General features: G+C 65.2%; 50 protein-coding genes and 1 pseudogene (2 of these 51 cut by a window edge). 30 read left to right on the forward strand and 21 right to left on the reverse strand.

The genetic code is table 11. The features are described from left to right. The 4 genes from C8J42_RS09985 to C8J42_RS10000 form a co-directional block, all read left to right on the forward strand. Positions 1-330: the final stretch of a polysaccharide pyruvyl transferase family protein gene (locus tag C8J42_RS09985; RefSeq protein WP_133019869.1), read on the forward strand. Its footprint begins 603 nt before the window's first position; 330 of the gene's 933 nt are visible here — the last part of the coding sequence; the start codon falls outside the window, past its left edge; it ends in the stop codon at positions 328-330. Beyond that, complete coding sequence (locus tag C8J42_RS09990; RefSeq protein ID WP_133019870.1) at positions 327-1,250, forward strand: glycosyltransferase family 2 protein; 924 nt, start codon at positions 327-329, stop codon at positions 1,248-1,250. Before C8J42_RS09985 ends, C8J42_RS09990 begins: the two co-directional genes overlap by 4 nt. A gap of 69 nt (positions 1,251-1,319) precedes the next feature. Then, positions 1,320-1,640 (forward strand): HNH endonuclease, encoded by a 321-nt coding sequence (locus C8J42_RS09995; protein ID WP_133019998.1) that lies wholly within the window; start codon positions 1,320-1,322, stop codon positions 1,638-1,640. Positions 1,641-1,749: 109 nt separating this feature from the next. Continuing rightward, the gene (locus C8J42_RS10000) at positions 1,750-2,625 is read left to right on the forward strand and encodes an SDR family oxidoreductase (RefSeq protein WP_133019871.1); all 876 of its coding nucleotides are present in this window, start codon (positions 1,750-1,752) and stop codon (positions 2,623-2,625) included. Between the two features lie 38 nt (positions 2,626-2,663). Here the strand turns inward: C8J42_RS10000 and C8J42_RS10005 are convergent, their stop codons facing one another. Genes C8J42_RS10005 through C8J42_RS10015 form a run of 3 tightly spaced genes read right to left on the reverse strand, consistent with a single transcriptional unit; the run spans position 2,664 to position 4,728 of the window. Continuing rightward, entirely contained in the window at positions 2,664-3,425 is a 762-nt protein-coding gene (locus C8J42_RS10005; protein ID WP_133019872.1) for a sterol desaturase family protein, read from the reverse strand. After that, entirely contained in the window at positions 3,422-4,150 is a 729-nt protein-coding gene (locus C8J42_RS10010) for a fatty acid desaturase (RefSeq protein WP_243644250.1), read from the reverse strand. Before C8J42_RS10010 ends, C8J42_RS10005 begins: the two co-directional genes overlap by 4 nt. Positions 4,151-4,200: 50 nt before the next feature. Continuing rightward, on the reverse strand, positions 4,201-4,728 hold the full coding sequence (locus C8J42_RS10015) for a sterol desaturase family protein (protein ID WP_133020000.1): 528 nt from the start codon (positions 4,726-4,728) through the stop codon (positions 4,201-4,203). Between the two features lie 305 nt (positions 4,729-5,033). Here C8J42_RS10015 and C8J42_RS10020 point away from each other — a divergent pair, with 305 nt between their 5' ends. Further along, positions 5,034-5,891: a phosphatase PAP2 family protein gene (locus C8J42_RS10020; protein WP_165895470.1), complete on the forward strand. Its 858-nt coding sequence runs from the start codon at positions 5,034-5,036 to the stop codon at positions 5,889-5,891. Here C8J42_RS10020 and C8J42_RS10025 read toward each other — a convergent pair. Next, on the reverse strand, positions 5,839-7,146 hold the full coding sequence (locus C8J42_RS10025; protein WP_243644252.1) for a glycosyltransferase: 1,308 nt from the start codon (positions 7,144-7,146) through the stop codon (positions 5,839-5,841). The two genes, C8J42_RS10020 and C8J42_RS10025, sit on opposite strands and share 53 nt — an antisense overlap. Positions 7,147-7,412: 266 nt before the next feature. Then, positions 7,413-9,224, reverse strand: a complete 1,812-nt coding sequence (locus tag C8J42_RS10030; protein WP_133020002.1) for a DUF885 domain-containing protein — start codon at positions 9,222-9,224, stop codon at positions 7,413-7,415. A gap of 401 nt (positions 9,225-9,625) precedes the next feature. On the opposite strand from C8J42_RS10030, the gene C8J42_RS10035 reads away from it, so the two are divergent. The 3 genes from C8J42_RS10035 to C8J42_RS10045 all read left to right on the forward strand — a co-directional run bounded on the left by C8J42_RS10035 (position 9,626) and on the right by C8J42_RS10045 (position 11,674). After that, complete coding sequence (locus tag C8J42_RS10035) at positions 9,626-10,498, forward strand: alpha/beta hydrolase (protein WP_243644286.1); 873 nt, start codon at positions 9,626-9,628, stop codon at positions 10,496-10,498. A gap of 88 nt (positions 10,499-10,586) precedes the next feature. After that, positions 10,587-10,781 (forward strand): hypothetical protein, encoded by a 195-nt coding sequence (locus C8J42_RS10040; RefSeq protein ID WP_133019875.1) that lies wholly within the window; start codon positions 10,587-10,589, stop codon positions 10,779-10,781. Further along, on the forward strand, positions 10,781-11,674 hold the full coding sequence (locus tag C8J42_RS10045) for an alpha/beta hydrolase (protein ID WP_133019876.1): 894 nt from the start codon (positions 10,781-10,783) through the stop codon (positions 11,672-11,674). Before C8J42_RS10040 ends, C8J42_RS10045 begins: the two co-directional genes overlap by 1 nt. Before the next feature lie 164 nt (positions 11,675-11,838). Here C8J42_RS10045 and C8J42_RS10050 read toward each other — a convergent pair whose 3' ends face one another. After that, positions 11,839-12,564, reverse strand: a complete 726-nt coding sequence (locus C8J42_RS10050; RefSeq protein ID WP_133019877.1) for an SDR family oxidoreductase — start codon at positions 12,562-12,564, stop codon at positions 11,839-11,841. Between the two features lie 152 nt (positions 12,565-12,716). On the opposite strand from C8J42_RS10050, the gene C8J42_RS10055 reads away from it, so the two are divergent. The 7 genes from C8J42_RS10055 to C8J42_RS10085 all read left to right on the forward strand — a co-directional run bounded on the left by C8J42_RS10055 (position 12,717) and on the right by C8J42_RS10085 (position 18,359). Then, positions 12,717-13,613 carry an AraC family transcriptional regulator gene (locus C8J42_RS10055; RefSeq protein ID WP_133020003.1) on the forward strand — a complete coding sequence of 299 codons (897 nt, stop codon included), beginning with the start codon at positions 12,717-12,719 and terminating at the stop codon, positions 13,611-13,613. Positions 13,614-13,851: 238 nt separating this feature from the next. After that, positions 13,852-14,184: a hypothetical protein gene (locus C8J42_RS10060; protein ID WP_133019878.1), complete on the forward strand. Its 333-nt coding sequence runs from the start codon at positions 13,852-13,854 to the stop codon at positions 14,182-14,184. Positions 14,185-14,399: 215 nt separating this feature from the next. Further along, a complete protein-coding gene (locus tag C8J42_RS10065; RefSeq protein WP_133019879.1) occupies positions 14,400-14,684 on the forward strand; it encodes a hypothetical protein in 285 nt (94 codons plus the stop codon). 3 nt (positions 14,685-14,687) lie between these two features. After that, positions 14,688-15,002 carry a DUF1488 family protein gene (locus tag C8J42_RS10070; protein WP_133019880.1) on the forward strand — a complete coding sequence of 105 codons (315 nt, stop codon included), beginning with the start codon at positions 14,688-14,690 and terminating at the stop codon, positions 15,000-15,002. A 45-nt stretch (positions 15,003-15,047) separates the two neighbouring features. Beyond that, on the forward strand, positions 15,048-16,034 hold the full coding sequence (locus C8J42_RS10075; protein WP_133019881.1) for an aldo/keto reductase: 987 nt from the start codon (positions 15,048-15,050) through the stop codon (positions 16,032-16,034). Then, on the forward strand, positions 16,031-16,864 hold the full coding sequence (locus tag C8J42_RS10080; protein WP_133019882.1) for an SDR family NAD(P)-dependent oxidoreductase: 834 nt from the start codon (positions 16,031-16,033) through the stop codon (positions 16,862-16,864). Before C8J42_RS10075 ends, C8J42_RS10080 begins: the two co-directional genes overlap by 4 nt. Positions 16,865-17,003: 139 nt before the next feature. Then, complete coding sequence (locus C8J42_RS10085; protein WP_133019883.1) at positions 17,004-18,359, forward strand: serine hydrolase; 1,356 nt, start codon at positions 17,004-17,006, stop codon at positions 18,357-18,359. Positions 18,360-18,387: 28 nt separating this feature from the next. On the opposite strand, the gene C8J42_RS10090 is transcribed toward C8J42_RS10085, so the two are convergent. From C8J42_RS10090 to C8J42_RS10100, 3 genes are all read right to left on the reverse strand, one after another. After that, entirely contained in the window at positions 18,388-19,401 is a 1,014-nt protein-coding gene (locus C8J42_RS10090; RefSeq protein WP_133019884.1) for an acetamidase/formamidase family protein, read from the reverse strand. A 10-nt stretch (positions 19,402-19,411) separates the two neighbouring features. Next, the gene (locus C8J42_RS10095; RefSeq protein WP_133019885.1) at positions 19,412-21,301 is read right to left on the reverse strand and encodes a gamma-glutamyltransferase family protein; all 1,890 of its coding nucleotides are present in this window, start codon (positions 21,299-21,301) and stop codon (positions 19,412-19,414) included. Positions 21,302-21,429: 128 nt separating this feature from the next. Then, positions 21,430-21,642 carry a hypothetical protein gene (locus tag C8J42_RS10100; RefSeq protein WP_133019886.1) on the reverse strand — a complete coding sequence of 71 codons (213 nt, stop codon included), beginning with the start codon at positions 21,640-21,642 and terminating at the stop codon, positions 21,430-21,432. Positions 21,643-21,694: 52 nt separating this feature from the next. Between C8J42_RS10100 and C8J42_RS10105 the strand changes: the two genes are divergently transcribed. The 3 genes from C8J42_RS10105 to C8J42_RS10115 all read left to right on the forward strand — a co-directional run bounded on the left by C8J42_RS10105 (position 21,695) and on the right by C8J42_RS10115 (position 25,221). Beyond that, positions 21,695-22,621, forward strand: coding sequence for an oxygenase MpaB family protein (locus tag C8J42_RS10105; RefSeq protein WP_347812408.1), 927 nt, complete (start codon positions 21,695-21,697; stop codon positions 22,619-22,621). A gap of 66 nt (positions 22,622-22,687) precedes the next feature. Next, the gene (locus C8J42_RS10110; protein ID WP_120300416.1) at positions 22,688-23,077 is read left to right on the forward strand and encodes a barstar family protein; all 390 of its coding nucleotides are present in this window, start codon (positions 22,688-22,690) and stop codon (positions 23,075-23,077) included. Between the two features lie 317 nt (positions 23,078-23,394). Next, the gene (locus C8J42_RS10115) at positions 23,395-25,221 is read left to right on the forward strand and encodes a DUF885 family protein (RefSeq protein WP_133019887.1); all 1,827 of its coding nucleotides are present in this window, start codon (positions 23,395-23,397) and stop codon (positions 25,219-25,221) included. A gap of 89 nt (positions 25,222-25,310) precedes the next feature. On the opposite strand, the pseudogene C8J42_RS20680 reads toward C8J42_RS10115, so the two are convergent. From C8J42_RS20680 to C8J42_RS10135, 5 genes and pseudogenes are all read right to left on the reverse strand, one after another. Further along, positions 25,311-26,498: pseudogene (locus tag C8J42_RS20680) on the reverse strand (FtsX-like permease family protein); the annotation flags it as partial. 15 nt (positions 26,499-26,513) lie between these two features. Next, entirely contained in the window at positions 26,514-27,680 is a 1,167-nt protein-coding gene (locus C8J42_RS20450; RefSeq protein WP_243644254.1) for an ABC transporter permease, read from the reverse strand. A gap of 10 nt (positions 27,681-27,690) precedes the next feature. Then, positions 27,691-30,108 (reverse strand): ABC transporter permease, encoded by a 2,418-nt coding sequence (locus C8J42_RS10125; RefSeq protein ID WP_133019888.1) that lies wholly within the window; start codon positions 30,106-30,108, stop codon positions 27,691-27,693. A gap of 126 nt (positions 30,109-30,234) precedes the next feature. After that, the gene (locus C8J42_RS10130) at positions 30,235-30,915 is read right to left on the reverse strand and encodes an ABC transporter ATP-binding protein (RefSeq protein ID WP_133019889.1); all 681 of its coding nucleotides are present in this window, start codon (positions 30,913-30,915) and stop codon (positions 30,235-30,237) included. Positions 30,916-30,923: 8 nt separating this feature from the next. Beyond that, positions 30,924-32,207 (reverse strand): HlyD family efflux transporter periplasmic adaptor subunit, encoded by a 1,284-nt coding sequence (locus tag C8J42_RS10135; protein ID WP_243644256.1) that lies wholly within the window; start codon positions 32,205-32,207, stop codon positions 30,924-30,926. A gap of 126 nt (positions 32,208-32,333) precedes the next feature. Between C8J42_RS10135 and C8J42_RS10140 the strand changes: the two genes are divergently transcribed. Together C8J42_RS10140 and C8J42_RS10145 are read left to right on the forward strand one after the other, a co-directional pair. Beyond that, the gene (locus C8J42_RS10140) at positions 32,334-33,566 is read left to right on the forward strand and encodes a response regulator (RefSeq protein ID WP_133019890.1); all 1,233 of its coding nucleotides are present in this window, start codon (positions 32,334-32,336) and stop codon (positions 33,564-33,566) included. Then, positions 33,556-34,752: an ATP-binding protein gene (locus C8J42_RS10145; protein WP_133019891.1), complete on the forward strand. Its 1,197-nt coding sequence runs from the start codon at positions 33,556-33,558 to the stop codon at positions 34,750-34,752. The genes C8J42_RS10140 and C8J42_RS10145 overlap by 11 nt, the downstream gene beginning before the upstream one ends. 88 nt (positions 34,753-34,840) lie before the next feature. Here C8J42_RS10145 and C8J42_RS10150 read toward each other — a convergent pair whose 3' ends face one another. Both C8J42_RS10150 and C8J42_RS10155 read right to left on the reverse strand, forming a co-directional pair. Beyond that, entirely contained in the window at positions 34,841-35,509 is a 669-nt protein-coding gene (locus C8J42_RS10150; RefSeq protein WP_165895471.1) for a siderophore-interacting protein, read from the reverse strand. A gap of 68 nt (positions 35,510-35,577) precedes the next feature. Further along, entirely contained in the window at positions 35,578-36,270 is a 693-nt protein-coding gene (locus tag C8J42_RS10155) for a class I SAM-dependent methyltransferase (protein ID WP_133019893.1), read from the reverse strand. A gap of 146 nt (positions 36,271-36,416) precedes the next feature. On the opposite strand from C8J42_RS10155, the gene C8J42_RS10160 reads away from it, so the two are divergent. Then, positions 36,417-37,220 carry a helix-turn-helix transcriptional regulator gene (locus C8J42_RS10160; RefSeq protein WP_133019894.1) on the forward strand — a complete coding sequence of 268 codons (804 nt, stop codon included), beginning with the start codon at positions 36,417-36,419 and terminating at the stop codon, positions 37,218-37,220. A gap of 36 nt (positions 37,221-37,256) precedes the next feature. On the opposite strand, the gene C8J42_RS10165 is transcribed toward C8J42_RS10160, so the two are convergent. Continuing rightward, positions 37,257-38,756, reverse strand: coding sequence for an MFS transporter (locus C8J42_RS10165; RefSeq protein ID WP_243644259.1), 1,500 nt, complete (start codon positions 38,754-38,756; stop codon positions 37,257-37,259). Positions 38,757-38,892: 136 nt separating this feature from the next. Between C8J42_RS10165 and C8J42_RS10170 the strand changes: the two genes are divergently transcribed. Continuing rightward, complete coding sequence (locus tag C8J42_RS10170) at positions 38,893-39,573, forward strand: DUF6445 family protein (RefSeq protein ID WP_243644261.1); 681 nt, start codon at positions 38,893-38,895, stop codon at positions 39,571-39,573. Between the two features lie 240 nt (positions 39,574-39,813). Here the strand turns inward: C8J42_RS10170 and C8J42_RS10175 are convergent, their stop codons facing one another. Further along, positions 39,814-40,860, reverse strand: a complete 1,047-nt coding sequence (locus tag C8J42_RS10175; RefSeq protein ID WP_243644263.1) for a substrate-binding domain-containing protein — start codon at positions 40,858-40,860, stop codon at positions 39,814-39,816. A gap of 188 nt (positions 40,861-41,048) precedes the next feature. On the opposite strand from C8J42_RS10175, the gene C8J42_RS10180 reads away from it, so the two are divergent. The 6 genes from C8J42_RS10180 to C8J42_RS10205 all read left to right on the forward strand — a co-directional run bounded on the left by C8J42_RS10180 (position 41,049) and on the right by C8J42_RS10205 (position 53,088). Beyond that, complete coding sequence (locus C8J42_RS10180; RefSeq protein WP_243644266.1) at positions 41,049-44,015, forward strand: TonB-dependent receptor; 2,967 nt, start codon at positions 41,049-41,051, stop codon at positions 44,013-44,015. An 83-nt stretch (positions 44,016-44,098) separates the two neighbouring features. After that, positions 44,099-45,613, forward strand: a complete 1,515-nt coding sequence (locus C8J42_RS10185; protein ID WP_133020008.1) for a tryptophan halogenase family protein — start codon at positions 44,099-44,101, stop codon at positions 45,611-45,613. Beyond that, positions 45,610-47,412 carry an alpha-amylase family glycosyl hydrolase gene (locus C8J42_RS10190; RefSeq protein WP_133019896.1) on the forward strand — a complete coding sequence of 601 codons (1,803 nt, stop codon included), beginning with the start codon at positions 45,610-45,612 and terminating at the stop codon, positions 47,410-47,412. Before C8J42_RS10185 ends, C8J42_RS10190 begins: the two co-directional genes overlap by 4 nt. Continuing rightward, positions 47,412-49,025: an alpha-amylase family glycosyl hydrolase gene (locus C8J42_RS10195; RefSeq protein ID WP_133019897.1), complete on the forward strand. Its 1,614-nt coding sequence runs from the start codon at positions 47,412-47,414 to the stop codon at positions 49,023-49,025. The genes C8J42_RS10190 and C8J42_RS10195 overlap by 1 nt, the downstream gene beginning before the upstream one ends. Further along, the gene (locus tag C8J42_RS10200) at positions 49,022-50,554 is read left to right on the forward strand and encodes a tryptophan halogenase family protein (protein ID WP_243644268.1); all 1,533 of its coding nucleotides are present in this window, start codon (positions 49,022-49,024) and stop codon (positions 50,552-50,554) included. Before C8J42_RS10195 ends, C8J42_RS10200 begins: the two co-directional genes overlap by 4 nt. After that, positions 50,551-53,088: a TIM-barrel domain-containing protein gene (locus C8J42_RS10205; protein WP_133019898.1), complete on the forward strand. Its 2,538-nt coding sequence runs from the start codon at positions 50,551-50,553 to the stop codon at positions 53,086-53,088. The genes C8J42_RS10200 and C8J42_RS10205 overlap by 4 nt, the downstream gene beginning before the upstream one ends. A 438-nt stretch (positions 53,089-53,526) precedes the next feature. Here the strand turns inward: C8J42_RS10205 and C8J42_RS10210 are convergent, their stop codons facing one another. After that, complete coding sequence (locus tag C8J42_RS10210) at positions 53,527-55,263, reverse strand: flotillin domain-containing protein (RefSeq protein WP_243644270.1); 1,737 nt, start codon at positions 55,261-55,263, stop codon at positions 53,527-53,529. Positions 55,264-55,288: 25 nt separating this feature from the next. Beyond that, on the reverse strand, positions 55,289-55,909 hold the full coding sequence (locus tag C8J42_RS10215) for an OB-fold-containig protein (protein WP_133019899.1): 621 nt from the start codon (positions 55,907-55,909) through the stop codon (positions 55,289-55,291). A gap of 306 nt (positions 55,910-56,215) precedes the next feature. Here C8J42_RS10215 and C8J42_RS10220 point away from each other — a divergent pair, with 306 nt between their 5' ends. Both C8J42_RS10220 and C8J42_RS10225 read left to right on the forward strand, forming a co-directional pair. Beyond that, positions 56,216-56,608: a hypothetical protein gene (locus C8J42_RS10220; RefSeq protein ID WP_133019900.1), complete on the forward strand. Its 393-nt coding sequence runs from the start codon at positions 56,216-56,218 to the stop codon at positions 56,606-56,608. Further along, a complete protein-coding gene (locus C8J42_RS10225; protein WP_133019901.1) occupies positions 56,605-57,210 on the forward strand; it encodes a DedA family protein in 606 nt (201 codons plus the stop codon). The genes C8J42_RS10220 and C8J42_RS10225 overlap by 4 nt, the downstream gene beginning before the upstream one ends. Positions 57,211-57,285: 75 nt before the next feature. Here C8J42_RS10225 and C8J42_RS10230 read toward each other — a convergent pair whose 3' ends face one another. After that, positions 57,286-57,671 carry the 3' end of a glycosyltransferase gene (locus C8J42_RS10230; protein WP_133019902.1) on the reverse strand. 1,045 nt of this gene lie beyond the right edge of the window, so the window shows 386 of its 1,431 coding nt (coding positions 1,046-1,431); its start codon lies beyond the right edge, outside the window — the gene reads right to left on this strand; the stop codon is at positions 57,286-57,288.

Consider the following 57,671-nt stretch of genomic DNA (forward strand, 5'->3'; position numbering starts at 1 on the left):
TCGGCCGATCCAGCGACCGTCGTCGACTGGCTGGAAGATGACGCCGATCTGCCGGTCGGGGTCGGCGCCAAGGCACGCGAAGCTCAAACCGTCGCACGCGTCGACCGTGGGCTACGGTTGCTTGCACGAGGGCGGGTCATCGTGACGGACCGGCTGCATGGTCACATCCTCGCCGACCTCCTGGGAATTCCGCACGTCGTTCTCGACAATGACTACGGCAAGATCGCCGCGTATCTCGACGCTTGGCCTGCCCCGGACGCGATCGTGACGAGAGCCTCGACGATCGGCCACGCCATGGTCCTTGCCAAGCAGCTCGTCGGCGCGCGGTGACTGCCGCCATCGACGTCAGCCTGCTCGTCTGCACGCGCAATCGCGCCGGCTCGCTGGCGGCTACGCTGGAGTCCGTGGAGCGTGCGGCGGCGTATGCCGGAAACACGACCGTGGAGGTCGTCCTGGTCGACAATGGTTCGGTCGACGACACGCCGCAGCGACTAACGGAATGGCGCTCGCGGCAGACTTTCCCGGTCCACCTCGTCCACGAACCGCGTCCCGGGCTCGCCCGCGCGCGTAACACCGGGCTTGCACGGTGCACCGGGCGCATCGTCGCGATGACGGACGACGACTGTGTCCTGCACCAAGACTATTTCGCCGCCGTCTGTGCCGCGTTCGAAAGGGCCAGCGGGCTGGCGATCATCGGCGGTCGCATCCTGCTCGGCAACCCGGCCGATTTGCCCGTCACGATCAAGCTCGAGGACCACCCGATGGTCGCACCGTCGCGCGGGTTTCCGGGCGGGTTCATCATGGGGGCAAATCTGGCGTTCACCGCGGATGTCCTGCGGTTGACGGGATGCTTCGACGAACGGTTCGGCGCCGGCGCGCCATTCGTGTCTGCCGAGGATACGGATTTCCTGTTTCGTGCAGCAGGCCTGGGCGTTGCGGTGCTCTACGACCCGCTGATGATCGTCGATCATCATCACGGACGCCGTGACATCGAGGACGAAACCCGGTTGCTGGCAGGCTACAGCTTCGGCGACGGCGCGCTGTACGCCAAGTATCTCGTCTCCGACCGACGCGCACTTCGCGCCATCGTCGAGGATATTCTTGCCGTTCGCTTCGACTGGACACGGCCCGTGAACACGCATGCCGGCATCAAGCGGTTCTACTGGTTCCGGCTGCGCCATAAAGCCCGGGGCTTTGCCTACTTCTGGTGGGTCGCCCTCCGGCGAAACATGTCACGTTTCATCCGATAAACCGCTGTACCTGCTGTTCTTTCGTCCACGATTCACCATATTCAAACCATGGGCGGACGTGTGAAGCGGATGGCAGGATTGTTGGAGGCAGAGGCGCGGACGATCGCTGTTGAAGACTCCGGACGTTGCGCACTGTGCGAACGACCCTTGGGCCGAAAGGTGGAATGGCATCACCGCATTCCGAAAAGCCAGGGTGGTACGGAGGTCGTTTCGGTTCATCCGATCTGTCACCGCATCATTCACGCCAGCGTCTCGAACCAGGATCTGGCGACGACGTTCGCGGACCTTGATGTCTTGAAAGCACGTCCGGATATCAGTCGCTTCCTGCGCTGGATCGCCGACAAGCCTGCCGACTTTCACGCCCCCACTCGCCGCGCCGATATCCGCTGAGTGCGCCGACCTCGACGGTAGATCGTCATCGGCAACGGTCTTTTATGTCGGCGGCACTTAACGATCGGAGGACCGTTCGTTCAGCGACCCGAACAGCAGGACGCTCTCCATGACCGATGATCCGCGCACCAGCCACCCGACGAGCTTTCCCGGTGAACCGCAGCAGCCCCGCCCCGGGCTCGTCGCCAACATGAAGACCAAGCCCGACCATGGCGAGGAGAGCTATGTCGGCAAGGGGCTTCTCAAGGGTAAGGTCGCGCTCATCACCGGCGGTGATTCCGGCATCGGCAAGGCGGTGGCTATCGCCTATGCACGTGAAGGCGCGGACGTCGCGATCTCGTACCTCGCCGTCGAGCAGGTGGATGCCGACGATACTCGCGCCTGGGTGGAAAAGGCTGGACAGCGATGCGTCTTGCTGCCGGGCGACATTCGCGACCGGGATCACTGCGTCACGCTGGTCGAGCGCACCGTCAGCGACCTTGGCGGGATCGATATATTGGTCAACAACGCCGCAGCGCAGACGATGAACGAGGATCTGGACAGCATCGACGATGACGAGATGCAAGGCGCGTTCGCGGCCAACGTGTTCGCGATGATCCGTCTGGCGAAGGCTGCGGCGCCGCATATGAAGCCGGGTTCGGCGATCGTGAACACGACCAGCGAGCAGGCCAAGGTCGCGACCAAGAGCATGATCGTCTACGCCGCGACCAAGGGCGCGATCTCCAGCCTGACGGTCGGGCTTTCAAACCTGCTTGTCGCGAAGGGCATCCGCGTCAACGCCGTGGCGCCGGGCCCGATCTGGACGCCGATCCAGCCCATCGCGAAGTCGCTGGAGGAACTAGAAAAACTCGGCCGGGATACGCCGCTCGGTCGCGCAGGACAGCCGGCCGAACTTGCTCCGGCGTATGTCCTTCTCGCGTCGTCGGAGGGGAGCTACATGACCGGTGCAGTGATCGCAGTCACCGGTGGTGTGCCGATCAACTGACGAACAAACGGGCGCTTCGGCGCCCGTTCATCGTCGGCCTAAGAGTTCGCCACTTCAACGCGCCGCGCCGCGCGCGCATGCTCTTTCGTGAAATCGCCGACACCGCGGTCGGTGTGGCACAACCGGTCCCAATGGCGGAAATACAGGCCATAGTTGCAGCCATAGAGTTCGTGGTGCCGCTGGTGGTGGCTGGCCGTGATCAGCCACCCGCCCAAGGGCCCCGACCACATGAAACGCGGGAAGATCTCCCATCCCATGTGGTTCGTGACTCCCATCACCGTCATGATCGTCAGCACGATGCCTAGACCGGCGATATGGATCGGAACGAAGAACACCAGCAGCGGAATGACCACCGCGCCGGTAAGCGCCTCGATCGGGTGAAACGCCATCGCGGCCCAGGCCGTCGGCGGGCGGCTGGCATGGTGCAGCGCGTGCGCCAGCTTGAACGGTTTCGGACGATGCATCCAGCGGTGCGTCCAGTAGAACCAGGCATCGTGCAGCAGCAGATACAGGAACACCGAAACCGGCAGGTACCAGAGCGGATGGGCGTGGATATCGGAATATACCTGCGTCCAGCCATGATGCTGCCATCCCCACGCGACGACGCCGGCCGGGATCCCGTAGAGCGCTGCGGACGCTAGGCTCCAGATGATCTCGCGACGGACCTGCGGGTCGAGCCCGAGGTAGAGCCCCGGATGTTTGCGTACCGTGATCCAGGCGAACGCGCCCGACACGAGGAGATAGCGAACGCCGACGATGACGGTCATCGCGACGGCGGAAAGGATGATGGCGAGCGTCATGCTTGGTCCTCGACGACTCTGCGATCGGCGGCTCGCCCGGCAAGAGCGCGGCGCCGCGAGGGAAGCCCCCACCACGGCGTTCCCGGCGAGAGATGGTGCTCGTGATGATAGCCGCCGAAGTGGAAGCAGGTCAGCAGCGATACTATCGGGCCCACGTCGATACTGTGCGCGCGGTGGGAGTCCGCGAAGGGAGTCTCGCGTTCCCGGTGCGGCAGCCACGTCCCGAACACGAACAACTGCGCCACCGCACCCAGGGCTGGCAATGCCCAGAAGATGACGATGTTGCCGAGCGGTGCCCCGAGCAGCAGCGTGTAGATCAGCGCCACCACGGTTATCCGGATAATCTGCCCGTGGGAATAATAGGTCTTGAAGAACTGCAGGAACCAGCCACCGAGACTTGGGTCGCCGCCGTGAAAATCAGGGTCCCCCGCTCTTCCTGTTTCCTTGTGATGCAGATGATGCTGCGGCAACAGTGATGCGTAAGACAGGCAGGCGTAGAGCGAAAGACAGGTCGCACCGATCGCCCAGTTCAACCGTGGTCGGTCGGGCGCCAGCGCGCCGTGCATTGAGTCATGCGCGACGATGAACAATCCGGTACTTAGCCAAGTCTGTACGATGACCATCACGATGGCCACCGGAGTTGTGTCCAGGCTCCAACGCCAGAAAAAGATGCCGATTATGTGGATCGCCAGCCACGCCACGACGATCGCCGCGGACAGCGACACGCCGACACGGGTCTGATGCCGCAGGGCCTCCGATTGGCGAACCGTTCCGCTCACTTCTTTGCATCTGCCGAGACGAGGTTTCCAGCTTTGTCAGGACGTACCGCTCGTCGCTGCGGATCGGCGTTCGCGCGTAGCTGTGCCTTCAGCACCGCAGGCTTCCGCGCGAACAAGAATCCGTGGCTGACGGTACCGTCCTTGCCCTCTACCGCATGGTGCAGGCGATGTGCCTGCAGCAGGCGCTTGAAATACCCTTGCTTGGGCACCCAGCGGAAGCCGCCGCGCTGATGCACCAGCATGTCGTGCACGAAAGCATAAATGCCGCCGTACACGGTGATGCCGAGCGCCGCCCACCACAACGGCTCCCACCAGAGCCCGACGACGAACAACACGATCGGCACGATCGCGAAGACGATTGCATACAGGTCGTTCTTTTCGAACCAACCGTCATGATCTTCGTGATGCGACTTGTGCCAGCCCCAGCCCCAGCCGTGCATGACATAGCGATGCGCTGCCCACGCGAAGCACTCCATGAACAACACCATGAAGACGACGATCGCGAGTTTCTCGAACCAGGTCACTTTGCGCGATCGCACGAATTGACGGTGGACGGGTGCAGCGAATTCAGCATGATGCACACATAACCGTTACCCGCCGGCTATGCGAGGGCGCTCCGCGACAAAATATCCCGAGCCGGTAGCGTCGAAGCCATTCTCTGCTCCGGACCACGTCGTCTTTGAACCGCGTGATGTCCATGTAATGTGGTCGAAATCGACCTGTCCGGGCACCGCAAGGTGGCACGCTGCGTTCGACCGGTATGACTGCCCTGTTGTTCCGCGCCGACCACCGAGAGACTCCCTCCTGGGTCTTGATCGGGGCCATGTTGATGAGCTTCCTCGTCGCCCAATATCATCACCGCTTCACCGCGGATCCGATCCGAGCGGCTCCCGCGATGGCAGCGGTGACGGCACTCGCCCTCGCACTCGCGATCGGCAAGTACACCGCGCGGCCGCGTCTCGTCGCCGGCGCGCGAGCGTTTCTCCAAATGACGCTGTTCACGGTGCTAGGCGTCGTTCTGGCGTATGCCCTGGCAGCAAATGCAGGACGGTTGTGGGATGCTCGCCTAGCCGCCGCCGATCGCGCGATCGGTTTCAACTGGCCAGTCGTGTTGGCGTTGCTCGACAAGTCCCCTCCTTTGATTTGGCTGCTTGGACTGGCGTATCATAGCCTCACCTTGCAGATGATCGTCGTCATCGTAGCGTTGAGCGGCATGGGGAAATTCGACACGCTGAGGACGATGGTCTGTGCCGCGATCCTGTCCGGTTTCGTCACGATCCTGATTTCGGGGCTCACTCCGGCGATGGGCAATCTGTTCGATCCATCGCGCTACGGGCATCTCTGGCCATCCATAGCTTGGCTTGAACAGGAGCTGATATCCGGGCTTCGAGATGGATCGCTACGCGTGCTCGATCTCACCATGCTCATGGGAATCGTCAGCTTTCCCAGTTTCCATGCGACGCTCGCCGCCATCTTCATATGGGCGTTCGGCGCGATGCCGCGTGTTGCCCTGCCGGGCCGGGCGTGGGCGATATTGACGATCATCGCGACGCCGGTCTTCGGCGGGCACTACGGGGTCGACGTCATCATGGGGCTGTTTCTCGCACCGCCTGCCATCATTGCAAGCCGCCACATCACGCGGCGCAGGCGGGCTCCCCATCTGATGAACTCAGCCCTGCCGGCATAGCGTCGACATCGTCGAAGAGGGCCGAATCGACCAGCGCCGCCGCCTCGGCAGCGCCCCCGGCCCCCGCAATTTCAGCGGCGAGCAAATTTGCCGCGTGGCGGTACGACGGATCCGACAGCACGAGCCGCAACGCCGCTTCGAGGCCGCCCTTGTCTGCTTCGGCGGGCGATACGATACGAGCCGCCCCGATCCGCTTCAGTCGCGCGGCCGTAGCGGGTTGTTCGAATGCCAGCGGTACCGCAACGATTGGAACGCCGGCGGCCAGTGCGTCCAGCACCGTGTTGAACCCGCCGTGCAAAATCGCCGCCGAACATTTTGGCAGGATGCGGGTCTGAGACCAGAATGCCCGCACCAGCGGCCTCCCGGGTAGCGAAGTGACTTCGGCCTCGCTCAGCCCGCCACCATGCGCGACCACCGCACGAGCGCCGACCGCGGCACAGGCAGCCGTCATCGCGGCGAACAACGATCGGCGCGCGCCCTGCAAAGACCCAAGCGAACAGAATATGAGGGGTCGGCCGTCGTCTTCCGGAAGATCGACGTAAGCTTCGTCCAGCCGCCACGGCGCGCCGTATCGGAAGCTCTGTGGCAATGCCGCGCGGGGGAAATCCAGACCTGCCGGGCATTGTGCGACGTGCAGGCGGTCCGACCATTGTTGCCTAGGGTCGGGGTCAAGCTTCCACCGGCGCGCATAGGACGACACGACTTTCGCGATCGGCCGCATCAGCAGGTCGCTGACGGCGTACCCACCATTGTTGCGACGAAGGCCTGCCGCAGTGGGACGATATTCCCACCCGAGAAACGGTGGCGGCACCATCGGCTCTCGGAGCAAGGGCAAGCCGGTGACGGCAGTCACGAACGGCAGCCGGAGATGTCGTGCCACCAGCGCACCGGCCGGCTCGACGGAGTCGGCGAGTACCGCATCCACCTCGAGCCTCGACAGTGCCGCCGGAAGAGCCTCCAATAGCAGCTCCGTCATGGACGCCGTGCCGCGGATCATCCTGGTCAGTCCGACAGGGCCCGATGGCTGCGCCAGCTTCCGGTAATATGCCGCCAACAAGCCTTGGCAGTCCGACGGGTGGTCAAGCGCCGCAAAACCGACACTGCCGTTGGGCACTAGCGAGACGACGTCGGCGAGATGGACTATCGTGACTCTACGCCCTGCTTCGACGAGCGATGTTCCCAATGCCACCAGCGGATTGATATGCCCGGCCGTTGGCGGCGCGATGATGGCGATATGCCGCCGATTGACCGTCAATGCCGTGGAGCTTTCCGTCGCCGTCTCGTTTGACCGCTTACTATCAGCATGCAGGCGACCAGCGATAGCTCGATTATGCAAGGTAACCCACTACGCTGGCTCCATTGATCGTAGTCAATGCGTGTTCAAATACAGGCGTTCTGACACTCGTCCCAGAACTCGCGTGCTGATCTGGCCTCACCAAATTCTGACCTTTGGACTGCTAACCAAGCGGCGAGGTTCGTCGATCCGCCCCTCGGCGCGTGGTAGCTCTATTGGCGTCGGCCTCAGGCCACCCCGATCCAGGCATCGACCTGTTCCGCCAGCACCCCGAGCGGCAGCGCGCCATGCGCCAGCACCACCTCATGAAAATCGCGAATGTCGAAGCGCGCACCCAATGCGGTCTCCGCCTTACGCCGGAGCGCCGATATACGCTGCTGACCGACCATGTAGCTCGTCGCCTGGCCGGGGTTGTTGATGTAGCGGTCGACCTCCTTGACCACGTCGCGTGCCGAAAGTGGCGCATTCTGGGTGAAATAGGCGACCGCCTGATCGCGGCTCCAACGCTTGGCATGCATGCCCGTGTCGAGCACCAGGCGACACGCGCGCCACACTTGCAACGCCAGCATCCCCAGTTCCGAATAGGGATTTCGATAGGCGCCCATCTCCTTGGCGAGCCGTTCCGAGTACAGCCCCCAGCCTTCGGTATACGCGCCATAATAGCCGAAGCGGCGGAACTTCGGCACGCCCGTCAGCTCCTGTGCGCGAGCAATCTGGAAGTGATGCCCCGGTGCGCCTTCGTGATGGGCGATCCCCTCGACCTGCGTCTTCTGCACCTGCGGCATGTCCGCAAGATTGACGTAGAAGGTGCCGGGCCGCGAGCCATCCGGGGCGGGCTGATCGTAGAACGCCACGGCGGCAGTTTCCTGACGCCACGTCTCGACCGCGCGTACCTCCAGCGGCGCCTTCGGCAGTCGGCGAAAGAAGCGAGGTGCGGCGGCCATGGTCTGGGCGATCGCGGCACGTGCGTCGGTGAGATAGAGTTGACGGCCGGCATCGGTGTTGGGGTATTTGAACTTCGGATCTGACCGCAGCGCCGCGAAGAGATCCTGCAACGATCCGGTGAAGCCCGCCCGTTTCATGACCGCCGTCATCTCGGCGTGGATCGATCGTACCTGATCCAGCCCCAGTTGGTGAATCTGCTCCGCTGTCATGTCGGTGGTCGTGTAATAGGCGAGCCGCGCTTGATAATAGGCCCCACCGCCCGGCAGGCTCCACGCGCCGTCATTGCCCTTGGCGAGTGGCTCGATCTCGTCGAGCGCGGCAAAGAGTATGTCGAAGCCTTGGCGGAACGGCCCCTTCAATGCCGCGACCGCATCCGCGATCAGCGCCGCCTTGATGCTCTCGGACACGCCAAGCTTGCCGACCTTCGCCTTGAAATCGGCGAGCAGGCTGCTGTCCGCGCCACTATCGAACGGCGCTCCGGTGATAACTTGGCGGGCATCGCCACGGGCAGGCGTGAAAACCATCTTTGGCGGCACGATACCCTTGGCCGCCTGTTTGCGCATGGTTGCGGCGACCTCGCGCATGACGCGCAGGGAATCACGCAACCGCGCCACATAGGCGTGAGCGTCGGATACCGTGGCGATGCGGTGCTGGTTGATGAGGAAAACCGGGATGTTGCCAGCCGGGCTGCCGTTCGTCGATACCGGGAAGGCATAGTCGCGGAACGCGAACTGGCGACGATCCGTGGCGACTTGCGCTTCGAACAATCGATAGCTCAGCCGGGCATCGGGCCCAAGCCGATCGACCGAGAAGCTACGTCGCAGGTCGGCGAGTTGCGCATCCTGCAAAGCTTGTGCGCGCCGTGCCGCAGCATCGGTATAATCGTCGAGCCTGTCGTAGTTAGTCTTCAGGCCAAGGCTGGTCTGTGTCTCGGGACTGAGCGCGACACTCGCATCGAACGCGGCATCGAGGAAGCGCAGGAGCCGGGCGTCGTCATCGGCGGTCCCGGTTGCCGCCATGGCAATCTGTGGGTCGATCAGCGGCAGAACGGCGCCCGCCAACAGCATTCCTACAAACGCGCGCTTGGTGAGCATCACAGGGCCTTTCTATCGGTTGCGGACCAGCGCTAGCCGCCACTTTGCATCACCGCAATGATCAACACTGCCGAATATTGGGAGCCGAACAGGAGACCGTTCGCAAAGCGCGATGACCTTGGGGGGAAATGTTCAGTAGACCTTTGATGCCTTCCAAGTCCTGCCATCTGGACGGCTCCCATGGCGGCGATCCAGTAATCCCGGGCACTCTAACTTTCGCTAGTATTCAAGGTAGACAGGTTACCGGGGAAACCTGTTCAGAATTTATTGTACTATGGTAACGCTATCGATATCGCCGCTGAAAGAACGATAAAAATGGGAGAGCGACTATGGGATTCGGGTTCCGCATGAACGCCGTTCGTCGATGGGTGGGACACCCGCTTCTGTGCCTGTCCAGCCTGATGATTGCCTCGACCACGCCGGCACTGGCACAGACCGACAAAATGGCGTCTATCGCCACTCCGGCGCAGCCCGACGCCATCGCGCTTGGTACCGGTAAACTCCCGGGGGCGACCGCCCCTGAAGCGTGGCACAGCCAATATGGCAGCGTGTTCGCCCGCAACGTCACCGTCGCGACCCTAACCCCCTTCCTGCCGGATCCCGCCAAGGCCACCGGAACGGCGGTGATCGTCGCACCGGGCGGTGGATTCCAGACGCTGTCGATGCAGAACGAAGGCTGGGACGTGGCGCGTGCACTTGCCGCCAGAGGCGTCGCTGCCTTCGTCCTGAAGTATCGCCTGAACCCGACACCGCAGGACCTTGGAACATTCGCGCGACGGGTGCCGCAGGGTATGCGCCCGCCACGTCCGAACGCCGCTGCGATGATGGCGGGCCTTGCGCCCCAGATCGCGGATGCGAGAGCGGCGTTCGCCACGGTCCGCAAGCGTGCGGGCGAATGGCATGTCGACCCCAGCCGCATCGGCATGGTCGGATTTTCCGCAGGTGCGATGCTGACGATGGCGACAACCGTCGCCGGGCAGGACGCGAAGCCGGCCTTTGTCGGGAACATCTACGGTCCGCTCGCCGCGATGACGGTGCCGGCCGACGCACCCCCGATGTTCGTTGCGCTCGCGGCGGACGATCCCTTCTTCGGCAATGGCGGCTATGGGCTGATCGACAGCTGGCGTGCGGCCAAGCGCCCGGTCGAGTTCCACCTGTTCGAACAGGGCGGTCACGGCTTCGGCATGTACCCGAAGACCACCACGAGCACGGGCTGGTTCGACGAATTCACGCGCTGGATGGCGATGCACGGCTGGCTGAAACCGGCGCAGTAAGCTCCCCCTCACGAGTTTTACGACGTTTCCGCCGGAAAGCTGCGCAACCAAGCGCGCCACCGGCCATGATATTCGACAGGAGAGACGTGTGTCCCGCAAGAGTATCGCCACCGCCCTCGCTTCCGTAAGCCTCTGTGCATTCTCCAGCGCAACATACGCGCAATCGCTAACGGTTAGCCCCGCCGAAACGCTCGAGGCGCAGGGGTTGAGCGTCATCGTCGACCAGAACCAGTCAAGCCCGATCCGCTTCGCGGCGATGGCCGCGACCGCGGAGGTGAAGTGATGCGCACCCTTTTCATCGCTATTGCCCTGCTGGCCTCCGCTACCGTCGCAACCGCATCATTGGCTGGACAGGATCCGCCGCCGGAGCAGCCGCCCCGCTACACCGCGATCAAGCTCTGGCCCAACGGAGCGCCCGGGTCGGCGGCACGCCGCGGCGAGGCCGAGATCGGCCGCGACTATTGGGTCCGTAACATCCACGATCCGTCGCTGCTCGCCTTTCCCGCCGACGTAGCGAACCGCAACGGAGCCGCGATCGTGATCATGCCCGGCGGTGGGCACAAATTACTCGTATGGACGAACGAGGGCACGAAGGTCGCGACCGCGCTGAACCGCATGGGGGTGACTGCGTTCGTGCTCAAATATCGCCTCGCGAACGAGCCCGGCTCGAAATATTCGGTCGAAGGCGATGCTGCGGACGACGCGCGGCGCGCGATGCGGTGGGTCCGCGCGCATGCCGTAGACTATGGCATCGATCCGTCGCGCGTCGGTGCGATGGGCTTTTCGGCAGGCGGCGAACTCGTGTCGCTGATCGCGGACAATCCCGAGCCTGCCCGACGTCGACCCGCCGATCCGATCGACCGTCAGTCCGCTCGCCCCGATTTCCAGGTGTTGGTCTTCCCCGGACCGCGAGGCATCCCAGCGACCGCCATCGCCAACGCGCCCCCAGCGTTCCTCATCGCCGGCAGCCGCGATCCCTGCTGCGCAGCACCGACGGTCACGCTCTACGAACAGTTGCGCAAGAGTGGCGTATCGGCGGAACTTCACATGTATGCCGACAGTGGTCACGCGTTCAATCTGGACGAGTCGAACCGGATCTCAATCCTGCACTGGCCGGATCGCCTGCAAGATTGGCTAGCGGATGGCGGCTGGCTTTCGCCCCGACCTGCGAAATGAGGCACGGATAATTTCTTTTTTGGGGCCGATCATCCTGGGCGACGATCCGCGTTGTTCAATCCGGACTGGCATTGGTGGTCTCGCTGACCCATTGACGAGACTGTCGTCCACCTGACCAGTCCGGGGGACAGAAAGTCCGCCCGGACTGAGTTTCGCACAGCCGCCTACATGCTGGCCGCGGTCGGGCGGACGATGACCTCATTGACGTCCACTCCCTCGGGTTGCTCCAGTGCGTAGCGGATCGCGCGTGCGATCGCGTCGGGAGTCAGCGACTTTTGCCGCCATGTGGTCAATGCAGTGGCAATATCCGGGTCGGTGATGTCGTTGCCCAGTTCGGTTGCTACGACCCCAGGTGAAATGATCGTCGTGCGGATGTCGTCATGCTCCTGGCGCAATCCTTCGGTGATCGCCCAGACCGCGTATTTGGTGGCGCAGTAAACGGCGGCGCTCGGCATCACGAAATGCGCGGCGATCGATGCGACGTTGACGACGTGGCCCGCCTTCTGCGCGATGAACCGCGGCAGCACGGCAGCGATCCCGTTCAGCACGCCGTGGACGTTGACGTCGATCATCCGCGTCCACTCGTCCTGCTTCAGCGCGGCGAGGGGTGACAGCGGCATCACGCCGGCATTGTTGATCAGCACGTCCACGCGCCCGAACCGCGCTTCAGCCGAATCGGCGAACGCGGCGAAGCTTGCCGCGTCGGTCACGTCCAGCACCTGCCACGCGACATTCGTGCCGAGTTCCGCCGCCAGCGCTTCGAGGCGCTCGGTCCTGCGCGCACCGATGAAAAGGCGCGCGCCCTTGGCCGCCAGTTCGCGCACGGTGGCCTCGCCGATACCGCTTGAGGCCCCGCTGATCAGCACTGTCTTGTCGATGACGTCGTTCATGATGGTTCCTTTCGTGTCGCCTTGAAGGCTGGACACAGATGGAACCGGATTGCCGACCAGCGTGAGACCGATCCCCCGCAATCCTTGCACGATCCTCCAAAACGACCTCACCTCCGCTTGTGACAATGGCTGGCAGCGGACACAGTCCCATGATGAGTACGATCGCAGACCTCGCCACGCAGGTTGCGCGCCATGTCCCGAGAACCGGCATGGTCAGCACGCCAATCCATCGACTGTCGCTGTTCCGGGCCGATGAGCCGACCGTGCCCCTGCCCGCCGTGTATGACGCGTCGCTTTGCATAATTGCCCAAGGCGCCAAGCGAGTCTCGCTCGGCGGACAGAGCCTGCTCTACGATGCCGCGCATTATTTGCTGGTCTCGGTCGACCTGCCGCTCGTCGGACACGTCGTACAGGCGGATCGTGACGCGCCGTACCTCTGCTGTAAGATCGACATCGACCAGTCCGTGCTGGCGGACCTCATTCTGGCGGAAGGCGGCCGGGCGCCGAAAGCCGATCTGCCGGCGCTCGCGGTCTATCGCAGCGACGACGATCTGGTCGACGCGGCGTGCCGACTGATGCGACTGCTGGATCGGCCGGACAGCATCGCTGCGCTAGCGCCGCTGATCGAACGGGAGATCCTGTACCGTTTGCTCGCGGGTCCCCACGGGGCTGCACTTCGCTACATGGCAGTGGCCGACAGCCACCTCAATCAGGTCAGCCGCGCTATCGCGACGATCCGCACCGGGTTCGATCGGCCGCTCCGCATCGGGGACATCGCCACCGCCGCCGGTATGAGCCCGTCGTCACTCCACGAACACTTCAAGGCGGTGACGAAAATGACGCCGTTGGCGTATCAAAAACAATTGCGACTACAGGAGGCACGACGCCTGATGCTGTCAGGGAACACGACGGCAAGCGGCGCAGGTTTTGCCGTGGGCTATGAAAGCCCATCACAGTTCAACCGCGAATATGCACGGTTGTTCGGTGCCCCTCCGCGTCGTGACATCGAGCAACTCCAACTGAGCGGCAATCTACTGACGCCCGTGTAGCGACGCTCCACTGGTTCGGCGATTTCTACCCACTCGACAACGACGCCGATATCGGTTGCGGAAACGATGATCGCCGAACCGTTCCAGGTTCGAGGCGTCCGGCCAATCGCTAAGACTTTGCGGCAAAGCTATTCTCTTGTGGGCGGATCATCGTGCCTTCGATCTTGGCGGGACCGATGGCCTGCGCCTTTCGCTCCCCAGTCTCGAACGATACAGGTCAGGAACGGAGGAGACGAGCATGACCGCAAACACGATGAAGGTGGACGACCAAGCCAAGATCGACCTGTTCCAGGTTATCGCACCCATCGTAATACAGTATCTCGCTGCGAACTCCCCGGATCGAGCACTGATCGCAGATGACATCATCGACTTCTTTGCGCTGTCGATCGCCGCGGTGATCGAAAACGACACGGATCTGTCGACCCCGCAGCATCTGCGGAAGGCCAGTGAGGCAGCCGGGAAGCATATCGCGCACTGGGTCAGGCTTCTGAAGCTGGATCACGAACACCGCGGCATGTCGTTGCTGGCGATGACGATGGGTACGGTCGCGTCCGACGAGGCACAGCAATAGCCGCCCAGTTGTTCCCCTGGTTCCCCTGCGCCTGCCAGCAGGCGACACCCGCAGCCGTCGGCTTCTAATAGCTCATGCTGGACTACGTCGTGGCCTCGGCCTGCCGCGAAGGTGAACCGTCCAGCCGATATGCGAATTAATCTGGAACCAGCCTTCGAAGGCGAGCGCTTTAGCCCTCGGGAAGCCGGCACTCCCGGTCAATTTGGGATTTGAGCATGACGGAAGCGACTTGGGGCGACGATGCGAAGACGCCGGATATCGACTTGCGGATGAGTGCTGCGTTGGAGAACGTGCCGCGTGGGGACGAGAACCTCGCCGAGGTGACGAGCCTGGAGGGCGCTGTCCGTACGTGGATGACGCTCGATTCCGAGCATCGTGACGCTGCCGTGCTTACGTCGGAGCACCCTTTGCAAATCGACGGTGCGGCCCATGCAACCCTCGCTGGCGACGGTATCGCCGCGCTGGCCGAGCGGCTGCCTAGCGCAAACGACGAGGGCTGAGCCATGGCGTCTGCGAGCGTTCGCTTCGAGCCTGGCGAGTATGAATGGCTCGCCGAACGGCACGGCGTCCTGTTCCTCGGCCACACGGACCTTGGCATGGTCGAGTTCCTGATCACGAGCGAGGCGTTGGCGGAGTTCATCAGTCCGGACCTCGACGGCATCGACAGCGATACCGCGATCGAGACGTATGGGGAATTCGAGTCCGACATACACCGTATCGCGCGACGCGAGTTCGTCAGCCGTCTGGGCGGGGAGCCCCCGGTCCTGCTCACGGCCGCCGACGTTTGGGATGAACCTTCGCCATCCCGCAGGCCGTAACCCTTCGCCCGCCAATCATATTGCCCGCCAACAAGGACTGATCTGATGCAAACCCGCAAACTGGGCCAGCAAGGCCTTGAAGTCTCCGCGCTAGGTCTCGGCTGCATGGGCATGTCCGACTTCTACGGGAGCCGCGACGAGACGGAGTCCATTGCGACGATCAATCGCGCGCTCGACCTCGGCGTGACGTTTCTCGACACCGCCGACATGTACGGCGTTGGCGCCAACGAAGAGCTGGTCGGTCGCGTGGTACGCGAGCGCCGCGAGTGGATCGTGGTCGCGACCAAGTTCGGCAACGTCCGCGGGTCGGATGGCAGCTTCAAGGGCATCAACGGTCGCCCCGACTATGTGCGGTCGGCCTGTGACGCGAGCCTGAAGCGGACCGGGCTCGATGTCATCGACCTGTACTATCAGCATCGCGTCGACCCCGACGTGCCGATCGAAGAGACCGTCGGCGCTATGGCCGATCTCGTCCGCGCGGGTAAGGTCAAGTATCTCGGCCTGTCCGAGGCTGCCCCCGCGACGATCCGCCGAGCACATGCCGTGCATCCGATTACCGCGTTACAGACCGAATATTCGCTGTGGAGCCGTGACGTCGAGCACCAGATTCTGCAGACGGTGCGCGAACTGGGGATCGGCTTCGTGCCGTACAGCCCGCTCGGTCGCGGCTTTCTTACAGGCCAGTTCAAGACACCCGACGATCTTGACGCAGGCGACACGCGCCGCAACCATCCCCGCTTCCAAGGCGAGGCGTTCCAGAAGAACCTCGATCTCGTCGCCGCGATCGGCACGATGGCGGCGGACAAGGGCTGCACGCCGGCCCAGCTCGCGCTTGCATGGGTATTGCGCCAGGGTAAGGATATCGTGCCGATCCCGGGTACCAAGCGGCGCAAGTATCTCGAGGACAATCTAGGCGCGCTCGACGTGGAGCTGAGCGATGCCGATCTCGCCCGTATCGATGACATTCTCCCGCCCGGCGCGGCGCAGGGGACGCGCTACCCAGACGCCTCGATGGCGAGCATCGACGCGTGAGCGTTCCGTCTTTCGCGGCGATCGCACCGGGCAAGCTTGCGGTCGTCACGGGAGCGGCCGGCGGCATTGGACTGGCCGCTGCTCGCGCCTTTGCGGACGCGGGCATGCGGGTGGTTCTGGTCGACCGTCCCGGTGAAGCGCTGGAGCAGACCGCGTCCTCGATAGACGGCGCGGTTGCGCTGTCCGCCGACGTCGCGGATCGTGCCGCGATGGCCTCGCTGGCAAAGGAGGTGGTCGACCGTCACGGTCCTGTATCGGTGCTGATGAACAACGCCGGCATCGGCGGGGGCGGTGACGTATTTGCCGACCCAATAAAGTGGGACGAGGTGCTCGGCGTCAACCTGATGGGCGTGATCCACGGCGTCCAGGCCTTCGTCCAGGCTATGGTCGAAGGCGAGGCCCCTGCCCTCATCATCAACACCGGCTCCAAACAGGGCATCACGCAGCCGCCCGGCAACACTGCCTACAACGTCAGCAAGGCCGGGGTGAAAGCGCTAACTGAAGGCCTTGCTCACAGTTTGCGCGAACGGACCGGAAGTCGGGTCAGTGCCCATCTGCTTGTGCCGGGCTTCACCTGGACCGGGATGACGGCTGGTCGACTGGCCGAGAAACCGCCCGGCGCGTGGACACCTGAACAGGTCGTGGCGCTGATGATGGACCGCGTGGCAGCGGGCGACTTCTACATCTTGTGCCCGGACAACGAGACAACGTCCGAACAGGATGCGAAGCGTATAGCGTGGGCGGCGGGGGACCTGATCGAAAACCGCCCCGCCCTGTCGCGCTGGCATGCGGATTGGCGCGATGTCTTTGCGGTATTCATGCGAGACTAGGCGCTTGCTGGGGGACCTGCACGGCAAGTCATCGCTGCCGTGCCGGTCTCCGCTGGATGCGCTTGACCGCGCCCCTCTCTTTACGCGCATGACCGAGAAACGGATTGCCGATCTGGTTGCGTGATGGAAGAATGCGGTCATGCAGATACTTAAAGCGGCCGGTCTCGCCCTCCTCGCGTCAGTTCCCGCCAGTGCGCAGATCGTCGCACAACCCTCGGCAGGAACATACCAGCGCGCCGTCGCGGCCGGTTACAAGGCGGCGCTCTATTGCTCGGGCATCTTCAATGCAGGCCGCACGCCGGAGCAGATCGATGCCGATGAGTTGGGCGGCATCTACCCGGACTATGAGAAGATCGTGCCGACGCTCACGGCGAACGTCGACCGCACCCGCCAATCCGTCTCCGTAGGGTTCGATCCAAAGCTACCTCCGAGACGCGCGGAGTGGACTAGCGGGCATGGTTGCGTGACCCCGCCGATCGGCGGCACGGCATTAGCGGGCCGCAAGTCGACGGCGGCACCGTCGATTAGAGCAGCCGATCCTCGTCGCTGGCCGCAAGGTGACGCTGGCATCGCACCGCGCCCATCGCCCACGCTGGCTGGCGCGGTCGGCAAGGCATTCGGGGCTACCTACGGCGTTGACACCAAGACCGTCGGCGTAATCGTCGTGAAGGACGGCAAAGTTCTTGCTGAGCAATATGACCGCGGTTTCGGGCCGTTCGTGTCCAACCGGACCTGGTCGGTCGGCAAGTCGATCGCCGGCACGCTCATCGGCCTGAACACTGCAGGCGCGTTGAAAGCCCCCGCCGCCGTACCACAATGGAAGACCGGCGATCCGCGTCATGCCATCACGCTCGACAATCTCCTGCGCATGGGATCCGGCCTGCACAGCGATACCGCCGGCAATCGCACCGATGCGATCTATTTCGGCGGGACCACGGTGGACGAACAGGCGGTGTCATGGCCTTTGGAGGCCCTGCCTGGCACGCGCTTCCGCTACGCCAACACCGACATCCTGCTCGCTGTCTATGCCACCCGAAACGCGATCGGAGAGGCGCGGTACCGGGCGTTGCCGGGCAGCCTGTTCGGCCCGCTCGGCATGGCGCATACCGTCGCCGAGACCGACTGGCACGGTAATTACATCCTCTCCAGCCAAGTCTGGTCGACCGCGCGCGACCTTGCGAGACTGGGATTGTTCTGGTCGCAGGACGGCGTCTGGCAGGGCAAGCGTATGCTGCCGGCAGGCTGGATGCGCACCATGACGACGCCGAGCGGACCGCAGCCGTTGAGCGGACCGGGCTATGGCGCGACGATGTGGCTGTTCGGCCCCAAGCAGGGCTTGCCCGAGGGCAGCTACGCCGCGCAAGGCAACCGGGGACAGTATGTCATGGTCATCCCGTCCCGGCAGCTCGTGATCGTCAGGCGCGGCGAGGATCCCGGCGCTGCGCGGTTCGACATCGCGCGCTTCGCCGCCGACGTCGCTGCGACGTTACCGTAAGCTTCTCAGGCAGAGGCCGCCGTGGCCGCTAGCGCTTCGTGAACACCGCCTTTGGCAACACGACATGGACGCCCTTGTTGCGGTCTACGAGCTCGGTGATCTCGACGTCGCCTGCGACGCTGATCAGCATGTAGGCGTCATCGCGCGACATGCCTTTTTCCGCGACGAGGAAATCGATCATATTGCGCAGCGCCTTGCGTGTCGCATGGCTGAGATCGTCGTCGAAGCCCATCGCGATATAGGCCTTGGGCGTCTCGGCACGGGGATAGGTAATCGCCGCCTTCTTGTGCAGCACGAACTCGAACGTCCCGGTCAACGAAGTTTCCAGCGCCGTGATATCGACCTCGCCATTACCCTGCGCGGCATGGCCGTCGCCGACCTGGAACAGTGCGCCGGGGGCATAGACGGGGAGGAACAAGGTCGTTCCCGCGACGAGCGCCTTGTCGTCCATGTTGCCGCCGTTGATCGTCGGCGGCGCGCTGTCGTAGCGGCCGAACGCCGGCGGCGGCGCAACGCCCATGCTGCCGAAGAACGGCGCCAACGGCACTTCAACGCCGGGCGCGAACAGGCCGATCATGCGCTTGGCATCCAGCGGCACGATCTTCATCCGCGCATAGGGAAAATCGTCGGTCAGGAACCCCGCCCCGTACCGGAACGCGTTATAGGCATAGGGTATCGCCAGGTCGACTTTCCGGATGCGCACTTCCAGCATGTCGCCAGGTTCCGCACCGGTAATCGCGATCGGTCCGGTCAGGATATGACCGCCGGGGCCGCGTGCGCTGGCCGGGACGCCGTCATAGACCGCACGCAGCGCCGGTTCGACCTGCGCAGGCGCAACGCCGGCCTTTTCCAGGCCCGCCGGGCTGTTGGTCAGCAATGTGTGGATCACCACCGTGTCGCCCGACCGGATCGTCAGCACCGGCTTGTCGGTGGCATCGTAATGCCCCCAGGCGACCGTCTGCGGCGTCGCCTTCAGTTCGTAGGTCTCGGCATCCGCGGGCATCGCCGCGACAGTTAGAGCGGCAAGGATCAGGTAGCGCATCGTCATCCCCTCAATAGGCCAGAGCGCAGCCGTCGGCGCGCATCTCGCTCGCGGCGGCATAGACCCGCGTTGCGCCGTCCATGCGGTGCTCGACGCATTCGTAGCGGCCGAAGCCTCCGTCGGGCTCGCCGATCGTCCAGCCGATGTCGGCCAATTGCTGCTTGGTGGCGTCAGGCACGCCCGATTCCAGCCGCAGCAATCCGCGCGGGCCGAGCCCGGCGCTGTCTTCCCCCATCGATTGCGACGAGCCCTCGTGGTGCCAGCGTGGCGCATCGCCCGCCGACTGGATCTCGAGGCCATAGTCGACGCGGTTGACGATGATCTGCGTCTGCCCCTGCGGTTGCATGTCGCCGCCCATCACGCCGAAGCTCATCCAGGGATCGTTCCCGCGCGTCGCGAAACCGGGGATGATCGTCTGGAACGGCCGCTTGCCGGGCGCGTAGATGTTAGGGTGGCCGTCCCTGAGGCTGAACAGCTGCCCGCGATCCTGGAACATGAAGCCGAGACCATCGGCGACCAGTCCCGACCCCATGCCGCGGAAGTTCGACTGGATCATCGACACCATCATGCCGTCCTTGTCGGCGCAGCTGAAATAGGTGGTGTCGCCGTGGCTGGGCGCCTGCCCGGGATGGACGGGATCGAGGATCCGGTCACGGCGGATCAGTTTCGCGCGCTGGCGGGCGTATTCCTTGGATACCAGCCACTCGACCGGCACCTTACTGAAATGCGGATCGGCGTAGAAGCGCGCGCGGTCTTCATAGGCAAGCCGCTTGGCTTCTGCCTGCAGATGGATCGACAGCGGCGACTGGAAGCCCGCGTCGCCGAGGTCGAAGGTCTCGAGGATGTTCAGCATCTGCAGCGTCGCGATGCCCTGCGTGTTGGCGCCGAGCGCATGCACGTCCACGCCGCGATAGCCCGTCCGGTGCGGCGCGATCCATTCCGAGCGGTGCGCGGCCAGATCCTCGAAACGCAACCAGCCGCCGATCCGCTTGAAGTAGCGATCGATGACGCGCGCGATCTCGCCGGAATAGAACGCATCGCGTCCGCCCGCCGCGATCGCGCGATAAGTGCGGGCGAGATCGGGATTGCGAAACACCTGCCCGATCGCCGGCCCTTTGCCGTCGGCCAGGCCATAGGTCTTCAGCGCATTGGCGGTTTCCTCGATGCCGTTACCCGGCCGGCGGAATGCCGCCATGCTGCGGCGGATATAATAGGCGATGATGTCCGGCACCGGCGCACCCGCCTCGGCATGCGCGATCGCCGGCTCGAACAACTGCGCCCAGGGCAGCCGGCCATAGCGTTGGTGCATCGTCCACCAGGCATCCACCGCACCCGGCACCGACACCGACACCGCGCCCAGCGGCGGCAGCGCCCCGCCGCGTGCCCGCGACCGCACCGTTTCCAGGCTCAAGCCGCGTGGCGACGCGCCCGATCCGGCGAGCCCGACGACCTTGCGCTGCTTCGGATCCCAGATCATCGCATAAGCGTCACCACCGATGCCACTCGACGTCGGCTCGAGGAAACCCAGACAGGCATTGATCGCGATCGCAGCGTCGACCGCCGATCCGCCTCGGCGCAAAATGTCGATTCCTGCCTGCGTCGCCAGCGGGTGTGCGGTCCCCGCGGCGCCGTTGAGGCCATAGGCAGCGGTGCGCGAGGCGAAACTCGCGCCGACCGGGCGATCGCCCGCGGCTACGTCTGGACGAAGGAAGCGGTCCTCCCCGGCAACCCAGCGCGGGGGGAGCGTCGCGGTCTTCGGCTGAGGGGCACCACCCTGTCCGGGGCCCGGAACGCCCTGCTTGCCCGGAACGCCGGGGCCGGCCTGACTGCCCTGCGCCATGCCGATACCCGGTAGCAAAGCGGCCCCTGGCAAGGCGGCAATGAAAGTTCGACGACGCATAGAGGACGCTCCCGGTGCTGATGACCGATCTTCGCTGGCTCCGTGTGCGAGTTCAAGGGGTTGATAGCGCCCGCGTCGCCGCAGCGCGATCATCGCAGGCAGAAGTCGTGATAGCGTTGGTCGGCCGCCTATCCGTCGCGCGGGGCGCGGGCGATCACGGCTTGAGCTACACGAAGACGTGCCTTCCAGATCTTGACCGAAGGATGCCCGGCAGCGAGGCCGACCAGCCGCCCCTCGATCTGCGCGATCTCTCGCTTGGCTGCATCGAGCTCGGTCGCTGTCGGTGCAGGCTGGATATTGGCGCGTGCATGCGCGCCGGTGCGTCCCTTGCTCTTTGTCATGGGCAACGCGATGGTCTCAGATGGCAGGGGCCGTCAATATAGGACGGCATCTATGACAGGTCCCAGCATGTCGATGACCTATCCGCCGTTGCTAAATACGGGCTCGGGCGTTCGTGACGGCATGAACGACAGCCTGTTATCGATCCGTGACCAGACCAAGACCGGCATCGTGCGACAGGTGCGGACTCTGTTCCATGACCAGGCTCGTGGCGAGGAGCCGGTGAAGCGGAGCGATACTGCACTGTTTCCGCCCGATTCCATGATCTGGCGTGTGCATGGCGATGTTGTGAGCATGATGGTTGGCGGCGTGTCCGCTTTGCTGCTGCAGATGCTGCATCCAGCCGTTCTAGCCGGGGTTTGGGACCATTCGAACTTCCGAACCGATATGCTCGGCAGGCTGAGGCGCACTGCCCGATTCATCGCTGCGACCACATATGGCGAGCGCGCGGAGGCAGAGGCGGCAATAGCGCGAGTCCGCGCGGTCCATTCGCACATCGGTGGCACGCTTCCCGACGGGACGCCCTACCGTGCCGACGACCCCAGTTTATTGGCGTGGGTCCACGTTTCCGAAGCGTGGTCCTTCCTCGCTGCCTGGCAGCACTTCGGAGATCGTCGACTGACGCTCGCACAGGAAGATCTCTACTACGCCGAGTTCGCGAGCGTAGGATCGGCACTGGGTGCCGACGCCCTCCCGCGGAACCGTGCGGCCACGAATCAGGCGCTCCGTAATATGCAACCGGCGTTGATCGCAGACGGTCGCACGCGCCAGGTCGCGCGATTGGTGCTCAATCAGAAACCGGGCAACCCGCTTGCAATACCGCTTCAACGAACCATCGCGCAGGCGGCGGTAGACCTTCTCCCGAGCTGGGCACGTCGGATGCATGGCCTCCATGCGTCGCCGGTCTTCATGAGACCAGTCGTTCGGTCCGGTACGCGACAGGTGGCGAAAACGTTGCGCTGGGCCTTCGACGGCAACTGAAGCGGGAGGCGCAGAACTGGCGAAGCTCGTTGCTACCCATCGACGGTATGGTCCGGGAGTAATTTGATGAAGACGTTGACCATCATCGGCCGGAATATCAGCGATATCCCGACCTTCTACGCCGAGATAAACCGGGTGTTTATGGCCAAGGAAGATTGGCAATTAGGCGAAAGCCTCGATGCGCTGAACGACCTGCTCTATGGTGGCTACGGCGCGATCGAGGGGCGGGAAAAGGTTCGTATCGTCTGGCAGGACGTTGCGGCCAGCAGAGCGGCACTCGGTGTCGAGACGACCCGAACGTTCCTCGCCAGAAAATTGCAGCGACCGGCTGGCTTCGACGTGGATGCGATTGGTCGCCAGCTGGACGCGCTCGACCGTGGCACCGGGCAAACCTATTTCGAGATCATCGTGGAGATCATCAGCGATCATCGGAACATCGAGCTTGTTTTCGCTTGATGCGCAGCGATCGACTTCGGTTGGCGAGCATGCTGCCTTGATGCGCGGCGCCGGCGAGCACCAAGCCGTCCTGCCATGCGCCGATGATGATAACGCCTTCCGCATCTGTCCGCGCTCTAAGCCTGCGTTGCCGTTGACGGAGCAGCTCGATAGCCAGCAGCAAGGCAATTGCTGACCACGCGAAAACACGATCGATATTGGCTCAGCAGCACATTCCGTGAAGCGGCACTGGCTGGCCGACCCGGTGCAGTAGGGTTGCACGGTTGGCCTACTGTCGCCTAGCGTGGCGCGATAAGCTTCACAGTCAGGAAATCGGCATGGATCGTCGCGCCTTCATCACGTCCAGTGCCGCTGCCGCCGCGTTGAGCACGCTACCCGCACGATCCGCGTTTGCGCAGAACTCAGCGGGAACAGCAGCGGCACCATCGCCGGGCGACGCCCGGTTGAACGCGGCCTTCGATCAGGTCCTGCGCGAAACCGTCCGCCAATCGCCGGAATTCGCCACCTCGCTTGGGCTCGATACCGGCAAGGATGCCGATCTGCGCCATATGCTGGGTGACAACAGCTACGCCGCCATCGCGAAGGACCTGGCACGAAACCGCAAGGCACAGGCGCTCGTCACCGCCGTCGATCCCGCCTCGCTGTCGCCGCGGGCCCGCATCGATCGCGAAGTCGTCCTCTACAGCATCCAGTCGAACATGGTCGGCCCGGAGAAGTTCGGCCTCTCCTCGCCGCAGGGGCCGTATCCGATCACGCAGCAGGACGGCGTCTATTTCTCCATGCCGGACTTCCTGGCCTCGACCCACCCGGTCAAGACCGCGGATGATGCCGAAGCCTATCTGGATCGATTGGCGATGATGGGCCGGCAGCTGGATAACGAAACCGAGGTTCAGCGTCGCGAAGCCGCCAAGGGTCGGCTGGCGCCCGACTTCTCCCTTGATCTAGCGCTAGGCCAAATGGCGAACCTGCGGTCACCCAGCCCGGTCGACAACCAGCTCGTCCAGGCGCTGACCAGCCGCACCGGCCCCGCGAAGATCGCCGGGGATTGGCAGGCACGCGCTGCCAAGATCGTCGCGACCCAGGTCTATCCGGCGCTCGATCGCCAGATCGCTTTGCTGCGCTCGCTGCGGCCCTCTGCGCGCAGTGCCGCCGGCATCTGGGCGATCCCCAACGGCGATGCGATCTACGCCGCCGCGCTGGCGCAGGCGACCACCACAAGCTTGTCGCCCGACGAAGTCCATCGCATGGGCCTGCAACAGGTCGCGGAACTCACCGCACAGCTCGATCCGATCCTGCGTGAACAAGGCCTCACGCAGGGCAGTGTCGGTGCCCGGCTCGACCAGCTCAACCGCCTGCCCGCGCAATTGTTCGCGAACACGGACGCCGGTCGTGCCGAGCTGCTCGCCAGTCTCAACGCAGGCGTACAGGCGATGCAGGCACGGCTGCCCAAGGCATTCACGAACCCGCCCAACGCGGCGCTCGAGATCCGCCGCGTCGCGCCCGAAATCCAGGACGGGGCCCCCAACGGCTATTACTTCCGCGCGCCGCTCGCTGGCTCGCGCGCCGCGATCTACTGGATCAACCTCAAGAGCGTGCACGACTGGCCGAAATACACGCTGCCGAGCCTGACCTATCACGAAGGCGTTCCGGGGCATCATCTCCAAATATCGACCGCGCAACGCGCGCCCACGCATCCGCTGCGCAAGATCGCCTTCTTCAACGCGTATCTGGAAGGCTGGGCGCTTTATGCGGAACAACTTGCCGACGAACTCGGCGGCTATGCCTCGCCCGTGGAACGCGCCGGCTATCTGCAATCATTCCTGTTCCGCGCGGCACGGCTGGTCGTGGATACCGGCATTCATACCAAGCGGTGGACGCATGACCAGGCGACGAAATACCTGGTCGATACGGTCGGCTTCGCCCCCGGACGCTCGCAGCGCGAGGTCGAGCGCTATTGCGTCTCGCCGGGTCAGGCATGCAGCTACAAGATCGGCCACGCGGCCTGGCTGCGCGCACGCGAGAAGGCCAAGGCGATCGCCGGCGATCGCTTCGACCTGAAGCATTTCCACGATGTGCTGGAAGCCGGTGCGATGCCGCTGTCGATGCTCGAGCGGATCGTCGAGGAACGTGCGCGCGCTGTCTGACGACTAGCCGCGGACCAGGCTCCCTCGACCAGAAACACACATGCTTGAGTCTCCCAGAACTGGGACAGCGCGCGCGCGGGTTCGGCCCGTGCGACGCGCCATGCCTGGCTGGCGACAGTCGCCGCCGCGATGACGAGCGCCAGCACGCTGGCACCCACGAAATAGCCGGGCGACAACCCGATCCGGTCGTCGAACCCGCTCAACCAATGCGACATCGCGAACCATGCGATCGGCCACGCGATCACGTTCGCCAGGAGGACCGGCTTGAGGAACTGAACCAGCAGCAGCTGCATCACGTCGCTGGTCGAGGCCCTCAGCACCTTGCGGATACCGATCTCCTTGACCCGCCGCATCGTATCGAACGCTGCCAGGCCATAGAGCCCGAGGCACCCGATCGCGACTGCCAGCACCGCGCCGGCCGTAAACAACCGCGACCGCTGCACGTCCTGGCGATAATAGGAGTCGTACAGTTTCTGGTCGACCGTCGTGGCTGCTGGCGGAACCGCTGGCGCGATGCGGCGCCATGTCGTTTCCAGCCGTCCCAGGACGGTTCCGGGATCGGCCGAGGTGCGGATCACCACGATGGCGCGATAGCCACCGCCAGGCCGATAGCTATAGGCGAACGCCTCGACCGGCTCGCGCGGCGTTCCGAAGCGCATATCGGCGATCACACCGACGATCCTCACCGTCGCGCCATCGAGCGAAACGATCTGGCCGATCGCTTCGTTGGCTTGCTCGAACCCCAAGCGCTCGGCGGCAGTATGGTTGAGCACGATGTTCGCTACCCTGCCCGCAACGGCCGTGCTCCCGGTGCCGCTGTTGCCAACGTCCAGCGCGAACCGATCCGCATCGAAGATCCGACCAGCCAGCAGACGGGCTCGGTACGTGTCGAAGAACTGCTCGCCGACCGTGGCCTGGACGATCATCGGCGGCTCGCCGATCGCCCCGGCGCGTTTCATCTTGGCGATTGCGAACGTGCCGCCGCCGGGCACGACGCCGCTCGTCGTGATGCCTGCAACCCCGCGGGTCTTGCGCATCGCGTCGACCAGCCGGGCACGTTGCCCCGCATCCAGCGCGGCGTCGCCGTAACCACTCAGCATGATCAGGCCGTCTCGCCCGAAGCCGATGTCCGCCTGCTGAACGTGCCGCGTCTGGACGAACAGAACCGCAGTCCCGATCATCAGCGCGACCGCGATGCCGAACTGGGTCACCACCAGTGCCTTGCGTAATCCTGCGCCCGCGCGATCGCCGCCGGGGGTCCGGGCCGCGGCGAGCACGCCCGCAGGCAGGAATCAGGATATCACGAACGCCGGATAGAACCCTGCCAGCAACGTCACCAGAGCGGTCGTCGCCAGGAGCGGCGGCAGGATAGACCCCGCCCCCCAATAAGCGATCGACAAGTCGGTGCCGCCGATCGCGTTGACGAACGGCAGCGCAATCTCGGCAAGCGCCAGCCCGATCAACGCCGCCAGCGTCACGGCTGCCAGTGCCTCGCCGAGCAATTGCCCGATCAGCATCCGCCGGGTCGCACCGACCACCTTGCGCATCGCGATTTCCCGCGCCCTCAGCCCTGCGCGCGCTGTCGCCAGATTGACGTAATTGACCACCGCCAGCAGCAGCGCGACGATCCCCACGCCGCCCAGCACGGCGACGACCGTGCCGACCCCGTTGCCCGCAAAATGGCGCCCGGCGAGCGGCACGATGCCTTCTTTCAGGAATTGACGCGCGTCGGGATTGAACGCGGGATCGGGATGGCGGCGCATGAATGCTCCGATCCGGTCCGCCATCGCGGTGTCGGGCAGTGCCAGAAACGTCACGACACCATTGCTGGTAGATCGGGAATCGTCAGTGAGTTCGGCCGGGATCGCCGCGAACAGGACACTGGCGTATGTCTGGTTCTGCGGCAGGTCGGCGATCACCGCCCCGACCCGGTAGGTGCGCGCCTTCCCGTCGATCGCAACCGTCAGCGTCCGTCCTAGCGCGCTTGCTTTGCCAAAATACGCCTCCGCGACGCTCTGGGTGACGACAATCCCATCCGGGCGGGCGATCGCACTCGCGGTATCGCCCTCGACGACGGGAAACGGAAAAATCCGAAAGTAATCGCGGTCGACCAATGCCAGTTTGCGCGGGGTACTCGTGTTCCCGGTCAGCACCGTCGCGGCGTCATAGGGCGTCATCCGCGCCACGACGAGATCGGGGAACGCCGCGGCCAATTGCCCGGAGAGTGTAGGCGAAGATGGAATCTGCACCTCGGGGTTGCCGGGGAACTGGATCGTGCGCGCGATCGTCCAGACCCGTTCCCATCCCGGCAGCACGCGGTCGTAGTTCGTCTCGAACCGGACGAACAGCATCAGTATCAGGAACACCGCGATGCCGAGCGCAAGCCCGCCGATGTTGAGGATGGCGCATAGCCGATGGCGGGCGAGCGAACGGTACAGCGTCGGCAAGGCTGCGGACATCGACCGGCCCCTATTCGTGGCGTAGCGCGCGCGCGGGCTCGGCGCGGGCGACGCGCCAGGCCTGGCCGAAGACGGTCGCGCTCGCGATCAGCACCGCGGCGAGCGAGGCGCCGACAAAGAATAGCGGCGACAGCGCGATCCGGTCGTCGAACCCGCCTAGCCAGCGCTGCATCGCGACATAGGCGAGCGGCCACGCGACGAGGTTGGCGAGGATCACGGGTCGCAGGAACTGCCCGATCAACAGCCGCAACACCTCGGCGGTCGAGGCGCCGAGCGTCTTGCGGATGCCGATTTCCTTGACGCGCCGCGCGGTGTCGAACGCCGCCAGCCCGTAGAGCCCGATGCAGCCGATCAGGATCGCCAGCACCGCACCAATCGTGAACAGCCGCGAGCGTTGCGCATCCGCCTTGTAATAGCGCTGGTACAGATTGTCCTCGACCGAGCGCGCCTCGAACGGAACGCCGGGAATGACGCGCTTCCACGCCGCCTCGAGTGCCGCCATCATCGTCTTCGCATCGCGGCCGGCGTAGCGTACCGCCGCGAACGGCGAGAGGATATCGACGGTGTTGTAGTTGTAGGCGACCGGCGTGACGGCATCGCGCGGGCTCCTGAAGCGCAGGTCGTCGACTATGCCGATAATGGTCGAGTCCCGCTCGCCGTCGTTGATCGCCTGTCCCAGTGCGGCGGCCGGCGACGCGAAGCCCAGCGCGGTCACCGCGGTCCGGTTGATCACCACATTGGGCCCTGCCCGCTTGCGTTCGGCAAGCGTCAACAGGCCGCGGTCGTCGGCATGCGCGGCGTCGAACAGGCGCCCCGCGACGAGACGCGCGCCGTACACGCGGAAATAGTCGCGGCCCGTGCCGACATCCATCAACGATATCTTGCTGCCGGACGCTCCTGCGCGACTATATCCCGAGAAATTGGTCGTGCTCTGGTCGCCCGGGGCGTTGTTCGCAACCGTGACACCGGTGACGCCGGGGGCCGCCGCGAGGCTGCGCAGGATCGCCGCGCGCTGTGGGGAGTCGATCCCACCGGTCATCAGCGACCGCACGATCATCAATCCGTCGCGGCGAAACCCGAGATCGGCGTCACGAATATGCTCGGTCTGTTTGAGCATGACTCCGGTCGCGATGGCGAACGCGATCGCGATCGCGAACTGCACGACCACCAGCGCGCTCCGTAGACGAGTCCCGCTACGCCCACCGCCCGGAGCCCGCGTCGAGGCGAGCACCGCGGCAGGGCGAAACCCCGACAGCACGAACGCGGGATACAGCCCCGCGACCAAAGCGATGCCGAGGACCAGCAGGACCAGCGGCAGGACGACGCCGTCCCATCCGACGTAGCGGATCGCCAGCGTCGTTCCGCCAAGCGCGTTGATGAAAGGCAGGGCGATCTCGGCAAGCGCGAGACCGATCAGCGCCGCCACCGCGACCGTCGCCAGCGCCTCGCCCAAGAACTGGCGGATAAGCGACCGCCGCGTGCCGCCCAGCACCTTGCGCATCGCCACTTCGCGCGCGCGTAGCCCAGCGCGCGCGGTCGCGAGATTGACGTAGTTCACGATGGCGATGAGCAGCGTCAGCAATCCGACCGCACCCAGAGTTGTGACGATCGCGCGATCACCCGGACTATACAGATGCATCGCGGTCAGCGGCCGCAGCGACTGGAAATACTCGCCTTTCTTGAGATTGCCGCCGGCATAGGCATGGCGGTCGAGAAAGGCTGGCAATTGCGCCTCGAACGCCCGCGCCGCCACCGCGTCGGGAAAGCGCAGGAACGTGGTCAGCGACGCGCTGCCCCAATGCTCCCACCATTCGTTGCCGAAGCGAGTCCGCGAGATTTGCGCGAACATCTCGCTCTTGAAGGTGACGTCGTCGGGCATGTCGCGCAGCACCGCCCCGACCTTGTAGGGATAGGTCGTCCCATCGATCGACAGTTGCAGCGTCCGGCCGATCGCCGACTGGCTGCCGAAATATTTCCGCGCGGTCTTCTGCGTGACCACCAGGCCGTTCGGATCGGCGAGCGTGACCGCTGGATTCCCCTCGATCGCGGGAAAGCGCATGAGATCGAAAAAGTTCGGGTCGACCGTGCCCAAATCCTCGGCGGTCGCCTGCCCGCCCTGCTGCACCGTCGCCGCCATGTTCATGTAGCGCGTGCCGACCAGCTGCGGGTAGTCCGCCTGCAGGATCTTGAGCTCGCTGCCCATCGTGTTCGGATTGGTGTCCGCCGGATAGCCCGGCATCACATAGCGCTCCTCCATCACCCACAACCGATCTTGCTGCGGCAGCACCCGGTCGTACCCGGTCTCGAACCGAACGAAGAGGAACAGGACAAGGAACGTCGCAATCCCGAGCGCGAGTCCGCCGATGTTGAGCAGGGCGAACAGGCGGTGGTGCGTGAGCGAACGATAGAGGCTGGTGAGTGCGGACATGGCGGTTCCTTCAGGCGTCGCTTGCGGAATCGGGGCCGGGCTTGGGGCCGGACTTGGTCACTGCGAGATGGCGGACGAGGACCACCAAGAGCAGCATCAGCACGAGCATCTGGAGCGAGCGGCGCATCAGGCGGCGCGCCGTGCCGACGACAGGATGCGGCCATCGAGCATATGCACCGTCCGCTTGGCGATATCGGCGTGCGACGGGCTGTGCGTGACCATCACGATCGTCGCGCCCTCGGCGTTCAGCTGGCCGAGGATGTCCATCACCTGCGCGCCGTTCTCGGTATCGAGGTTGCCGGTCGGCTCGTCGGCGAGGATCAGCCGCGGCTCGCCGACGATCGCGCGGGCGATCGCGGCGCGCTGTTGCTGGCCGCCCGACAATTGGTGCGGGTGGTGGCGCTGGCGGTGGGCGATGCCGACCCTATCCATCGCCGCCGCGACGCGGTCCTTCTTCTCGCGCGCGGGCATCGTCCGATAGGCGAGACCCAGCGCGACGTTCTCGGCGATCGTCAGCTCGTCGATCAGGTTGAAACTCTGGAACACGAAGCCCAGGCGATCGCGCCGCAGTTTGGCGAGTTCGGCTTCGCGCGCGCGCGCGATGTCGGCCCCTTCGAACAGATACCGTCCGCCCGTGGGACGGTCGATCGTGCCGATGATGTTGAGCAGCGTCGATTTGCCGCACCCCGACGGCCCCATGATCGCGACGAATTCACCCGCCTCGACTGCGAGGTCGATGCCGCCAAGCGCAGTCGTCTCGACCTCGTCCGAGGCATAGGTGCGGCTGAGGTCCTGTAACTGGATCATATCGAATCCTATCGGATGAGGAGGGTCTGGAAGGGGGTGTAGGTGCCGAGCGCGGTGGTCACGATCCGCTCGCCGGGCGCGAGGCCGGAGACGATCTCGACCTGATCGGGATTGCGTCGGCCGGCGACGATCGCCCGCCTGACGGCCTTCTTGTCGCCGTCGAGAACGAACGCGGTGGTGCCGCCCGCATCGAGCCAGCCGCCCGAGGGCGCGACCACCGCGGGCCGGTCCGCGCCGAGCACGAGGCGGACGTCGAGCGTCTGGCCGCGGTTCAGTCCCGTGGGTACGGGACCACGAAAACCAAGCTCGACGCGAAACCGGCCTTCGGTCACCTGCGGCAGGATTTTGATGACCGACATCGCATAGCTCCGGTCGTCGATATCGGCCGCCGCGCCGAGCCCGACCCGGACGCGCCCGAGATAGAATTGGTCGACATCGGCAGTCAGCTTCCACTGGCCCTCGGAATCGATCTGCCCGACCGGGTCGCCGCTCTTTAGCGTCTGCCCGGGCTGGAGCGTGAAGGCGGTAAGACGTCCCGCGACGGGAGCGCGCAGCACCAGCGCGGAGAGACTCGCCCGAACCATCGCCAGGCTCTCGCGCAACTGCCGCGCGGTCGCGGCGATGCCCGACGACTGATCCGCCAGCGTAGCGCCCGCCTCGGCGGTCCCTCGATCGAGCGCGGCTACCCGCGCCTGCTGATACCCGACATCCTCGCGCACCGGATCGATTGCGGCGCGCGTGATGATCCCCCGGTCGAACAGCACCTGCTTCTGCGCGAGCAACGTGCGCGCCTTGGACAGCGAATTGCGTGCCTCGGCCAGATCGCGTGCGCCGTCCTGCCGCGTGTTCTGGACCGACAGCCGCTGGCCGCTGATCGCGCTCAACTGCCCGACGATCTCCGCCGAGCGGCTGGCCACGTCGAGTTCGAGCGACGGATTGGACAAACGTGCGAGCGGCGTGCCGGCGGCGACCATCGCGCCATCGCTGGTGGCAAGGTCGGCGACTTGTCCGCCGGAGATCGCGGTCACGAACACAGTGCGCAACGGCGCCACCTCGGCGCGGAGCGGCACGAAATCGCGGAACGGCGCGCGCACGACATCGCCGGTACGGATCGCGCCGGCATCGACGGTCAGCGCATTGGCGCCGGGCATCAACAGCCACAGTAGCACCGCCGCAGCCAGCACGGTGATCGCAAGCGCACTGCGCACGATCCGCTTGCGCCGCTTGGCGTGCGGCCGCTCGATACGCCGGTCCATCGCGGCGCCAGTTCCAGGCAGGGTCGTCTCCGTCATGCGGACAGTGTACTTGACGGAGCGACCAGATCCTAAGCTACTGCCAAAGCTGCATAATTCCGCGCTCCGCAGCTGAAGCGCTCACCCTACTGTACCAACTGTCCGTTTCCGGACACTATGACGGCCATGTCAACCGAATCGCATATCCTGGTCATCGACGACGATCCCGACATCGCCAAGGCCGCGCGGTTGCTGCTCGAAAGGCACGGCATGCGCGTGTCGACCGCGGCGAACCCGGAGGAGGCCTGGGTGCTGCTCGCGGGCGAACCGATCGACGTCATCTTGCTCGACCTCAATTTCGCGCGCGGGCGGACCACCGGCGAGGAGGGGTTCGCGATGCTCGACCGGCTGATCGCGGCAGACGCGCGCGCCGTCGTCATCGTCGTCACCGGGCACAGCGGGATCGCGGTCGCCGTCCGGGCGATGCGCAGCGGCGCGACCGACTTCGTGATCAAGCCCTGGAACAACGAGCGCCTGCTGACCACGGTGGAGCGCGGGCTGGCGCTGCGCCGCGCGAAGCTGGAGACAGCGGCAACACCGCCCATCCATGACGGCATCCTGCTCGGCGAAAGCGCCGGGATCGCACGCGCCCGCGACCTGGTCGCCCGCGTCGCGCCTACCAGCGCCCCAATCCTGATCCACGGCGCTGCGGGTACCGGCAAGACGCTGATCGCCCGGCTGGTTCATCAGGCCTCGTCCCACGCCGCCCTGCCGCTCATCACGGTGGACGCCGAGGCCGCGGACGCCGCCGTCATCGCCCAGCAAACAGCGGCGGCCGCTGGTGGGTTGCTGGTGATCGACCATATCGACCGCCTGCCTCGTGCGCTCAGCGGCGTTCTCCTGTCAGCACTCGACGGGATCCGCGTCATCGCGACCACACGACTGGATCGAGCCAGCGTTCGGGGGGCGATCGGCGAAGACCTGCTCGACCGGGTCGGAACGATCGAAATCGGCCTCCCGCCGCTCGTCGATCGCGCGGGCGATGCGGCGCTGCTCGCACGCCATTTCCTCGCGCTGTTAGCCTACCGCCACGGCAAGCCCCTCAGACCACTCGATGCGGGCGCTGTGCAGGCGATCGCGGCGGATCGCTGGCCCGACAACGTCCGCGGCCTGCGCCAGACGATGGAACGCGCGGTGCTGCTCGGCAATGGCGAGACTTACGCGATCGGCGACCTGCTGCGTTCACCCGGCAGCGCCGAGCCGCAATCGCTCGCCCCCGATCTGTCGCTCGCGCGCAACGAGGAAACGCTGATCACCGCGGCACTCGAGCGCCATGCCTTCAACGTCAGCCGCGCCGCTGCTCAACTCGGACTGACCCGCGCGGCGCTCTATCGCCGGATGGCGCGCTATGGCCTCTGACCGGATGCGCGCGGTGGTACGCACGCTGGTGCTAGCTGCGGCTGGCGCCGGTGGTGCGGTTGCAGGCACACGCGGTCTGTACGCCACCGCGCTCCTCGCTGCGATGATCGCGATCTGGATCGCCGCACTCGACCTGGCCGACGCTGGTCAGCGCTCGCCGATGCCGGCGCCACCAATCCCGGTCCCGTCTGCCGGAGAAGAGGAACGGCGCCGTCTGAACGCGTATCTCGATCTGTCGCCTGCACCCTTGGTCGCGCTCGAAGACGGCCGGTTGCGCGCCGTCAACCGCGCTGCGCGGCGATTGCTCGGCGCGGGCGATCTGGTCGCCGATCCGCCCGAGGGGCTCGTTTCCGCGCTCGCCGACACCCGCCCCGGCCGCACCGCCACGATCGAGATCGGGCATGACGCCGACATCCGGAGCTTCGCGCTGGCTACCGGCGACCTTGCGCTGGCAGGGCGGATGACGCGGATCGGCGCGCTGATCGACATCGACGCCGAACTGAAGGCCGCCGAGGCCGCGGCGTTGCGCGAGCTCGTCCAGGTCCTGAGCCACGAGATCGTCAACGCCCTCACCCCGATCGCCTCGCTAGCCGAGACCGCGGTGGCGATGCTCGACGATCCGGACCCGATGCTGCCCAAGGTACGCGACGCGGTCGAGACCGTCGCGCGCCGCGCCGCCAGCCTGCACCGGTTCGGCGAAAGCTACCGTGCGTTGGCGAAGCTGCCCGCCCCCTCGGTGGAGCGTATCCCTCTGGCCGGGTTCGTCAGCGATCTGGCGGCATTGTTTACGACGAGATGGCCGGGAATCGCGTTTACGACCGACCTCCTGGACGCACCGGCCCATCTGCTGGCCGACCCGGATCAACTGACCGCAGCGCTCTGGGCGGTGCTGCAGAACGCAGCCGAAGCGTTGCACGGCTCGTCCGATGCGCAGGTCACGCTCACCATATCCGCCTTTGTCGGCCAAACGCAGTTCATGATGACGGACACCGGCCCCGGTATTCCCGCCGCATATCAAGTCGACATCTTCCGCCCCTTCTTCACTACCAAGACCGAGGGCACGGGCGTGGGTCTGGCGCTGGCCCGGCAAATCTTCCGCGGCCACAACGGCGATCTCGGCCTCGCCCACTCTCTCCCCGGCAACACGCGGTTCGAAGGTGCCGTTCCTTCCGTTTCGACGAGCTGAACAATCAATCGTCCTGAACCTTGCTCGAACGGTGAAGCTTGGATTTTGCGATCATACCTTGCAGGCTTCGGAAGGCAGCTCTGCAAGCTCAGTCCAGGCCTGTTTTACCAGGCGCCCAATACGCCTTGGCAACGAGCCGCGTCGTCGGAACCGATCTTCGTCGCAAGCCCTGCCGAAGCACTTGGATCGTTGCGGCCTTTCCCGTGAGCACGAAGGTGGATCCGACCGCGACTGCGTCGGAGAGCGATGCTTCGAGCTCAGCGACGTGCCCACCATCTAGGCGCCGTGTGATCAGCGTAACGCGCTCGAGATCCAGACTGGCCATCACCTGCCGAGCACCAACGTCGTCTGCGACTTCGAAACACGCTGTTACATGCCGCGTCGGGTCTTGAAAGGTCGCCGCATAAGCAAGTCCGATCGAGGTTTCGTCCCCGAGGATGACAAGCGCCCCAGACAGACCGCCAATGTCCAGCGACGCGCGCGGACCGAAGACGTCGCATACTTCGCCCGGCGCCGCGGTACGGACCCAAATACTCCCAGGTCCGTCGCCATGGGCATAGCCCAGAATGCACATACGCCCGGCTGACGCGTTCCATTCGATCGGTGTGTACGTCCGGGTCACGAACGCCGAGCCCATCGCGATCTGCACCTTCTGTCCCGGCCGCCACGTCACGGTCCTGAGCGCATCGCCCTCCAGAGTGATCAGATGAAAGCGATCCGCCAATCGTTCGTTGGCGACGACGGTCGCGGGCTTCATCCACAGCCGCGTCACCGCTCTGCTCAACCGGCCTGGTTCTTTCGTCCGCTCGGTAGCCTGCGTTTCCATCATGACAATTTCACGGAAAATTCGTTGCCGCGACCTTCGTCTGGCAAGGCCAGCGACATGTAGCCGTTGGCGGGATTGCGGACATACGCCAGATATTCCGGCTCGAACGCGTTTTCCCCCAAGACCACGGCGCCAGGCTTCAGCCACGGCTCGATCGTCTTCAGCACCGAAAGATACAGCGAGAACGCGCCGTCCACCAACATGAGATCGACCGTACCGCCCACATCCTTCAGCGTCTCCAGGGCATCGCCAGCGCGGATATCGACAAGGTCGGCGAGGCCGGCCGCTTGCAGATTGGCACGAGCCCGCGCCACCTTGCTGACCTCCATCTCGCTGCCGATCAGATGGCCGCCGCCATTGTCGCGCAGCGCGGCAGCAAGATAGAGCGTCGAAATTCCCATAGACGTCCCGAACTCGACGATCCGGGTCGCTCTGCAGGACCGCGCGATCGCGTAGAGGAACCGACCATACTCCGGCGACACGGCAAGGAAATTGTCCGCGCGGTCGCGATAGGTCGCGCGATAGTCCGCACGCTCATCCGCCAGAAGGTCCATCGCCAGCGCCTCGATCGATGCGCCCGGTGCCGCGATTTTCGCCTGCATCGCCTCGACGTGTTCGCGGTCGGCCGCGTCGGCTTCGCCGTGCAGTCTTTCCAGAAGGTCGGTGAGGCGGGGGCTGCTCAGCGTGTTCATGACGATCCTTGCCGATGCCCAAAGCCGGAATGGCTCGACGGGGCGATGGCGATCGGATAGCCGGGCGCGACTTTGGCGTCATTACGAAGGACCGACATAATGTTGTGTGATATCGCCAGTACGGATCTTTTCCAGGATCGTCGCCTATGCCAATCCTGACCGCGTTGCAGGATTTCGAATGGGTCGATCCGGATGTCGTGCCGCGCCCGATCGTCGCGTTCGGTGTTGAGATGTCTGATGTTGGCGGGTTTGAGCTAGAACCTCATAGTCACGCCAAGGGACAGATGCTGCTGGTCCAGCGCGGCGCGCTCAGTTGCGAAGTGGAAGGGGGGTTGTGGGTCGTGCCGCCGCGCAGCGCCATCTGGATTCCCGGCGGTGCGCTGCACGCGATCAAGGCGACCGGCGCGCTCGAAGGGTATAACGCGTTCGTCGATTCCGCAGTCGACGCGCGATTGCCGAAGACCTGCTGCGCAGTGTCGGTGACCCCCTTGCTGCGCGAGCTGCTGACCCGCGCCGCGCATCTCCCCTATTTCTATGAGGAAGGCAGTGCGAACACGCGGCTGGTGGCGGTGCTGCTCGACGAACTCGCCGCGGCTCGGGTCGAGAATCTCCATCTGCCGATGCCGATCAATCCACGGCTGCGCAGCATTGCGGATGCGATGATAGCCTCCCCGGCGAACCGAGGAACGTTGGAGATCTGGGCGCGACATGCTGGCCTGAGCGAACGTACGCTGTTGCGGCTGATCAAGCGGGAGACGGGAATGAGCTTTGGCCGGTGGCGCCAACAGCTCGGGGTCGTACTCGCCGTGAAGTGGTTGGCCGGCGGCGCCTCGATCCAGCAAGTGACCAGCGACCTGGGCTATGAAAGCGTGCCCAGCTTCGTGACGATGTTCCGCAAGGCGCTTGGTACCTCGCCTGGACGCTACATGGCAGAACGTCACTCGGGCTGACGCCTGAGCGACAGCGCTAGTTTGCTGCTTCTCGCCTCAGGCAAACTTGTCGGGAACCTCAGGGACGCGCAGCGTCGCAAGGGCTGCGAGAATCATCACGATGGCGGCGAATGCCATCGTCCAGATCGGTTCGGTCGGGAAGAACGCCTTCAGCACCGACCCCATCAGCGTCGCGACCAGCAACTGCGGGAGGACGATGAAGATGTTGAACAACCCCATATAGATGCCGAGCTTCGCCTGGGGCAGGCTGGAGGCGAGGATCGCGTAGGGCATGGCGAGGATCGACGCCCAGGCGATGCCGACGCCGACTTCGCTGACGATCAGCAACGTTGGATCGCGCACCATGAGGAAGCTCGCAAACCCCGCGGCGCCGCACAGCAGGCAGGCTATATGCGTTTTGACCCGGCCGATTCGTCTGGCCAACCGCGGCAGTATCAGTAACGCGACCAGCGCGGCGACGGCGTTGTAGACTGCGAACAGCACACCGACCCAATCGCTGCCCGCATTGTAGGCGGCGCTCGTCGCGTCGCTCGATCCGTACATGTACTGCGCCACGACGGGCGTGGTGAAGATCCACATGATGAACAGCGCGGACCAGCTGAAGAACTGGACGAGCGCCAAGCGCTTCATGACGCTGGGCATCGCGGCGAAGTCGCCGACGATCTGGCTCAGCGCGTTGTCGCCATTGCCGCCACGCGCGAGGAGTATGGCCGCGAGGCTGGCGCCGCCATAGGCGACGAGCAGTGCGCCGAGCAGGTACACTTCCTTCTGCAACGCCAGTTCGGGCACCGCGACGATCACTGCTATGCCGGCGATGATCCAGGCGATGCTGGTCGCGAAGCCGCGACTTGCGAGTGCGCGGACCGGAGCGCTGTGCGCTTCATCGCGGTCGGACTCGGCGAACGACGCCATCTGCTCGGGGCTGTATTCGCGTGTGTTGCCGACCGTCCAGAGGACCGCGAGCAGCAGTGCCGCGCCGCCGAACCAGAAGCTGTAGCGCACGGTGTCGGGAACGCCCGCCAGCGCATCGCCCGATACGCCCAAATGCGCGAGCACGAACGGAAAGATCGAGCCGACAACTGCCCCGGCGCCGATGAACGCGGTCTGGAGCGCGTAGCCGGCGGTGTGTTGATCCTTGCGCAGCATGTCGCCGACGAACGCGCGGAATGGCTCCATCGACACGTTGACCGAGGCGTCGAGTACCCAGAGCGTCAGCGCGGCAAGCCATAGCAATTTCGCTTCGGGCATCACGAACAGCGCGAGCGCGGCGAGTACCGCGCCAGCGAAGAAATAGGGACGGCGGCGGCCGAACCGCGTCCAGGTGCGATCGCTATAATGACCGATGATTGGCTGAACGAGCATTCCGGTCAACGGCGCCGCGATCCAAAGATAGGAGAGGTCGTCGAGCGATCCGCCGAGCGTCTGGAAGATCCGGCTCATATTGGCGTTCTGCAACGCGAAGCCGATCTGGATCCCGAAAAAGCCGCAGCTGATGTTCCACAGGCCGGCAAAGCCCTGGACTGGTTTCTCGGTCAAAACGCGGCTCTCCTGATCGGTCGCCACTTGTGTGCGTGGCGATCTGACGGACCGGCTTGACCCCAAGCGACCGGCAAAACAACTATGCATACGAATACCTTGCCCCGCCGTGCCGCCCGGCCGCATGAAGGCCTGCATGACCCAACCGCCGAAAACCACGCTTCACTTTCAGGGCGAGGAGCAGCGCCCGCTGATCGCGATCAACGATTTCTGGCCCGATCCTGACGCTCTACGCGAGGATGCGGCGAGCCTGCGGATGGCGCCGATCGGCCCGCATTATCCCGGCGTCCGCGCCGAGGTGCCGCCGCGCCTAGCCGAGACGATGCGGCGCCGGATCGCGCCTTTGTTGGCGGAGCATTTCGGGCTCGATCCGGCGCCGGCGGTGTCGGAGGCCTATTATTCGCTCGTCACCACGGCGCCTGGCGATCTCGCGCCAATCCAGCGATTGCCGCATTTCGACGGCGTCGAGCGGGGGCGGATCGCCGTGCTGCTATTCCTCGGCCATGGCGAACAGGGCGGCACTGCGTTCTACCGCCAGCGATCGACGGCGTTCGAGACCGTCGATGCGTCACGGCTCGATCGGTTCAGGGCGGAGCTGGAGGCGGGCGTGCAGGCGCACGGCATGCCCGAGGCCTCCTACATCGCTGGTGAAACGGCGCTGTACGAACGCATCGCGGTCCAGCCGGCGCGCTTCAACCGGGCGCTCGTCTATGCGGGGAATACGCTGCACTGTGCGTATCTGCCGCCCGAGGTGACGCTCAGCACGGACCCGCTGGCCGGGCGGCTAACGCTCAATCTGTTCCTGTTCGACGACTGAGCCAAGCCTGCGCGATGGGATAGTGAGTCCGCTTCATTCCAACACCCGCACCTCCCCGGCGGAGGCCGGGGCCCAGTCGGAGAGCACTGAGTAAGGGATCGCCGTCTTTATCAGCGCCGTTTCCCAACTGGACCCCGGCCTTCGCCGGGGAGGTGGTGATGGTCGGCGTCACGGCTGTTTCGTGCCACCGACCCGTCGCGTGTGCCGCTACCACCCCGCCGCGGCAGAGGGTTATCGTCGCTACGCCCCGCTGCTCGCGCGGATCACCAGGCGGGTCGGCAAGGGCGGGTCGTCGGAAACCTCGCCGCGCAGTTTCGCCAGCAACGTCCGTACCAGCGCCTCCCCTGCCCGGCGCGCGTCCTGCGTCACGGTCGTCAGCGGCGGGTTGGTGAGTTGCGCCGAGGCGATATCGTCGAAGCCGACGATCGCGACGTCGTCCGGGATCGATCGCCCTGCGGCCGCCAGCGCGCGCATCGCGCCGATCGCGATGCTGTCGCTAGCCGCGAAAATGGCGTCATAGTCGGCGCCGCGGCGCGCGAGTTCGGCGATCGCGTCCTGTCCGGCGTCTTCGGTGGTGATTGCATCGACCTGCAATGCGGCGTCCGCCGTCAGCCCCGCAGCCGCCAACGCGTGGAGATATCCCCGATAGCGGTCCTCCAGTTCGGGATACCGCCCGTCCGCTGCGCCCAGGAACGCGATCCGCCGCCTACCCCGCGCGATCAGGTGCGCCGTCGCCGCCTCCCCGCCGCCGCGGTTGTCCGAGCCGACCGTGATCCCGGCAGGCCCCGTACCGACGGCGCCCCAGCGCACCACCTTGGTTCCTTGTTCGGTGAGGTGATCGAGGCGCGCGCGGTACGCTTCGTAATCGCCATAGCCGAGCAGGATGATGCCGTCGGCCTTGCGGCTGTCCTGGTAATCGACGTGCCAGTCGCCCGACAATTGCTGGAACGAGATCAGCAGGTCGTAGCCGGCGCGGGCGCAAGCGTGCGTGATCGAGCCCAGCATCGACAGGAAGAACGGGTTGATCGTCGACTCGTCTTCCGCTGGCTCCTCGAAGAACAGCAGCGCCAGCGTGTTTGCGGACTGACTGCGCAGCGACGACGCGTGTTTGTCGACCGCGTAGTGCAGGCTGCGCGCGATCGCCTCGATCCGCTGGCGGGTCTGCGCGTTGACCGACTTCGATCCGCGCAACGCCCGCGACACGGTCGGCTGCGACACGCCTGCCAATTGCGCGATGTCGAACGATGTCGGACGGCGACCCACCGTCAGCGCCCTTGCCGGCGCCACTGTGGGCGGGCGTGGTCCTGAGGAGACACGGTTTGCATGAAACAGTGAATACGTATGCCCGTCCCTTTTGCAACGCCTCCACCCGAAATATAGCCGTGTTGCGACACCCGACGCGTCAGCACGACGTCGGGGATACCAAAACAAGCAATTGAGGATGCGCGGGATTATTCTCGCCTGAAGGGGATTTCATGAGCCAGTCTATTCCGTGCCGCCTGCGCGTCGCGTCCGGCATTTCCGCGCATGGCCGCCTCGCACTGCACGTCAGCGCGACCGCGCTCGCCGCTGCTCTGATGCTGCCGGGCCAGGCTGCGTTCGCGCAGGCAGTGCCCGGCACGGCAAATGCCAATCCGACCGCACCAGCACAGATCGACGCGGTCCCGACCGTCGCCGCACCGACGCCACAGCCCGCCGATGCCGTGCCACCCGCACCGCAGGACCCCGCACCGCAGAATGGGCCTGCTGGCGGTGACGAGATCGTCGTCACCGGTATCCGCGCCGGCCTGGAATCCTCCGCCAAGATCAAGCGCCAGTCGGTCCTGATCGTCGACTCGATCTCGGCCGAAGACGTCGGCAAGCTGCCCGACGTGTCGATCGCGGACTCGCTCGCTCGCCTGCCCGGCGTGACCGCGCAGCGTCTCGAAGGTCGCGACCAGCGCCTGTCGATCCGCGGCCTCGGTCCCGATTTCTCGACCACATTGCTCAACGGCCGCGAACAGGTGACGACCGGCGACAACCGCGGCGTCGAGTTCGACCAATATCCGTCGGAATTCTTCAAGACCGTCAACGTCTACAAGTCGGCCGACGCGTCGCTGATCGCCGCCGGCGTCGCCGGCACCGTCGACCTGCGCATGCTGCGTCCGCTCGACCAGGCGCACCGCATCATCGCGGTCAGCGCGCGCGCGCAGATGAACGGCATCGACAAGCTAAACCCGGATGGCGATCGCTACGGCTATCGCGCGTCGGCGACCTATGTCGACAAGTTCGCCAACGACACGCTCGGCATCGCGATCGGCGTGTCCGCAACGCAGACGCCGTCGCAGGACGAGCGCTACAACGCGTGGGGCTATAGCGGCGCCGGCACCGCGGCCAGCCCGTTCCTGCTCAACGGCGCCAAGCCCTATGTCCAGTCGAACGAGTTGAAGCGCTATGGCGGCGTCGCGACGATCGAGTGGCAGCCGTCGGACAGCTTCCATTCGACGTTCGACGCGCTGTATTCGCATTTCCAGGAAACGCAGATCCTGCGCGGCATCGAATTCCCGCTCGCAGGGCAGCTCGCGAGCGCCGGTACGGCTGGCGGAACGACCGCGACCGGCGTGACAATTGCCGATGGCTTCGCGACCGGCGCGACGTTTGGCAACGTCTTCGCGGTGCAGCGCAACGACTATAACCAGCGCAAGGCGGACAATTTCTCGCTCGGCTGGAACAACGATCTAAAGCTGACCGAGTCGGTTCACCTCAACGTCGACGCGAGCTGGAGCCGTGCGAAGCGCACCGACTTCCTGCTCGAGACCAACACCGGCACCGGGTTCGCCAAGAGCGGCGTCGCCGACAGCGTCACTGTCAAGCAGAACGGCAACGGCACCTACACCTTCTCGCCGACGCTCGATTACACCAACACCAACATCTTCAAGCTGACCGATCCGCAGGGCTGGGGCAACAACGGCACGCAGCAGGTCGTCCAGTCGGGCTTCCTCAACCGGCCGAGCTTCAAGGACGATCTGAAGTCGCTCCGCGCCAGCCTCAACGGCGAGTTCTCGGACAGCGTCGTCAAGGGCTGGGAAGCCGGCGGCAACTACAGCCAGCGCAAGAAGACCAGCGCGTACACGTCCTATTTCCTCTGCCCGACCGGTGGCGGCACCAACTGCACCGTCGCGAGCGGTTCGCCGTTGAGCGGCAACGTTCCGAGCGAAGCATTGCTCGGCAAGAACGTGGCGCTCGATTATCTCGGCATCCCGCAGATGCTGACGCTCGATCCGCTGTATCTCTACAATAATTCGCTGAACTCGGCGTTCGATGGCCGTCCCTCCGCGCTGGTGCGCGACAATGTCGTGCTCGAGAAGGTGTGGACCGGCTATGCCAAGGTCACGATCGACGGCCTGGTCGGCGACAAGCCGCTCAAGGGCTCGATCGGCGCGCAGGTGGTGCATTCGGACCAGAGCTCGACCGGCCAGATCGCCAGCGTCGTCGGCGGCGCGGTGACGATCGCACCGGTGAAGCAGTCGCTGAAATACACCAACTTCCTGCCCTCGGCGACGATGTCGGTCGAACTGATCCCGCTGGGCTTCGTCAAGGTCGGCGCCTCGCAGACGATGGTCCGTCCGCGTCTCGACCAGGAGCGCGTCACGCAGGACGTCGCGATCAACCTGACCAACATCGGCCAGACGCCAGCCGGCCTGTTCCCGGTGTTCACGTCGACCGGTGGCAACGTCAATCTGAAGCCGTATCAGTCGACCAACATCGATCTGTCGTTCGAGAAGTATTTCAACGGCGGCGGCTATGTCGCGCTGTCGGGCTATTTCAAGCACCTGACCGATTTCGTCGATCCGAACAACTCGCTGCCGTACGACTTCTCGGCGTTGCTGCCGGCGCTGACCGCGGCGCAGCAGGCGCAGGTGATCGCGGCGGGCCAGACGATCGGCAACGTCTCGTCGCCCGCCAACACCGGTCGCGGCGAAGTGCTGGGCGTTGAAGGTACGGTGTCGCTGCCGTTCAAGGCGATCACGTCGGCGCTCGACGGCTTCGGCATCTTCGCGAGCGGCAACTACACGCAGTCGACGATCAAGTATGGCAGCAACCCGACCGAGGCGATCACCCTGCCCGGCCTGTCCAAGTGGACCGGCAGCGGCACGATCTACTTCGAGAAATGGGGCTTCCAAGCGCGCGCGAACTATCGCTACCGCTCCAGCTTCCTCGCCGAAGTCGCGGGCCTGTCCGCCAACCCGACCTATCGCACCGCGCGATCGGAGGGGATCCTGGATGCGCAGATCGGCTATGAGTTCCAGAGCGGTCCGCTCGCGAACTTCGCGATCCTGGCGCAGGCGAAGAACCTGACCGACCGTCCGTTCGTGACCTACCAGAACGACGATCCGCGCCAGGTGATCGACTACCAGCGCTATGGCCGCGACTACTATGTCGGCATCACCTACAAGTTCTGATGTCGATGGCGGGGCGGTTGACGCCGCCCCGCATTTGCCCCGCAGTGGCGGCACCTGACGGTTTCGAAGCGGGGACGCGGACGATGGCCAATCACCCTTTGCGTATCGTGATCGCCGGTGGCGGCACCGCCGGCTGGATGGCGGCGGCGACGTTCGCGCGGTTCCTGGAGACGGGATACGAGATCGACCTGATCGAGTCCGATGCGATCGGCACGGTCGGCGTCGGCGAAGCGACGATCCCGCAGATCCATCTGTTCAACGATGCGCTCGGGCTCGACGAGGACGCGTTTCTCCGCGCGACCGGCGGCACCTTCAAGCTCGGGATCGAGTTCGTCGACTGGTTCAAGCCGGGCCATCGCTACATGCATGCGTTCGGCGATGTCGGTCGCGATGTTGGCCTGTTGCCGTTCCACCAATACTGGCTGCGCGCGCGGTCGCTAGGACTCGCCGGCGATCTTGGTGCCTATTCGCTCAACACGCACGCGGCGCTCGCCGAGCGGATGCAGCGCGGCCCTGCCCGTACCGCCCGCACGCTGCCGTCGATGCCGTACGCCTATCATTTCGACGCGGGGCTCTATGCGCGCTACCTGCGGCGCTATTCCGAGACACGCGGCGTCAACCGGATCGAGGGCAAGATCGTCCGCGTCACCCGCGACGGCGAGAGCGGCGACGTCTCCGGCCTCGTGCTGGAGAACGGCACCAGCGTCGCCGCCGACCTGTATATCGACTGCACCGGCTTTCGCGGGCTGCTGATCGAGGAGGCGCTCGGCACCGGGTACGAGGACTGGACCCACTGGCTGCCGTGCGATCGCGCCATTGCGGTGCCGTCTGCGCGGAGCGAAAAGTTCACGCCGTTCACGCGCTCGGCCGCGCATGCAGCCGGCTGGCAGTGGCGGATCCCGTTGCAGCACCGGACGGGCAACGGCGTCGTCTTCTCCAGCGCACACATGAGCGAGGACGAGGCGACCACGACCTTGCTCGCCGGGCTCGACACGCCGGCAATGGCCGATCCGCGGACGATCGCGTTCCGCACGGGTCGCCGCAAGCGGATGTGGAACCGCAACGTCGTCGCGCTCGGGCTCGCCGCCGGGTTCATGGAGCCGCTCGAATCGACCAGCATCCACCTGATCCAGTCGGCGATCTCGCGGTTGCTGAAGCTGCTGCCGGGCCGCGTGATTGCGGAGGCCGATCGCACCGAGTTCAACCGCCAGAGCGACTTCGAATACGAGCGCATCCGCGACTTCATCGTCCTCCACTACAAGACGACGGCGCGCGACGACACACCGTTCTGGCGGCAGTGCCGCGACATGGCCATTCCCGACACGCTCGCCGCGAAGATCGACCTGTGGCGCGGCAACGGGCACATCGTCCGCGAGCATGAGGAGCTGTTCACCGAAGTCGGCTGGCTTCAGGTGCTGGCGGGACAAGGCATCACGCCGGCGGGCCACCACCCGCTGGCCGACGCGATATCGACGAGCGACCTGGGGGAATTCATGGACACGATCGACAAGCTCAACGCGCGCGAGGCGGGCCAGATGCAGGATCACGCGGCGTTCGTCGCCCAGCATTGCGCGGCATCCGTAAGTCTCGGCGCATGAGCATTGCCGCCGCCATCCTGCTCGCGCTGTCCGGCGCGGCCGCCGTGCCGCCCGCCGACTACCGCGCGCGCGCGCCGCAGGACGAGGTCATCTATTTCGTCCTGCCCGACCGGTTCGAGAATGCCGACCCGAGCAACGATCGCGGTGGGATCGCCGGCGATCGGCTGAAGACCGGCTATGATCCGACGGCGAAGGGCTTCTATCACGGCGGCGACCTGAAGGGCCTGACCAAGCGGCTCGACTATATCCAGCATCTCGGCGCGACCGCGATCTGGCTCGGGCCGATTTTCAAGAACAAGGCGGTGCAGGGGTCGCCGGGCCACGAGTCCGCGGGCTATCACGGATACTGGATCACCGACTTCACGCAGGTCGACCCGCATCTCGGCACCAACGCCGACATGACCGCCTTCGTCGACGCCGCCCACAAGCGCGGGATGAAGGTGTATATGGACATCATCATCAACCACACCGCGGACGTGATCCAGTACCGCGAATGCGCGGTCGGCATGCCCTGCCCGTACCGCGACCGCGCGACCTATCCGTACCAGCGCAAGGGCGGCGTCGGTGGCAAGGCGATCAATCCCGGGTTCGTCGGTGACGGCGTCCAGACCGCGGCGAACTTCGCCAGGCTGACCGACACGACCTACGCCTACACGCCGTACGTGCCCGCCGCGGAACGCACCGTGAAGGTGCCGGCGTGGCTCAACGACCCGATCTATTACCATAATCGCGGCGACACGACTTTCATGAACGAGAGCTCGACGATGGGCGATTTCTCGGGCCTCGACGACATCATGACGGAGAACCCGCGCGTCGTGAGCGGGATGATGGACATCTTCGGATCGTGGATCGACCGGTTCAAGGTCGACGGCTTCCGCATCGATACCGCGCGCCACGTGAACCCCGAATTCTGGGCGCAGTTCGTGCCGGCGATGCTGACGCGAGCGCAGGCGAACGGCATCCCCAACTTCCACATCTTCGGCGAAGTCTCCGATCACGAGGTCCGCCCCGCGGTGCTCGCGCAGCATACGATCGTCGACAAGCTGCCCGCGGTGCTCGATTTCGCGTTCCGCCAGGCGGTGGTCGAGACGGTCGCGGGCACGCGTGGCACCGATGCCTTCGAGGCGCTGTTCGACGGCGACGTGCTGTATGCGAAGGGCGTCGACACCGCGGCGATCCTGCCGACCTTTACCGGCAACCACGACGACGGCCGGTTCGCGACGTTCGTGCGGAAAGCCTTCCCGCAGGCATCCGACGAGGAAGTGCTCAAGCGCGTGCTGCTGTCGAACGCGATGCTGCTGACGTTGCGCGGCGTGCCGACGATCTATTCGGGCGACGAACAGGGCTTCGTCGGCGACGGCAACGACCAGGACGCACGCGAGGACATGTTCGCGTCGAAGGTCGCGATTTATAACGACAATCGCCTGCTCGGCACGACCAAGACGACCGCGACCGAAAGCTTTGGCGAGACCAATCCGCTGTTCCGCGAGATCGCCGAGCTGGCGAAGATGCGCGTCACGCATCCAGCGCTGACCCGTGGCCGTACGGTCATCCGTAGCCGTAGCGAGACACCGGGTCTGCTTGCGGTTTCACGCTTCGATCCGACGACGGGTGCGGAAACCCTGCTCGCGTTCAACACCTCGGCCAAGTCGCTGACGCAGGCGGTGCAGGTCGAGACCGGCTCCACCCGCTTCACTACGCTCGCCGGCACATGCGCGCCCCGCGCTGCCGCCCCCGGCAGTGTCACACTAACCCTGCCCGCGTTCGGCTATGCCGTCTGCGCCGCGGAGACTCGTTGATGCCTGCACGATTGCCTGAGTCCGTCACCGACCACCCTTGGTGGAAGGGCGCGACGATCTACCAGATCTATCCGCGCAGTTTCGCGGACTCGAACGACGACGGGATCGGAGACCTGCCGGGTATCACCGCGCATCTCGATTACGTCGCCAGTCTCGGCGTCGACGCGGTATGGCTGTCGCCGTTCTTCACCTCGCCGATGAAGGATTTCGGCTATGATGTGTCGGATTACCGCGATGTCGATCCGATCTTCGGCACGCTCGCCGATTTCGACGCGCTGATCGCGCGCGCGCATGCGCTTGGGCTGAAGATCATCATCGATCAGGTCTATTCGCACACTTCGGAGGAGCATGACTGGTTCCGCCAGAGTCGCGCGTCGCGCAGCGGCGACAAGGCGGACTGGTATGTCTGGGCGGATGCGAAGCCCGACGGCACGCCGCCATCGAACTGGCAGTCGGTGTTCGGCGGCCCCGCCTGGACCTGGGATGCCAGGCGCGGGCAATATTACATGCACAATTTCCTGAAGGACCAGCCGCAGCTCAACGGACACAACCCCGCGGTGCAGGGCGAGCTGATCGCGACCGCGCGGTTCTGGCTCGATCGCGGCGTCGACGGCTTCCGCCTCGATGCGATCAACTTCGCGATGCACGACCCGGCGCTGACCGACAATCCGCCCGCGCCGGCGACCAATCGTGCGCGCACGCGGTCGTTCGATTTCCAGCAGAAGCTGCACAACCAGAGCCATCCGGACATCGTCGGGTTCATCGAGCGGATCCGCGCGCTGCTCGACGAATATGGCGCCGGGTTCACCGTGGCGGAAGTCGGCGGCGACGACAGCGACCGCGAGATGAAGCTGTTCACCGGCGGCAATGGCCGGCTCAACAGCGCGTACGGGTTCGACTTCCTGTACGCGGACCGGCTGACGCCCGAGCTGATCGTCGATGCGGTCGGCAACTGGCCCGATACGCCGGGTCTGGGCTGGCCGAGCTGGGCGTTCGAGAACCACGACGCGCCGCGCGCAGTGTCGCGATGGACCACGCCCGACCAGCGCGAGGCGTTCGCGCGGATGAAGATCCTGCTGCTCGTCGCGCTGCGCGGCAACATCTTCCTGTACCAAGGCGAGGAGCTCGGCCTGACGCAGGTCGACATCGCGTTCGACGACCTGCTCGACCCGGAAGCGATCGCGAACTGGCCGCTCACCTTGTCCCGAGACGGCGCGCGTACCCCGATGCCGTGGATCGGCGCGGCGCCCGATCTCGGGTTCGGCAGCACCGAGCCCTGGCTGCCGTTCGGCGAGGATCACCGCGCGATCGCGATCGATGCGCAGGAAGCGGACGCGACGTCGCTGCTGCACTGGACACGGGCGCTTATCGCCGCGCGAAAGGCGCATCCAGCGCTGCGGCTTGGGAGCCTGCGGATCGTCCACAGCGACGATGCGGTGATCGCGTTCGAACGTGAGTCCGACGACGAGACGCTGCTCTGCGTGTTCAATCTCGGCGACGAAGCGCGTGATTGGCCGACCGGCATTGCCACCGATGGCGACATGCTGTTCGCAACCGATCGCGCCGACACGACGACGCTGCCGCCGCTGTCCGGGCTGGTGCTGCAGCGGTGATCGACGGACTCGGCCAGCACATCGTCATCCTCGGCGGCGGCACCGCCGGGTGGATGACCGCATGCCTGATCGCGCATCGCTGGCTGGATCGCGGGGTGCGCGTGACGTCGGTCGAAAGCCCGGAGATCGGCATCGTCGGCGTCGGCGAAGGATCGACGCCGCAGTTGAAGCACTTCTTCGACACGCTCGACATCGAAGAGGCGGAGTGGATGTCGGCGTGCGATGCGACCTACAAGCTCGGGATCGGCTTCGATGGCTGGTCCGACCGCGAGGGGCATGAGCGCTATTTCCACCCCTTCCCCACCGCGCTCGACGGCCATACCGCACCGCAATTCTTCTACAACTCGCGGGCACGCCGCACCGGGCGTAATGTCGACGCGCATCCCGACCAGTTCCTGCTCCCCGCCCGCCTGGCCGCCGCACACCGCGCGCCGCAGCCCGCCGCGAACTTCCCGTTCGAGGTCAGCTACGGCTATCACTTCGACGCGTATAAGGTCGGCGCGTTCCTCGCCGCGCACGCGACCGAGACGCTGGGCGTCGTCCATCTCCAGCGCCGGATCGCCAGCGTCGAGCGTGCCTTGACCGGCGAAATCACCGCACTGATCGATACCGACGGCGGACGCATCGCCGGCGACTTCTTCATCGACGCGAGCGGATTTCGCAGCACGATCTTCGGTGCGCTGGACGTGCCGTTCGTCAGCTACGCCGACGCACTGTTCAACGACCGCGCGGTAGTGATGCCGACGGCGCATAATACCGGCGCACCGATCCCCAGTCAGACGCGCGCTACTGCGCTGTCGGCAGGCTGGGCGTGGCACATCCCGCTGACCAGCCGAAACGGCAACGGCTATGTCTATTCCAGCCGCCACCTGACCGAAGCACAGGCCGAGGCTGAACTGCGCGCGCATATCGGCGCCGAGGCCGGCGGAGCGCGCCATCTCAAGATGCGCGTCGGCCGGGTTCGCGACAGCTGGTCGCACAACGCACTCGCGGTCGGGCTGGCACAAGGCTTCCTCGAGCCGCTCGAAGCGACCGCACTGCATCTCGTCATTGCCACCGTTGAAGCGTTCCTCGACATGGTCGATCACGGCGGCGCGACCGACGCCGTCCGCACCGCGTTCAACACGCGCATCGCAGCGCGCTACGACGGCGTCCGCGACTACATCGTCGCGCATTATCGGCTGAACCAGCGCCACGACGACCCGACCGGCTATTGGGCGGAAGCGCGGGGCGTGGACGTCCTGTCCGATGACCTTAAGATGCTGATGTCCACCTGGTTCACCGGCGCCGACATTGTCGCCGCGATCGATCGCGCCGGGCTCGGCCGCTATTACTCGGCGACCAGCTGGCACTGCCTGTTCGCGGGCTACGGCACTTTTCCCGATGCCGCGCGGCTGATCTCGCCCGGCGCCGACATCGATCCCATCGACCTGCCGAAGATCGACGATTTCCTGACCCGTTGCGCATCGAATTTCCGGTCGCACGCCTCTCGCCTCCGCGCCGCCGCGGACCACAAGGATCACGTATGAAACGCATCGCCCTCCTGCTCGCCGCCACCGCTGGCGTTTGCAGCGTCCCCGTCTACGCGCAGACGCCCGCAGCGGCCGCCGCACCCGCGCCCACATTGACGCCACGGAGCGACGGTATCGACGTCCATGTCGGCACGACCACCACGCGGATCACCGCGATGACCGACGGTCTGGTCCGCGTCCGCGTCGACAAGAACGGCCTGTTCCCTGAGGACGCCAGCTGGGCCGTCCCCGCCGCGATCCGCCGCCAGAAGATCGCCGTCACCGCGGCCCCCGATGGCTTCACCACCGCCAGCGTCCGCGTCCGCGTCGGTGCCGGCGGCGCGATCACCTTCGAGACGCTCGACGGCAAGATCATCTCCGCCGACGCCGCGCCGGTTGCGACCGACGGCAAGGCGTTCGCGATCGCGAAGACGCTGCCGATCGCCGAGCATTTCTACGGCCTCGGCGACAAGACGCAGGGCCTTGACCGGCGAGGGCACGGTTTTGTCGACTGGAACACCGACGCGTTCGGGTTCAGCAGCGCGGACGACCCGATCTACAAATCGATACCCTTCTTCATCGGCACCGGCGGTGCAGGCGGCAGCTACGGCATCCTGCTCGACAACACCTATCGCACCTGGTTCGACTTCGGCCACCGCGATGCCGAGACGCTCTCGTTCGGCGGCCCCGACGGCCCGATCGACTATTATTTCATCGCCGGGCCATCGATGGCGGAGGTCACGCGGCGTTATGCCGACCTGACCGGGCACGCCCCGCTCGCCCCGAAATGGGCGCTCGGCTATCAGCAGTCGCGCTACAGCTATGGCAGCGCCGACGAAGTCCGCCAGATCGCCGCCCGCCTGCGCAGCGACCGCGTGCCGACCGACGTGATCTGGCTCGACATCGGCTATCAGGATCGCAACCGCCCCTTCACCACCGACGCCAAGACGTTCCCCGACCTGCCCAAGCTCGCCACCGAGATGAAGGCGGACGGGATCAAGCTGGTCGCGATCACCGACCTCCACATCGCCGCCGTCGAGCAGGGTTACGCTCCCTATCAGAGCGGGATGAAGGCCGACGCGTTCATCAAGAACGCCGACGGCAGCCCCTATGTCGCACCGGTCTGGCCCGGCCCGTCGGTGTTCCCCGACTTCACCAAAACCACCGCACGGACCTGGTGGGGCACGCAGTATAAGGGCTTCCTCGACGCCGGGATCGCCGGGTTCTGGAACGACATGAACGAGCCGGCGATCTTCGAGACGCCGACCAAGACGATGCCGCTCGACACCCGTCACCGCATCGACAGCGACGATTTTACCACGCGGATCACCGATCACCGCGAGGCGCACAACGTCTACGGCATGCTCAACACGCGCGCGACGTATGACGGCCTGCTCAAGCTGCGCCCCGACGAGCGTCCGTTCGTGATGACCCGCGCGAGCTATGCCGGCGGGCAGCGCTATGCGGTCACCTGGACCGGCGACAACAGCGCGACCTGGGATCACCTGAAGCTGTCGGTGCAGCAGATCATCAACCTTGGCCTGTCGGGCTTCGGCTACAGCGCCGCCGACGTCAGCGGCTTTGCAGGCGGCCCTAGCGCCGATCTGCTCACGCGTTGGACCGAGATCGGCGCGTTCACGCCGGTGTTCCGCAACCATTCGGCGACCGGCACACCGCGCGTCGAGCCCTGGGTCGATGGCCCCGACCATCTCGCGATCCGCCGCCGCTTCATCGAGGAGCGCTACCGGTTGATGCCGTATTTCTACGCACTGGCGGACCAGAACGCGCGGTTCGGCGATCCGATCATGCGCCCGGTGTTCTACGATTACCCGGCCGCCGCGACCGCGTCGTGCGACCAGTCGATAGCGTTCACACTCGGCAAGTCACTGCTGATCGCGCCGCCGCCGAAGCCGGAGTCCCCGCAAACCTACGACGTCTGCCTCCCCGCTGGCGGCTGGTACGACTATTGGACCGGACAGCGCGTCGGCACGCCCGAACCAGCGGCCGCCGGCCCGATCCAGTCAGCGACGCAAGCCGTGCCGACCGCGCGCACGCTCGGCGACCGCGTGACCGAGACGCCTCGGCTCGACCGCCTGCCCGTGTTCGTCCGCGCCGGCACGATCCTGCCTCGCCAGCCACTGGTCCAGAGCACGAGCGAAACCCCGAACGGCCCGCTGCGGCTCGACATCTATCCCGGCGCCGACTGCATGGGCACGCTCTACGAGGATGACGGTCGCACCCTCGCGTACACCCGCCGCGGCTATTTCCGCCAGATGGTACGCTGCACGATCACGCCGACCGGCCTGTCGATCGACTTCGCCAAGCCCGAGGGTGGCTTCAAGCCGTGGTGGAAGAGCATTGCGATCACCGTCCACGGTTGGGATGGTGCTGGAACCGCCAGGGTAAAAGGTAAGCAGGCCAACGTCGTTCAAGACTCGGCAGTCGGAACGTCGACCTTAGTCGTTCCGCCGATGAATATTGCCGGTGCGGTACACTTGGAAGGACGGCAGATGGCAATTGGACAAACGCCGAAAACCATTTCGCTGCGGTGATTACGATTGGCAGTTCGCTATGGACGGCCGGCGTGTCGAGAAGGTGGGAATTAGAGTTTTCGACGTCCCACGCATCGATAACGCCCGCAGCCGGTAGCGCCCTTTGAGCACGTCGCGACGATCTCATTGTCCACCGGCGGCCAGCCACGCTCGACGGCTCGTACGGTATGCTCACTCGACCGCCAGACTATGTCGTGGTGGCGAGCCGGATCGGGAAGATCACCCGGTAGCCCCCTAGTCGGGAAGGCCCATAAGTCGAGTGATCGACGCTGGGTGGACCGTAGTTGCCAGCGAACGATAGCTTAAGCCCGCGGTTAGCGAGGACGGCGTTCCAATGGGATATGCCGCCTCGCCCAAATTCTCACGCTTGAAGATCCATTGCCGAACCTAACGGCGCATCGATCGATTTCGGGCGATCTTGCGACCGCGCTTACCCGATCAGGCCGGCGGGTTGCCCGATCCGCCGTTGAGTGCAGCGGGATGTTTGTGGGCATCGGTGGCGGAGGCTCGGGCTGGCGCCGCATCCGCGCTGCTTCCGGCGAGCATGCCGTTCAACGAACTGCCGGTCATCCCGAGTTCCGCCATCAGGCCATCAATCAACGGGCCGCCGACGCGGTAGCGCATCGCGGCGGCGACCGCGGCGTCGGCGAGATTGCCCTGACCGCCGCCGGACGCGCCGTCGCTGCCCCCGTCACCATGAAGGCCTCGCGCGTCGAGAATGCTGATCTTGTCAATGTTTTCCATCGGCTTGCTCGCCGCGGCGATGATCGCGGGCAGGGCTTCGAGCATCGCGCGGCGGATCAGCAACGCGGTCTGCGCGTCGCTCAGCAGGTTGGTCGCCTCGTTGAGCGATGCCTGACCTGCGGCGTCGACCTTGAACGCTGCCTCGCGACCTTCCGCTCGCGCCTTCTCGGCATCGGCTTCAGCGGTCGCCTCGGTGCGCAGGGCACTGGCGCGTGCCTCTGCGGCCTCCTTCTCGGCGGTCGCGGCGACGGTGATGCCGACGGCCTCTTCCTGCGCGCGCTGGGTGGCGGCGATCACGGCGACGTTCTTGTTGCGGTTGGCAATCTCGGTTGCCTTGGCCGTCGCGACGCTTTCCTCGGCTCTGACGGCAAGTGCACGCGCCTCATTGGCGGCGGCGGTCGCGGTCGATTCCTCCTCGGACTTCTGCGCGGTCTGCACAGCCGTCGTGATGCGGGCTATCTCGATCGTGCGGTCGCGCTCGATGGTCGCGGTCTGGATCGCACCGTCACGGGCGATGGTCGCGGTCTGGATCACCTTGTCGGCTTCGGTCTGCGCAACGGTCTGCGCTTGGCTGGCGGTGATGCGCGCGATCTCGGCGAGGCGGGTCTGCTCGGCTTCGGCGGTCGCAATGGCCGTTGCTTGTTCGGCGCGGCGGGCGGACAAGGTCTGCTCCTGCGTCAGGCGCGCCTGTTCCGCAGCCTGCGCGATTTCGAGCGACTGGTTGTTCGCGTCAAGGTTGCGCTGTTCGATCTCGACGCGGTTGGTCGCGACGATGTCGTTTCGGATCTTCTTGCGCTCCTCGATCGTCCGCGTGAGCACGGTCAGCCCCTCGGCATCGAACGCGTTGTTCTCGTTGAAATGCTCGAACGCGGTCTGGTCGAAATGCGTGATGCTGACGGACTCGAGCTGGAAGCCGTTCATGTCCAGATCGGTCATCAGCGCCTCCTGCACTTTCTGGATGAAGTCGGCGCGGTTGGCATGGAGGTGCTCCATCGTCATCGTCGCGGCGACCGAGCGCAGCGCGGATACGAGCTTGCCGTCGAGCAGCGACTTCACCGCATCGGGGCTGTTGACCGAATCGCCCAGCGTCTGCGCGGCAGCGGCGATCGACTCCGCATCGGGCTTTACCTTGATATGGAACAGCCCGACGACGTCGACGCGCAGCTTGTCGAGCGTGATCAGCGCGTCCTTGTTGAGACGCGACACCTCCAGCTTCACGGTGGTCAGGCGGACCTGCATCAGTTCGTGGAGCACCGGGATGACCATGATGCCGCCGTTGAGCACGACCTTCTCGCCGCCGAAGCCGGTGCGGATCAGCGCTACGTCCTTGGTCGCGCGGCGGTAGAGCCGGGTCAGGATGATGCCGATCACCACCAGGGCGAACAGCACGATGCCGGCGTAGATCAGGACGTTCAGAAGCTGTGCGGGCATGAAACCCTCCCCGGTTATGCGTTGGTTAGATCGACCGCAGAAGCGCGTTGGCTTCGGGCAGCGCGTAGAAGAGTTTGCCGTCGCGGCGGACGATCAGCGCGGTCTCGCCGGCGGCGATCGCGTCGGCATCGTCATGCGGCTCGACCATGATGAAATGCGCCTGGCCGTGCTGGTCGACGATCTTCGCGCGGGCGGGCGATCCGCGGCGCGCGGTGCCTTCGAGGATCGTGCCGCGGCGGCGGAGGAAGTCGTCGGTCGAGATCACGCTGGTCTCGAAGCCGGGCATGATCCGCGCGAGGCCGTTGGCGGCGAGCGTGTTGAGCAGGCTGCCGGCGATCAATGCGCCGCCCGAGGCGAGGCCCCAGTGCAGCGGGGCGCCGGCCAGCGCGGTCGCACTCTGCTGAATGGCTATCCCGGTTAGCGTGAAGCAGCCGAGCAACGAGGTCAGCCAGATCAGGATCGGCAGTTCGTGGCCTAGTCCGAGCCAGTCGAGCACGCCGCCGCCATCGGCTTCGGCATGCATATCGGCGTGAAGATCGAGATGGCCGAGCCCAAGGCCGATCGCCTCGATCAGCCCGATCCCGATCATCACGACGAACGCGATCGCGAACGGCGCGTAAGCCGGCGTCAGGAAGATCGCGAACATAGGCCGTGGCGCCGGTGGGGACTCTGGTTCTGCATCTGTGAACGGGTAGCGGACAGACGACAACGCTTCGTTACGAAACGCCGGTTTGTCTGGTTTTTGCTATCCATGCGTCGATACCCCCCAAGGCGAGGCTAGCTCTACGTCGAGGCGTTCGCAACGCGGGGCGAGGGAAAACCGGCCGGGTTTGGATCCATCCTCCGGGAGCGCGAAGATGAATGCTAGCGGCTTATGAAGCATCTTAAGCTCGGGCGCGGTAGCAATATCGGCGCCGTTGATCGGCGCACCCGGCGCGCGTATCGCGCCGGAATGACACGCACTCGACCTTGGCGAAAAGCCCTGATCGCGCTGTTCGTCGCGGTAGTGGCCTTCACGGGCTATCACGCGGTTCGGACGGTCAGCGACGCGATCTATTGGAACGCGCACCGCGACGAGCCGATCGAGCGGTGGATGACGATAGGCTATGTCGCACATTCGTATCACGTCCCGCCCCACGTCCTGCACCAGGCATTGAACCTCCCGCCGATGCCGGACCGTCGTCCGCTCGGCCGGATTGCGCGGGACAGTGGACGTTCGATGACGCAGATCGAGGCGATACTGATGTATGCGATCGTCCACGCGCGACCGCCCTACCCTCCTCCCGGCCCCCCGCCACGACCGTACATGCGGCCAGCTTCGTCGACGGCGTCCCCCGCCAAATGACCGACCAGCTGCTTGAACTTCTTACGACCTACGGGCTTCCTGCGCTGTTTAGTGCAATGATCCTTGCCGCAGCTGGCATGCCGTTCCCCAGCTCGCTGACGTTGGTCGCGATGGGTTCGTTCGTTGCGCAGGGGGAGCTCTCATTCTGGCCTGTCGTCTTTGCAGGTGCCTCCGGCGCCATCGTCGGCGACCAGCTCGGCTACGCCTTCGGACGATATGGCGGTCGGCCGTTGCTCGCAGCGGTCACGAAGCGGATCGGCGGGGCGGACAAGGTGGAGCAAGCCGAAGCCTATTCGCGCAAATGGGCAGGCTGGGGCATCTTCTTCAGCCGGTGGCTGATCGGGCCGCTGGGACCATGGATCAACGTCACCAGCGGACTGACCGAATATCCCTGGGTACGGTTCATCGTCCTCGACGTTGCGGGCGAAGTGCTGTGGCTGCTGATCTACGTTTCGCTGGGCCGCGCCTTCAGCGACCAGGTTCAGACGATCGCGAGCCTGCTCGGCAATCTGACCTGGGTGATCGTCGGCGTGCTGGTCGCCGGGTTGCTCGGCTGGAAACTGTTTGGCCGTTCGACCGAAGTCTCGGATGATGCGGCATGATCGGCTCTGGCAGAGCAGCGCTCCCCACTTAACCTCGTCCGTGGGCGTAGTCGTCGGACACCGCCGGCTTCTCCGTCAAGCGCGCTGCTCAAGCGCGGTCCGGGTCTGTGCGCTCCAGGTCTGACCGCCGCGCAGAAAGGCGTACCAGCCATAGATCGCGCCCGCGTGACGCAACAGCTGGAAGCTGAACGGTTCGGCGATCGCGGCGACGATCGCGGGCCCAAGGTTCAAGCCTTCGCGTTGGCCGGTCCAGCGCTTGTAGATGCCGAGCGACCAGAGGTGAAAGCTGAGGTCGATCCCGACCTTGGCGATCATCACGAGCAGGATCGGGAAGGCGAGCGTGTAGCGACCGGTGACGACGAGCCCGATCAGAACCGCAAAGGCTGCCAGACCGTAGATCGGCTGCACCGTATCGAGCGCCTTCACCGGGAGCATCCGCGTACCCAGCCGCCCGTAACGCG

The sequence above is a fragment of the Sphingomonas sp. PP-CE-1A-559 genome (assembly GCF_004340965.1).
Lineage (GTDB): Bacteria > Pseudomonadota > Alphaproteobacteria > Sphingomonadales > Sphingomonadaceae > Sphingomonas.

Excerpts from the sequence above, each read along its gene's own strand:
- C8J42_RS10030 (WP_133020002.1), bottom strand. The coding sequence starts at position 9,224 with ATGCTCACCAAGCGCGCGTTTGTAGGAATGCTGTTGGCGGGCGCCGTT.
- C8J42_RS10005 (WP_133019872.1), bottom strand. The coding sequence starts at position 3,425 with ATGACGCTCGCCATCATCCTTTCCGCCGTCGCGATGACCGTCATCGTC.
- C8J42_RS10115 (WP_133019887.1), top strand. The coding sequence starts at position 23,395 with ATGGATCGTCGCGCCTTCATCACGTCCAGTGCCGCTGCCGCCGCGTTG.
- C8J42_RS10100 (WP_133019886.1), bottom strand. The coding sequence starts at position 21,642 with ATGACAAAGAGCAAGGGACGCACCGGCGCGCATGCACGCGCCAATATC.
- C8J42_RS10225 (WP_133019901.1), top strand. The coding sequence starts at position 56,605 with ATGACCGACCAGCTGCTTGAACTTCTTACGACCTACGGGCTTCCTGCG.
- C8J42_RS10065 (WP_133019879.1), top strand. The coding sequence starts at position 14,400 with ATGACGGAAGCGACTTGGGGCGACGATGCGAAGACGCCGGATATCGAC.
- C8J42_RS10150 (WP_165895471.1), bottom strand. The coding sequence starts at position 35,509 with ATGAAGCCCGCGACCGTCGTCGCCAACGAACGATTGGCGGATCGCTTT.
- C8J42_RS10210 (WP_243644270.1), bottom strand. The coding sequence starts at position 55,263 with ATGCCCGCACAGCTTCTGAACGTCCTGATCTACGCCGGCATCGTGCTG.
- C8J42_RS10085 (WP_133019883.1), top strand. The coding sequence starts at position 17,004 with ATGCAGATACTTAAAGCGGCCGGTCTCGCCCTCCTCGCGTCAGTTCCC.
- C8J42_RS10000 (WP_133019871.1), top strand. The coding sequence starts at position 1,750 with ATGACCGATGATCCGCGCACCAGCCACCCGACGAGCTTTCCCGGTGAA.
- C8J42_RS10170 (WP_243644261.1), top strand. The coding sequence starts at position 38,893 with ATGACCCAACCGCCGAAAACCACGCTTCACTTTCAGGGCGAGGAGCAG.
- C8J42_RS10190 (WP_133019896.1), top strand. The coding sequence starts at position 45,610 with ATGAGCATTGCCGCCGCCATCCTGCTCGCGCTGTCCGGCGCGGCCGCC.
- C8J42_RS10155 (WP_133019893.1), bottom strand. The coding sequence starts at position 36,270 with ATGAACACGCTGAGCAGCCCCCGCCTCACCGACCTTCTGGAAAGACTG.
- C8J42_RS10070 (WP_133019880.1), top strand. The coding sequence starts at position 14,688 with ATGGCGTCTGCGAGCGTTCGCTTCGAGCCTGGCGAGTATGAATGGCTC.
- C8J42_RS10110 (WP_120300416.1), top strand. The coding sequence starts at position 22,688 with ATGAAGACGTTGACCATCATCGGCCGGAATATCAGCGATATCCCGACC.
- C8J42_RS10090 (WP_133019884.1), bottom strand. The coding sequence starts at position 19,401 with ATGCGCTACCTGATCCTTGCCGCTCTAACTGTCGCGGCGATGCCCGCG.
- C8J42_RS10195 (WP_133019897.1), top strand. The coding sequence starts at position 47,412 with ATGCCTGCACGATTGCCTGAGTCCGTCACCGACCACCCTTGGTGGAAG.
- C8J42_RS10105 (WP_347812408.1), top strand. The coding sequence starts at position 21,695 with ATGACAGGTCCCAGCATGTCGATGACCTATCCGCCGTTGCTAAATACG.
- C8J42_RS09995 (WP_133019998.1), top strand. The coding sequence starts at position 1,320 with ATGGCAGGATTGTTGGAGGCAGAGGCGCGGACGATCGCTGTTGAAGAC.
- C8J42_RS10130 (WP_133019889.1), bottom strand. The coding sequence starts at position 30,915 with ATGATCCAGTTACAGGACCTCAGCCGCACCTATGCCTCGGACGAGGTC.
- C8J42_RS10020 (WP_165895470.1), top strand. The coding sequence starts at position 5,034 with ATGAGCTTCCTCGTCGCCCAATATCATCACCGCTTCACCGCGGATCCG.
- C8J42_RS10035 (WP_243644286.1), top strand. The coding sequence starts at position 9,626 with ATGATTGCCTCGACCACGCCGGCACTGGCACAGACCGACAAAATGGCG.
- C8J42_RS10140 (WP_133019890.1), top strand. The coding sequence starts at position 32,334 with ATGTCAACCGAATCGCATATCCTGGTCATCGACGACGATCCCGACATC.
- C8J42_RS10215 (WP_133019899.1), bottom strand. The coding sequence starts at position 55,909 with ATGTTCGCGATCTTCCTGACGCCGGCTTACGCGCCGTTCGCGATCGCG.
- C8J42_RS10125 (WP_133019888.1), bottom strand. The coding sequence starts at position 30,108 with ATGTCCGCACTCACCAGCCTCTATCGTTCGCTCACGCACCACCGCCTG.
- C8J42_RS10050 (WP_133019877.1), bottom strand. The coding sequence starts at position 12,564 with ATGAACGACGTCATCGACAAGACAGTGCTGATCAGCGGGGCCTCAAGC.
- C8J42_RS10095 (WP_133019885.1), bottom strand. The coding sequence starts at position 21,301 with ATGCGTCGTCGAACTTTCATTGCCGCCTTGCCAGGGGCCGCTTTGCTA.
- C8J42_RS10160 (WP_133019894.1), top strand. The coding sequence starts at position 36,417 with ATGCCAATCCTGACCGCGTTGCAGGATTTCGAATGGGTCGATCCGGAT.
- C8J42_RS10180 (WP_243644266.1), top strand. The coding sequence starts at position 41,049 with ATGAGCCAGTCTATTCCGTGCCGCCTGCGCGTCGCGTCCGGCATTTCC.
- C8J42_RS10185 (WP_133020008.1), top strand. The coding sequence starts at position 44,099 with ATGGCCAATCACCCTTTGCGTATCGTGATCGCCGGTGGCGGCACCGCC.
- C8J42_RS10045 (WP_133019876.1), top strand. The coding sequence starts at position 10,781 with ATGCGCACCCTTTTCATCGCTATTGCCCTGCTGGCCTCCGCTACCGTC.
- C8J42_RS10145 (WP_133019891.1), top strand. The coding sequence starts at position 33,556 with ATGGCCTCTGACCGGATGCGCGCGGTGGTACGCACGCTGGTGCTAGCT.
- C8J42_RS10135 (WP_243644256.1), bottom strand. The coding sequence starts at position 32,207 with ATGACGGAGACGACCCTGCCTGGAACTGGCGCCGCGATGGACCGGCGT.
- C8J42_RS10075 (WP_133019881.1), top strand. The coding sequence starts at position 15,048 with ATGCAAACCCGCAAACTGGGCCAGCAAGGCCTTGAAGTCTCCGCGCTA.
- C8J42_RS10055 (WP_133020003.1), top strand. The coding sequence starts at position 12,717 with ATGAGTACGATCGCAGACCTCGCCACGCAGGTTGCGCGCCATGTCCCG.
- C8J42_RS10205 (WP_133019898.1), top strand. The coding sequence starts at position 50,551 with ATGAAACGCATCGCCCTCCTGCTCGCCGCCACCGCTGGCGTTTGCAGC.
- C8J42_RS10060 (WP_133019878.1), top strand. The coding sequence starts at position 13,852 with ATGACCGCAAACACGATGAAGGTGGACGACCAAGCCAAGATCGACCTG.
- C8J42_RS10220 (WP_133019900.1), top strand. The coding sequence starts at position 56,216 with ATGACACGCACTCGACCTTGGCGAAAAGCCCTGATCGCGCTGTTCGTC.
- C8J42_RS20450 (WP_243644254.1), bottom strand. The coding sequence starts at position 27,680 with ATGTCCGCAGCCTTGCCGACGCTGTACCGTTCGCTCGCCCGCCATCGG.